This window comes from Phormidium sp. CCY1219 (assembly GCF_055795085.1).
On sequence record NZ_JAYFEQ010000805.1, the window covers coordinates 1 to 57,671 of the forward strand.

Here is a 57,671-nt window from a genome sequence, read left to right on the forward strand (position 1 = left end):
GTGGGGGAACCGTGGGTCAGTCGCTCGGCTTATATCCCCACGGATAAATCCGGGGGCTTTACGCCGATTCTCGGTAATCGCAATTTGCACTTCCCTAGGGCGATCGAGATCCATAATTAAGTTGTAGCAGTGGAACCCAGAAGGAGGCGTCGCGCCCCATTGTGGGGGAAAACACAGCCCTGAGAAAGTCAGGGTTGCCCCGAGGGCGGACACCAGTTGAGGGGGAATACAGCCCCATTTCAACCGGGAAACAGGCGAAAAGGGGTATTTTTGCCCTCCGTGGGTTCGTCTTCTAAACCGACTGGTCCAGACAGAAGACATCCACCAATAACCCAACAGGTAAAATTGACATTTTAGACGGAACAATCTTCACCCCGACAGGTGCGCGATTCATCCCGAGTGCGAATGGGTTTGCATGTGCCGCGCGCGAACCGATGGCGACGCCATTGCCTGCTTCGATCGCCCGATCTTTGTCCTCTTAAACCTCAAACCTCAATTCGATAGCGATGTCCATCACCTCCCTGTTGCTCGAACAATTCACTCAACCCACATTTGTCTGCAGACAGAACGACAGTATAGCAGAGTTGTGGGAGCGCTGGCGGGTCAGCGCCCACCAAAAGTCCCGCCCCGATCGCCTAGTGGTGGTGAACGAAGAAAACGCTCCCTTGGGCATCATCTCCTGGGGTCATTTACTCCCCGATTTCATGGAAGCGCAAACGCCACCTACCGATCGGCGATCGCGCCGGGAGAGGGAACAGCACAGCGCCACCCCAAGAGAATCCTGGTGGCAGCAACCCCTATCTGCCCTGGATCCCGAGGCGATCGCTCCGGTGCAGAAACTGCGCGCCCCTCGGGATTGGAACCAATTCTGGCACGCACTGCAAACACAATCCGCCCCCAAACCAATCCCCCAGGAGTGGGCATTAGTGGATGGGGCGGGAAAATTCCTCGGCTTGCTCGATAGTTCCCGTTTGCTGGGCTACCTCGCCCAACATCCCTCTTTGCGGTTCCATGCGGGGGAAGACCCACCGCTGCAACCTGTTGCCCTGGCCCATCCCCTAGACAGACTCCCGCCCCTAGCAGAACTGCTCGAAGAAATTCCCTTACCCATGAAACTGCAAACCGACGAAGGGAACGTTCTATCCTACAACCAAGCATGGCGCAAGCAATTTGAACTGCATGTCGAAAGCCAACCCACCGACGACCCGACAGCGCCTTCCGAGGAAGCCACAGATATCCCCCAAGAACACAGCGTGGGGATGTGCCCGATGCCCAATCCCCCAGATCGGGTGTGGGAATTTGTAAAAATCCCCCTAGGCGCTACGCCTATCGGTAGCCCCGCACAACTGAGATCCGGGCACAAACACCCCGGCGATCAACAGTGGAATCCCAACTTGCGCGCGCCGCCTCTTGGAGAGCAGAAAATTCCCCTGTCTATCCCCAGTGACCCCGCCAGTATGGGGATTGATGGGGGAAACTTGCCCGGAGAAGGGTTATGGCTAGTTCTGGCGCAGGATGTGACCGATCGCCAGCAAGTGGCCAAAGAACTGGCGGCGAAAAATGCCGATTTAATGCAGCTCAATCGCCTGAAAGACGAATTTCTCGCCTGCATCAGTCACGAACTGAAAACCCCCCTCACCGCCGTGTTGGGCTTGTCTAGCTTGCTGAAAGAACGAACCCTCGGAGACCTAAACGATCGCCAAGCGCGCTACGCCCAGATGATTTACCAAAGTGGGCGTCATCTGATGAATGTGGTGAATGACATTTTAGATTTAACCCGCATCGAAAGCGGTCAGATGGAGCTGATGCTCGAGCCGGTGCAAATTGCCGAGGTGTGCGATCGCGCCTTCGAGCAAGCCCTCCATGAAGCCGCAAAAGACTCCTCTAGCGCGGCGTCAAATTCCCCGGCTGACCCGGAAGACCCCGCCACTCAATTTACGGTGGACATCGAAGCGGGGTTAAATATCATTATCGCTGACGAACTGCGCCTGCGCCAGATGCTTTACAATCTGCTATCCAATGCGCTCAAATTTACCCCCGCTGAGGGCACCCTGGGTCTGAAGGTGAATCGCTGGGAAGGCTGGATAGCCTTTACGGTGTGGGATACGGGCATGGGCATCCCGGCGCAAAAGCAGCATTTAATCTTTCAAAAATTCCAACAACTGGAAAATCCCATGACTCGTCAATTTGAAGGAACTGGCTTGGGTCTGGTGCTGACGCAGCGCCTTGCGAGAGCGCATGGGGGGGATGTGTCGTTTATTTCCAAGGAGGGGGTGGGGAGCGAATTTACCCTGTTGCTGCCCCCTTCTCCGCCACAACCCACCACGGCCCTGGGAGAGTCTGCTACACCACCTAACCGACTGATTTTGATTGTGGAAGCGGTACCGCGCTATATTGAGGAGCTGACCGAGCAACTGACGGCGTTGGGCTATCGGGTGGCGATCGCCCGGGCGGGGACGGAAGCGCTGGAAAAAGCCCGTCGCCTGCAACCGCGCGCGATTTTTCTCAATTCTTTGCTCCCCATGCTGTCGGGATGGGATGTGCTGACCTTGCTCAAGGGCAATGAGCGCACTCATCATATTCCGGCGATCGTGATGGCGACGGAGGTGGACAAGCAGCGGGCGAAAGAAGCTGGGGCGGATGGGTGTTTGAGTTTGCCGGTGAAGTTGGCTTCTTTGCAGAAGTGTCTGGATAAGTTGAATGCTCTACCGGTGCTAGAGGAGCGATCGCAGACGCCAACCACGAAACTGACGATTTTGTGTCTGTCTCCCCTGGAATCGGATGCGGTGTCGGAAACGCTCTCCTCTCCCGCGACTCGCAGCGAAACCCTCGGTTCTCAATTGAATCATTTGCTCGGTTGGGGGAGTCACCCGCAACTGGCTCATCATCATTATCGGGTTCTGGAAGCGGATGATTTGGAACAAGCTGAAATCCTCGCCCGGGTGTGGCACTTAGATGCTATTTTGCTCGATACCGCTGCGGTGAACCCCAACCCAGTAGCGTTTATCGAACAATTGAGCCAATATCCGGCTTTAGCTGCGACTCCTTTGGTGACGCTCGATCGCCCCACTAGCGACGCCGCTTTGCAGGTTCCGGGCCTGACGGTGTTTCCCTGTGTGAATTGTCACAAGGCGCGCCGGGAGGGGCAGGAGTCTTCCCTGGATCCGGCTGCTTTATTGCAAGCGATTGAAGTGGCGGCGGGAATCGGTTTGAAACCCACGATTTTGGCGATCGATATTTCCACTTTGCCTGAATTCGCCCCGGTTTCTTCTGAGTCTGTCTCTGGGGCGATCGCCTCTCATGGTTCCGAACCACTCCCTCCTGACTCGACTCACCATGAATGGTTGCAAGCTGCGATTCAATACATGCAAACCGCTGGGTTTAAAGGCATCGTCGGCGGATCTTGGTCGGAGGTGTTGCATCAACTGCAGCACCATACTGTGGATCTGCTGTTAATTTGTTTGGGTTCTGATGCCCTCCAACCCCGGGCGATCGATGCATTGACGAGTTTGAACCGCCTCTCGGAAAAACCGGCCATTTTAATCCTCGATCGCACCCCAGAATTGAGCGCAACAGGCGAAACTTCGCCCAAACAATCGCGTTCTATCCTCGAACAAATGCCGGCACTTAAGGTGGTATTGCAGGAAATTTCTACTGCCATTTTACCCCCCTCTCTCTCGATGCAAGAGTTGCTCGATCGGATTAACCAAACCCTCAAATCGACTCACCCCCACTTGAATGGGTGAAAAAAGTCCCGCACCCTAAAAAGGTGAAGGGGTATCCGGACTTAGCCCGCCGATACGGGCTAATTTCACAGTTAAAATCCCGGATTAATTGCCGCTGTTTTTTTGGGGCAAAAATAACTGTTTGTCTACTCGAATCAGGCGATAGTTTCCCGCTTCTGCTAACAGCTGATACTGATAAGATTCTCTCAGTCCCAACCCTTTAATTTTATTGGGATATCCCACAATTAAAACCTGCGGTGGGGTGGAATTTTCCTGGGCGACTTGCTGAAGATAGCGGCGGGTATCGGTAGACCGACGGAAAAAGGAAATTGGGAGATGAGAATAAAACACCAAACTGGGCTTTTCAAACGCCACCATAATCGTTTCTTCGCCCGGTTGCTTTACCGCTGGGATAATTTCTGCCAGTTGTCGCACGGGCAATTGGCGGTGGGTATCCACTAGCAAATATACGGGCATTAAGGCGAAGATAAAAAAGGCCATAAATCCGACAATATTGAGCGCGATCGCCCCTCGGTTTTGACGTCGCAGTAACAACAGCACCCCCACAACAGCGGTGACGATTAAAATCCCTACCCCGCGCCATACCAATCCGGATTCTTGCAGCGCTGCGGGAAAATTCGGCATCGCCGGATCCGGTTCTAATGTCTGGGACACCCAATACAAACCCCCGGCAATTATGGCAATTAATGCCCAATTGGCTATCAGGGAAATCTGGAATCCGTCGGGCATTTTTCGATTGGTGTTTCCTCTTTCCGGTGAGGGTTTGAAGATAAATTCCGCCCAAACCAGAGCGACTAAAATGGCGGCGGCGGGAAGGGCGGGGAGGATGTAGCTGGGGAGTTTAGTCACCGCAACGGTAAAAAACCCAAAGATACTGGCAAACCAGAAGAAAGCGAAGATACCAAGATGAGTAAAACGGGGTTGGTGGCGCAGACGATCGCGCTGAATTAACCGCAAGCGGGCGATCGCTACGGGCAAATACACGGACCAAGGGGCAAATCCCAATAACACCACCACAAGGTAAAAATACCACGGTTCTCCGTGACGATTCACCACTCGGGTAAACCGCTCGAAGTTATGATAGCCAAAAAAAGAATCCAGATAGGTTTGCCCATTGGCGAGGGTGACTAAAATATACCAGGGAAGGGCGATCGCCAGGAAAATCCCTAACCCGCGCCAAATTCGCATTTCTCCCACCACTTGCCAAAATTTTCCCACATAAAGCAAAAAGCTGCCAATAATTAACCCGGGTAACACAATTCCCACCGGGCCTTTCGTCAAAACGGCACATCCAATCAATACATAAAATAGCCCATACCAAAATCCTTGGTTTCGCAACCAAAAGGCTAAGGATTTATCCGGTTTCTCTGCTTCCCCTGCAGGGGCATAATCAGCGGTTTTTCCGGATAGGGTTTCTGGGGGAAAGTCTTGCAGCGCATATCCCCAGAAAAACGCCAGCAAACCACCGCCCATACATGCATTGAGCAACATATCGGAAACGCCGATGCGTCCCCAAGCAATGGTTTGAATATTTAATGCCCAAATTGCCGCAGCGAGTCCTGCAGCAATCCAGGGTTTTAATGCCGGAGGTTGGGTATTTTTTTGCGGTTGGTGGGGCGGGGTGGAGAGGGGTAGAGAGGGGGAGAAACTAAAGTAGCGCAGGGTGAGGAACAAAAGCGCCATTAATCCGATCGCCGATAAGGCGGAGGGCAATCGCACGGCCCATTCGTTGACGCCAATAATGCGATAGGCGATCGCCATCAACCAATAAATCAACGGCGGTTTATCAAAGCGGGTTTCTTGATTAAAATACGGGGTAATCCAATCGTCGGTGACGGTCATTTGACGGGCAGCTTCGGCAAAAAGCGGTTCGGTTTCGTCAATTAAGCCTACATCTCCGAGTTTCCACAAAAAGGCAATTGCGCCGATGAATAATAGCCAAATTATTCCCAGCGCCCAGGCGATCGCGCCCTGTGGTTCTCGGTGATTTAACATCCATCGCATTGACTGATTGACCTTGAACATAATTTGTGTTTCTTCTGGGTGAGTCGGTGTGTTTGGTGAGGGGCGATCGCCGCGCAGGCAAATGACCCAATCGGGCACAAATACCGGGGCGATCGCCCTGGCAATTGGCTATTCCCCCTGGTTTAAAATTATGCTACAAAGGGGTAAAATTGGGGGCGATGTCTTTGGAGTTTACAGGGATAACATTCACCGGGCAAAATGCATTCTTCAGGTTTCTAACCGCCTTTTCCCGGGAAGGAGGATAGCATGGATCCCCTGGCGGGCGATCGCGATTTTGGCCAAACTTCACCGTTACTATCCTCCGCAACTCGTGGGGATTCCCCGGAACCGAGGCGAGGAAATGCTATCCTCACTGCAGGAGGACTTTAACATTTGGGTGAAATCGGTTAAATTAAAGAGTCAAGTCATCATCGAAATCGAGCATAAACCGATAAATGGGGATAAGAGATGCAAAATACTCGTTTGAGCAGTCTGCTGAATGGGGCGCTTTCCGGAGTGTCGCAAGGGTTAAGCAACCCGTGGCGGCGAATTTCGCTGCTGACGATTAGCTTTTTGTTGGGCAATTTTGTGGGTACGGCAATTTCCACGATTGCGGGACAAAATGCTAACTTAGATACGGTAGTTGCGGCTGTTTTGCTGGTGTTTACGGAAGTTTATAGCTGGTTTTTTTACAAAATGTACCAGAAAATGAAGCAATCGCTTCTGGCGCAAAGTCTCAATGCATTTAAAATTGGCCTGATTTACAATTTATTTATTTTAGCCTTTACCTTGGGTTCGTAAGCCCGATGTCGATCGCGTGGGATGGGGAAATGAGGAAAAACACTATCGAGGTGATGCAGATTTTAGCCGAATGGGCGAGGGGAAAGCAACCCGATGCTGCAGCATGGGACCGGTTAGTGCGAGAAGAATTGGCGGATGCTTCTCGCGCCCGGGCGTTTGCGGTGACGGCGGAGAATGTGGGGGACAAACTGGCGGCGCGATCGCGGTTGTTTGAAGCGACGGTGGCGCAAGTGCAGCAGCAGTTTCCCTTGGGCGATCGCCTGGTAGAGACCCTGTGGCACTTGTGGATTCCTCTGGCTATGGATCTGGCAGCGGATCGCGATCGCCTGGGGCGTCCCTGGATACAAGGGATTTTGGGCGGACAGGGCACCGGAAAAACGACTCTCACTAAAATACTCACTATCATTCTCGCAGAGTTAGGATATTCCACGATTGGCATTTCGATCGACGACCTCTATAAAACCTACGCCGAGAGACAGCAGTTAAAAGTGCGAGATCCGCGTTTGGTGTGGCGCGGACCGCCGGGGACGCACGATGTAGAGCTAGGCATCGAACTGCTCGATCGCTTGCGCGTTCCGGACGGGGAATCGGTGAGAGTCCCGCGCTTTGATAAGTCGGCGTGGGGGGGACAAGGCGATCGCCGGGAACCGGAAATTCTCCAACCCGCCGATATCGTTTTATTTGAAGGATGGTTTGTCGGCGTGCGCCCGGTGGAGTCCGCACAATTCGAGCGCCCCCCGTCCCCGATCGTCACCGAGGGCGATCGCGCCTTTGCCCGGGATACAAACCAGCGCTTGCGGGAGTATTTACCGTTATGGGAGCGCTTAGATAGTTTAATCCTGTTGTATCCGGTAGATTATCGCCTCAGTTTGCAGTGGCGAATGCAGGCGGAACGGGAAATGCGAGCCTTGGGCAAAGGGGGCATGAGCGACGCACAAATCGAGGAATTTGTCAAGTATTTCTGGAAAGCTTTGCATCCGGAATTATTCATTGACCCGCTAGTGAGCGATTCTCGGTGGGTAGATTTAGCGATCGAGATAAATCGCGATCGCAGTGTGGGAAAAATTTATCGCCCGCAAACCGCAACGGCGCGATCGGTAGAATAGGGGGAGGGTTGGAGAACCGCGTGGCAAGCCAGCCAATTATATTGCAGATAGACTCGTTCCCAGGCTCCAGCCTCGGAAGCGGCGTTCCCCCCTAGGAAAAACGAGTCAAGCTCGCACTCTCCCAACCGGATTTTACCACCCCTGAAGCAATCGCGAGGCGGAAAAATTGCGCGTGATGGAAGCAAAATTGATGATAGGGTAAAACAGTCGATTCGATGCGGCGGCGACGCGGTGGAATCGATGGGGAGAAACCCAATCTTGCCCGTTAAGCCCCGTGCCAAACCAGAAAGGAGGGAGAAGACCCAAAAATGAGCCGAGTGCTACGCCTACGGCCCCCGGAACTTTCCGCCAAGAGGGGCTGTCCGCAACTCCATCCAGCCAGAGACAATTAGGGTGAAATCTTCAACAGTGAGCGATCCATTTTGAACGTGGAAAATTGCCACAATTCAACGGCAAAATGCTGGTTGATTTATGCGATGGGGGGAGGATGGGGGCATCTGGTGCGGGCGTTAGCCTTGGGTCGGATCGCCGGAACTTGCCGACCAGTGCTGATTTTGTGCAACAGTCCCTATGCGGCGGATATATTGCTTTATGCGGCGGGGGAAGAACCCCAACCGATTGTCGAGGGCTGTTACCTGGAAGCGATTCCCCACACTGCTTCGTTTGACGAGACACGCGATCGCGTGCGAGAGGTGATTTTCCAGAATCCCCACGACCTGCTGATTGTGGATACATTTCCCCGGGGACTCGGCGGCGAATTGGCGGATTTGCTCCCGCAGATGAAAAGCACCCCGCGCGTGTTCGTCCATCGCGACCTCGACCCCAACTACGTGCGCGCCAAAGACTTATCCCGCTTTGTGGCGGAAAACTTCGAGTTAATTTTAATCCCCGGCACCCTGGAAGACCCCCCGTTGGCCCATTTGCCACAAGTGCGACGAACCGCCCCCTGGTCGATCCGCACTGCGTCAGAACTGCCCGATCGCGCCACCGCGCGTCAGTTCCTGCGCCTCAACCCGCAGGACGATACCCCGGCGATCGTGGTTCTGGCGGCGGGTCGCGATGAAGAATTGCAGGTGTACGGCGAGTTAACCGTTGCCTTGGCGCAAGCGTTTCCCCAGGCGATGGTGCGCTGTTTGTCCGCCGAACGTCCCCCCCAGTGTCCCCCTTCATTATGGGTGTTTCACTGGCCCGGAATCGAATGTTTGCCCGCCGCCGATGTGGTGGTTGGCGGTGGCGGTTACAACAGCGTGTATGAATGTGTGGCGGTGGGGGTTCCCTTGGTCGCTTTTGCCTTTGCGCGTCAGTACGATCGACAGGGGCGGCGGTTGCTGCGGGCAAATGCGGCAGTACGCTGGGTGGAGGACATCCCGGGGGCGATCGCTGCAGTGGCTCAGTTTCTGCGCGATCCGGGGACGCGGGAACCTCGCTCCTCTGCCTTTGTCAATGGAGCGGTGGAGGCGGTGAATTTGATTGTGGAGGCGATCGCTGATGGGGAATCCAATGCCACGGGGAACCAGTAACAGCCAGTACCCCTGCGCCCACAACTCGCACGGGCAAAAGCACTCCTCACCTTGCTATTTTATCGCGAACCCAGCCGATTTAAGAGTTTAAATTCTGTAAAATCTTAAATCGATGTTCTTGAATCACTGATGACTAAACTGATTATCCAAATTCCCTGTTATAACGAAGAACGCACCCTGGGCGTCACCTTGAGTGAATTGCCCCGCCAGTTGCCCGGAATCGATACTATCGAGTGGCTGATAATTGACGATGGAAGTCGCGATCGCACCGTAGAAGTGGCCAAAGCTTGTGGGGTCGATCGCATCGTCCGCTTGGCTACCAATCAAGGTCTCGCTAAAGCTTTTATGGCGGGATTAGAAGCTTCCCTGAAAGCCGGTGCCGATATTATTGTCAATACCGACGCCGACAATCAATACTGTGCTGAGGATATTCCCAAACTGATTCAACCGATTCTATTAAACCAAGCCGAAATTGTCATCGGCGCGCGACCGATTAAAGATATCGAAGACTTTTCCCCCGCCAAAAAAATCCTGCAGCGAATTGGCAGTTGGGTGGTGCGTCTGGCTAGCAATACGAAAATCCCCGATGCCCCCAGTGGCTTCCGCGCATTTAGTCGCGAAGCCGCTATGCAAATTAATGTATTCAATCAATATACCTATACGTTAGAAACGATTATTCAAGCGGGGCAAAAAGGTATGGCGATTACTTCCGTGCCGATTAGGACTAATGGCTATTTACGACCGTCGCGGTTGGTTAAAAGCATTCCGGTTTATATTCAGCGTTCTATTTTGACGATTTTTCGGATTTTTATGACCTATAAACCCCTGCGGTTTTTTCTGCTTTTAGGCAGCGTTCCGTTTAGTATGGGGTTTGGCTTGGGCTTGCGTTGGTTGTGGTTCTTTTTCTCGGGAACCGATAGAACTCGCATCCCCAGTTTGATTTTAGCGGCGATTTTGATGCTGATGGGATTTCAGTTATGGATTTTGGGTTTGGTGGCTGATTTGATGGCGGTGAATCGTCAGTTACTCGAAGACGTTCAGCTCAGAATGCGGCGGGCGGAATATGACGACAAGTAGCAGGGAATTGAGACTTTAGTTAGGCATTTTAGTTTTGGGTCAGTTGTCATTGGTTATTGGTTGTTGGTCATTTTTCCTTGGTCGGTGGTCTTCGGTCGGTGGTCATTTGTCATTAGTTTTTGGTAAGTTTTAAAAAGTCCTGCCGTTATCGGGGCGGGGCTTTTTTTAAACTTGTATTAATTTGTTGCAACCTTGATTGCGAACCACAGCCTGTATGTATCTGGCATGGCCTGTTCCTACAGTTAATTTGCATAATTAATGCTTGAAAAACGGGCTTCAGTTCTGTGTGGGGGGGGGAGTGTGAGTCTCTGAAACGCTACTAAAAGAGTCAGCCAGAGGCTTGCAGGTGGTTGCGCTGCTTCGAGGGTGGCATATCGTTTTAATGGCTCGGTCTAAAAGCCCATGAGGGAAGGGTTATTTTTTGGCCAGAGATTATTTTAAAAAACACCTGAAGTCGGGTGGTTTAGAAACCAGCCGCAGATGAGACTTCGGGTTGAATACACCAACACTTATGAATTAAACCTTAAAATTGGCTTAATTTTCCAGTAATTCCCGCTAGATTTGGCTCAAATCTACCAAACAGTAGAGGAGTGGGGGAAAAAATATTTCAACAGAGAGAGGGAGGAGCAAGAGAAGGGGTGCTAACCTAGGACTAGAGATGCTACTGGCAACGGCCTATTGAATTGCCAATCAATTGAGAAGGGAAAGGTCAAAGGAAATTGAATTTAACCGTGAATCAAATGCTTCTGGGAATAATGGGAAATCCCGAATCGATGGAGAAGGTGGTGAGTGGCAGCTATGATTGGCGTTTAGTGGCGCTATCGATATTTGTTGCGATCGCCGCTTCCTACACCGCCATCGACCTTGCGGGACAAGTGACGGCGCTGAAGGGACGACGGTATCGGTGGGCCTGGATTGGCGGCGGTGCGGTAACGATGGGAATTGGCATGTGGTCGATGCACTTCGTGGCGATGCTGGCATTTCATTTACCCATCCCCATCAGTTACGACCTGCCGAAGGTGCTGCTGTCCCTATTTTTGACGATTATAACCGCTGGGGTTGCCCTGGTGCTGGTGAGTCGTCCGGTACTCGATAGATGGATGCTGCTGATGGGGGGGGCGATTTTGGGGGTGGCGATGGTGGTGGTGCATTATATGGGAATGGCAGCCATTTGCACGGCGGCGATCGCGCACTATGACCTGAGAACAGTGGGACTGTCGGTGGCGATCGCGATTGGAGCCTCGCAGGTAGCATTTTGGGTAGCGTTTAAACTGCGCTCCCAACGCGCCTGGAATTGGCAGAAACTGGGAAGCGCCCTAGTGATGGGAGGGGGGATCTGTGCCCTGCACTACATGGGCATGAAAGGGGTCAGTTTCAGTGTATCCGCGCCGGTAGAGTCAGGATTGAGGGCCAGCTTAAATCGGGAGGATGTGGCAATTTGGGTAGGGATTGGCACCTCGGTGCTGTTGGGTGTCACCCTTCTCACCTCAGCGGTGAATCAACAGATTCGGGCACAGCAACAAACCCTGGAACAACTGCAAACCTTCATCAGCGAAATGCAGGTGGGGGTTTTGCTGCTGAGTCCGCAGTTTCAGATAAAGCTGAGTAACAAAGCGGTGGAAGAGTTGCTCGGAATCAGCCAAGATCGATTGCAGGGAAAGCACTTGAGCGAGCTAAACTGGCAACTGGTGGACGAAAGCGGTAGGGCGATCGCCCAAAACTGGCGACCCCTCCAACAAGCGATCGCCAGCAAACGCCCGGTGAAAAACTTAGTGGTGGGAATTAAAAAGAAAGCATCTCACACCCGGGATTCCCCAAGAGAAACCGCCGAGACTTTTGCCCCCGAAGATGGGCGATCGCAACGCGGTTGCGAACCTTGCATCCGCTGGTTGATGGTGAATGTGAATCCGATGGTGCAAAACAATGGCGATATCGGACAAATTATCTGTAGCTTCATCGACATTAGCGCGCGCAAGCAAGAGCAAGAAAACCTGGTGCGCGTCACCCAAGCAGTGGAAAGTACCAGCGACGCGATTACCATCACCACACGCCAAGGGGAATCGATTTATCACAATCAGGCATTTAGAAACCTGTATGGCTATAGCGCCGCAGAACTAGAAGCGGCGGGGGGGTTCAACGCGCTGGCGGTGAATTCCCAGACGAGCGATCGCATTTTACAGGCATTGAGCGATCGTAAATCCTGGAGTGGCGAAGTGGAACTGAAAAGCAAAACCGGCGACATCGTTCCCACCCTAGTGCGAATCGATCGCATCGTAGACGGTAGCGGACATTCCATTGGATGGGTGGGAGTTTGTACCGACATCAGCGATCGCGTGCGCGCCGCACAACTGCACGCCCAACTATTCGCCTCGTTGCAAGAACGAGAAGAAAAATTAACAACCATTATCGCCAATATTCCCGGGGTGGTGTATCGCGCCCGCTGGGATGGGAATCGGACGATGGAATTTGTCAGCGATGCGATCGCCGAACTTAGTGGCTTTCCCGCTGCTGACTTTCTGCAACACAAAATTCGCAGTTTTGCCAGTATCATTCATCCCGAAGACCGGGAAAAAGTAGAACGCTCCATTTTAGAGGCGGTTCAACTGAAACAACCCTATAACATAGAATATCGCATTATTCACGCCGATGGCACTCGGCGCTGGATATACGAACAAGGGCGGGGAATTTTCCAGAGTTCCACGCAAAGTCCCAACTCATCCCCATCCAACCTCAGCACAATACCGTCAGCGGACACTTCCGCAATGCAAAAGCCAACGCCGAAGAAATTTCACGCCCCCGGACTCAAATACATCGAAGGGGTTATTTTTGATATAACCGAACGCAAATTAGCCGAAGCCGAACTTTCCAGAACCCAGAAATTTCTCAATTCCGTAATCGAAAACCTGCCCTTGGGTCTGTTTATCAAACAAGCCGGCACCCTAAAATTTGTTGCCTGGAATAAAGCCAGCGAACAACAATTTGGCTATCTCAGAGAGCGGATTTTAGGCAAAACCGACTATGACTTGTTCCCCAAGGAAGAAGCGGACTTTTTCACCCAGGTCGATCGCGAAGTATTAGCCCGGGGACAAATGCAAGATATTGCAGCAGAGAACATTCATACCCCCCATCGCGGGGTGCGAGTATTGCACACGCGCAAAGTGCCGATTTTCGACGAAGATGGGGAAGCGCAGTATGTGTTAGGGATGTCCGAAGACATTACCGAAGGTCAAGCGGCGCAGACAGAATTAGTCAAACAAAACCAGCGATCGCAACTGTTTGCCGAATTAACCATTAAAATTCGTCAATCTTTAGACATCGAAGAAATTCTGCAAACCACCGTGGAAGAAGTCCGCAAAGTGCTAGACACCGATCGGGTACTCATCTTCCAAATCGACGCCGAAGGGAACGGACAAGTGAAGAAAGAAGCCGTGGTGCCCGAATGTTTTTCCATACTGGGACGGGAATTTGACGATCCGTGCTTTCGCGAGCAATTTCAGGAGAAATACCGGCAGGGAAGAATCCGGGCAATTCCCGATATCGAAGCCGAGGATATCCAACCGTGCCATGTGGAACTGCTGCAAAAATGCGGCGTCAAAGCTAACCTTGTTGTTCCCCTACTGCAGCGCGAAAGACTGTGGGGACTGCTCATCGCCCACGAATGCCACCAACCGCGCCACTGGACCGGCTTTGAAATCGAACTGCTACAACAACTAGCCAACCAAGTGAGCATCGCCCTGGCACAAGCAGAACTGCTGCAAGAACAAACGCGCATTTCTCGACAACTGAGCGAGCAAAATATCATCTTAGAAGAGATGAAACAACAAGCCGAAGCCGCCAACCGGGCCAAGAGCGACTTTCTCGCCAGCATGAGTCACGAAATCCGCACCCCGATGAATGGGGTACTGGGAATGGCGGGATTGATGCTGCAAACCTCTCTCAATCCGCAACAGCACCATTACGCGCAAACCATTCGCGCCAGCGCCCAACATTTGCTGACGGTGATTAACGATATCCTGGACTTTTCTAAACTCGAAGCGCGAGAAATGCAGCTCGAAAGCATCCCTTTTGCGGTGGATGAATGTATCGAGTCAGCGATTGACTTAATGGTTGCCCCGGCGCAAGACAAGGGGCTGGAATTGGCGTTATTTGTGAATCCCCAGGTGCCGAAACAACTGCTCGGCGATCCGGCTAGGTTGCGGCAAATCCTGCTCAATTTGGTGAACAACGCCATCAAATTTACCGAAGCGGGGCAAGTGATGGTAGAGGTGCGGTTAGTATCCGACACTCACGATCGCGCCACTGTTCGCTTTGCGGTTATCGATACGGGAATTGGCATTTCGCGTCCCGATCGCGCTAAACTGTTTCAATCGTTTTCTCAGGTGGATAGTTCCACCAATCGCCAGTATGGCGGAACCGGATTGGGATTGGCTATTTGCAAGCAGTTGGTGGAAGCAATGGGCGGCGAAATCGGGGTAGAAAGCGAAGTAGCGCAAGGCTCGACCTTTTGGTTTGAGGTGAATTTCCCGAAACCGCAAACCGAGAGCGATCGCAGCGATCGCTTTTTGCCTCAAGGCTTAGATCTGAGGGCGGTAAAGGTATTGCTCGCCGATGAAAGTGCGACCCATCGTCAGTCGGTGCGCTATCTCGCCCACCGCTGGGGAATGCATATCGATGAAGCAGTAGATACGGACAGTGCTTTGTCGCAATTACGCCACGCAGCAGCCGAAGGAACGCCTTATCAAGTGCTGCTGCTGAGTTTAAACCTAGTAGAAGGGGAGAGCGAGGGCTTCGTGAGAGAGATGGGTTCCGATACTGCTCTGGCATCCACTGCGATTATCCCGATCGCCGCTTTCCCCCAACGCGATCGCGCCCAAAGACTCTTAGCGGCGGGTTGTTCCGGCTATCTGATTAAGCCCGTGAGAGCTTCGCGATTGTTTGACCTGTTACTCACGAGTTTGAGTGCGACACAATCTCTTGGCGATAAGGATAAATCGGGGCCAGATCGCTTACACCAAGAGAGAGCGATCGCCCCGCCTACCCCCTCGAGTTTAAAACTTTTAGTAGCGGAAGACCACGAAATCAACCAACAAGTGATTTTGTCTCAACTCGAAGCCTTGGGATATGAGGCGGATTGTGTGGAAAACGGCATCGCCGCCCTCGATCGCCTCGCCGAAAAAGACTACGATATCGTGTTGATGGACTGTCAGATGCCGGAAAAAGACGGATACGCCGCCACCGAAGCCCTGCGTCAGCGCGAAGGGTCGAATCGTCATACGGTGGTTATCGCTCTCACCGCCCATGCCATGCCCAGCGATCGCGAAAAATGTCTGGCGGCGGGCATGGATGATTATATCAGCAAGCCAGTGGACATCGAACAATTGCGCGCGGCGCTCGAACGCTGGAAACCCAAATACGAGGGAAACATGCCACCGTCAGCGCCGCAGGAGGACGCGCCGAAACCGTCATCTGATGGCGATCGCTCACCCAGTGCGCCGGAGGAGGATGCCCCCCTGAATCTCGAGCGCGTTCACAGCATTTCCCGGGGCAAAGCACAACTGAGAGAGCGATTGCTGCAAGCGTTTGTGAAAAGTACCCAAGCGGATATCGAAGCGATCGCCGAGAGCTTTGCGGCGCAAAATTGGTCTCAGGTGCAGTTAAAAGCCCACCGGATTAAAGGTGCGAGTACCAATATGGGCGCAACCCAACTGGCTGCGATCTCCGCCGACTTGGAACGGCGCGCCAAACAACAAAACGGCGAAGAGATAGACGGCGCGATCGAAACCTTGCAACATCAGCTCGATCGCCTGCGCTTGTTTATCCAAAACCAGTCCTTTGAATCCCCGGAACCCGGTGCGAACAGTTAGTCCCCCAAGACGATGGGCGCGCAATATAGCACCCTCTGGCCGAGGTTAGCGGGAGAATGCCGGGGTGCCCTTTATACTCCAACTTTTCCCGCTTTCGCCGCCCCCCTCACACCACGCTATCAATAAAAAACTGAGCGCGAGTCCAGACTTCTTCGCCAACTTCTTCCATCGCTTCGCCTTCAGTATGGCCGATTTTTTTTAGCCTGTCGATAGAGAAAAGTTGATAAAAATTGACAGGTTTCTCGGCTAAATGTGCTATTTTTTGTCTGCAAAGTTGATAAAAGTTGATAAAAATTGACCCCCGGTTCGCAAGGGTGGGGGTTGCCATTATTCTAGCCAGAGGAAATAAGAAGTCTTACCCAACTCCTGGGAAAGGGAAGGAAAATGGGGAGTTCTGAAAAGGGCGAAATTTGTTAAAATTAGCTTCGGCCAGTGCTGGGTTTACCAATTGCGGAAATCTGGCGCACAATGGAAAGAAATATCCTAGTTCATCTTTTTGGCAACAGCACCCTGAGCTATGCGCGAAACCACCGATTCCATCTTTGCCAGACCTGACCTCGCCGCTTTCAATATTTTGCGATCGCCCCTGTGGGTGTTCGACATCGATCGCCTGCAGATGTGGTGGGCGAACTCAGCCGCCTTGCGGCTATGGGGTGCAAGGGATTTAGAAGACCTCCTAGGGCGAGATTTCAGCGACGTTTCAGACGCGACGCGCACCCGGTTAAGCAGCTATCTGCAGCAGTTTCGCGAGGGAAAAACCGTGGTGGAGAACTGGACCTTTTACCCAGAAGGCAAAGCGGTGAGCGTGCGCTGTGTGGGATCCGGAATTCGGATCGAGGATGGACGCTTGGCGATGTTAGTAGAAGGCGTCACCGACGTGATGGACCGGATCGACGAAGAAACCCTGCGGGCCACCGAAGCCCTGCGCCACACCACAGCGATGATTTCCCTGTACAGCAGCGACGGAGCAGAAATCGTCCTGCAAAATCCAGCGGCGATCGCCTCGCAACCCCCAGAACCCCCCAGCCACTCTCCCAATAATGCCTTGATGCAGCGTTTCGTGGATCCGAGGGTGGGGGAAGTAGGGCGAGAAACCGCCGCCACGGGGAAAGTTTACCGCTGCGACACCCAGGTTCATAGCGATCGCGGGATTCGCTGGCACGCGATCGAACTGCGGCGCACCTTGGACCCCGCCAGTGGCCAACCCCTGCTTCTGCTCCACGAAACCGACATGACTGAAGCAGTGACGGCGCAAGAAGCCCTGCGAGAAAGCGAACGGCGCTATCGCTTGCTGGCGGAATATTCCACTGATATCATCGCCCGCCACCAACCCGATGGCACATTTCTCTATGTATCTCCCGCTGCGCGCCACATGCTGGGCTACGAACCCCAGGATCTCATCGGACATTGTGCCTATGAGTTTTTTCATCCCGAGGATTGCGCGGCGATCCATCAGGTCCACGACACCCTCTTGGAGAAACATCGGCGAAACTGCATCAGCTATCGATTTCGCTGCAAAGACGGGCGGTACTTGTGGCTGGAAACTATCAGTCAGCCGGTTCGGGATCCGAGTACCCAACAGGTGCGCGAAATCATCTCCGTGTCGCGGGAGATTACCGATCGCAAATTAGCCGAAGCGAGACTACAGGAAACTATGAGCTTGCAGCAAGCCATTTTAGATAGTGCGAATTATACTATTATTTCCACCACTGTGGATGGGATAATTTGCACCTTTAATGCAGCCGCCGAGCGATGGTTGGGATATCGGGCAGAAGAAGTGGTGGGGAAAACGACGCCGACAATTATACACGACTCGGCTGAAGTTGTCAAGCGATCGCGGGAATTATCTGCCGAACTCGGGGTGGAAATCGAACCGGGATTTGAGGTATTTGTGGCCAAAGCGCGGCGGGGACAGCTAGACGAACATGAATGGTCGTATATTCGCAAAGATGGGAGTCGCTTTCCGGTGTTGCTCTCCATCACCGCATTGCGCGATCGCCACGGGGAGATTACCGGCTTTCTCGGAATTGGCAGCAACATCAGCGATCGCAAGCAAGCAGAAGCGGAAAACAGCCGCTTGCTGACAGAATTGCAAGAAAGCGAAGAACGGCTCAAGCTGGCTCTGGAAAGCACCGAGGACGGATTGTGGGATTGGAACATGGTCACCGACGAGTGTTATTTCTCACCGCGCTGGTTGGAGATGCTCGGGTATAACGATACGGATTTGCCCCGGCATATTTCCGCCTGGGACCCCCTAGTTCATCCGGAAGACAAACTCACCGTAGAGGCACAACTGCAAGCGCACTTAGAAGGAAAAACCCCGATTTACGAGTTAGAGCATCGCCTGCGGCGGAAATCTGGTGAATTTTGCTGGGTGTTGGGGCGCGGAAAAGTGGTCGATCGCGACGAGAATGGCAAACCCCTGCGGATGGTGGGGACGAATATCGATATTAGCGATCGCAAGCGCACCGAAGCCGCTTTGCGCGAAAGTGAGAAACGCTACCGGGCGATCGTGGAAGACCAAACCGAACTTATCTGTCGCTTTTTGCCCGACGGTAGATTAACCTTTGTGAATGATGCCTACTGTCGCTATTTTGGGAACGGGCGGTCCGCAGCGCTGGCGAAACCCTTTCTCCCGCCAATGCCCGCCGGCGATCGCGAGAACCTAGAAGCCCATTTGCGCCAGATTACCCCGGAAAACCCGGTGATTACCTTGGAACATCGCGTAACGCTCCACCCGAGCCAAGTGCGGTGGCAGCAGTGGACCTACCGAGGCATGTATGACGACGGCGGCGACCTCACCGCATTTCAAGCCGTGGGACGAGATGTGAGCGAGGCAAAAGCCGCGAACGAAGAACTGCGCTACAGCGAAATGGCTTTGCGATCGCTGGTGGAAGTGCAAGCAGCGGTGGATTTGAGCTTTGAAGACCGTCTGGCTCAAATGCTGGCAATGGGATGCGATCGCTTTAATCTGGAAATCGGCATCTTGGGTCGCCTTGATGGCGATTACTATGAAATCGTCGCCGCTCACTTTCCGGAAGATACGATTTTTAAACTGCTCAAAGGCGATGCGTTTAATTTGAGCCAAACCTACGATGGGGAAACCGCACAGAGCGGTACCACCCTTTGTATCCAATCGGCGCGAGAATCCGACCGATGGCGCAACCATCCCGCCTATATCACCCGCGAACAGGAAGCCTATTTCGGCACTCCCGTGCGCGTGGCGGGACAAGTGTATGGGACGCTTAGCTTCTCCAGTCGCACCGCGCGCCCGGAACCGTTTAAAGCGGTGGAATTGCAATTGCTCAGCCTGATGGCACAGTGGATGGGCGGCGAAATCGAACGCGAAAACGCACAACATGCCTTGCAGCAGCAATATCAGCGCAGTTTGCTTTTGGGACAAATTACGGGCGAAATTCGCCAAAGTTTAGACGCACAAGAAATTTTGCAAACCGCCAGTCAGCTACTCGGGCGGGCATTTGGCGTCAATCGCTGCACGATTCTCAGCTACAAACCGGCGGCGGGGGATAATCTTTATCCGGTGGCGGAGTATTTAGAACCGGGATATGAGTCGATGATGCAGCGGGCGATTCCTTATACTGGGAATGCTCACGCCCAGCACGTACTCGAACGAGACCGGGCGATCGCCTCGGACGATATCAGTTACGACCCCCTGCTGCGTCCGATTGCGCCTATCTGCGAGCAACTGAATATCAAGTCCATGTTAGCGGTTCGCACCTCCTATCAGGGAGAAGCCAACGGCGCGATCGGCTTGCATCAGTGCGATCGCATCCGCCGCTGGAGTGAAGCGGAAATCGAATTGCTCGAAGCCGTTGCAGAACAAGTGGGGATTGCTTTGGCACAAGCGGAACTGCTAGAACAGGAAAAAGAAGCGCGATCGCAACTCGCCGCCCAAAATCAAGCCCTGGAACAAGCCCGCGAAGCCGCCGAAGTCGCCAACCGCGCCAAAAGCGATTTTCTCGCCACCATGAGTCACGAAATTCGCACGCCGATGAATGCGGTGATCGGAATGACGGGGTTGCTGCTGGATATGAACCTCGAACCCGAACAGCGCGATTATATCGAAACGATTCGAACCAGTGGCGATGCCCTGCTGACGATTATCAATGATATCCTCGACTTTTCTAAAATCGAGTCGGGCAAACTGGAACTGGAAGAACAGCCCTTTGCATTGCGAACCTGTATCGAAGAATCCCTCGACTTGCTCGCCTCTAAAGCAGCGCAAAAAGGATTAGAGCTGATTTATCAAATCGAACCTCACACCCCCCCGCGCATTATCGGCGATGTCACCCGCCTGCGGCAAATTTTAGTGAATCTGCTGGGAAATGCGATTAAGTTTACCCAGCAGGGGGAAGTGGTGGTGTCTGTGAGTGCCAAACCGATGCAGGATGGGGATTGTCCCCCCTACGAAATCCGCTTTGCGATCGCCGATACCGGGATTGGTATTCCCCCAGAACGTCTCGATCGCTTGTTTAAACCCTTCTCCCAAGTGGATGCTTCCACCACCCGCCAATATGGGGGAACCGGCTTGGGATTGGCCATTTGCAAGCGCCTGAGCGAATTGATGGGCGGGCAAATGTGGGTGGAAAGCGAAGTAGACAAAGGCTCGACCTTTTCTTTTACCGCGATCGCGCGCCCCGTGGCGGGAGAGGAACAAGACTTGCCCCTGCACTTGCGCGATCGCTCCGCTTTGCTTCACAAGCGATTGCTGATTGTAGATGATAATCGCACCAATCGGCAGATTTTAATCAAACAAACTCAATTGTGGGGAATGCAAGCTCAGGCGGTGTCTTCCGGTGCTGAAGCCTTAGAATTGCTCCAGTCGGGTCAGCGCTTTGATTTGGCAATTCTGGACATGCAAATGCCGCACATGGACGGCTTGACCCTCGCCGCCCGCATTCAAAAACAGCCCGCTTTACAGCAGTTACCCCTCATCATGTTTACTTCAATGGGCAAACCCAAAAGCTTGGAAAAAGAAGGCGTTTCGGTCAAGTTTGCGGCATTTATGAATAAGCCGATCAAACAAGTGCAATTATTCGATACCCTGAATAATATTTTAAGCAACAACCGCACCGGCGATCGGGTGAAAGCGCGAGGGATTTCTGCCCCGGTTTCTACGAAAATCGATACCCAACTCGCCGATCGCATTCCCCTGCGGATTTTGTTAGCCGAGGATAATTTGGTCAACCAAAAAGTCGCCACCCGGATATTAGCACGCATGGGGTATCGCGTAGATGTGGCCGGCAATGGTCGCGAAGTGCTAGACGCCTTGACCCGACAGCGCTATGATGCGATCCTGATGGACGTGCAAATGCCGGTGTTAGATGGTTTGGAAACTACGCGCCAGATTTGTGCGAACCATGCCAATGCCCCGGAGAAACCCAAGCCACATATTATCGCAATGACCGCCAATGCAATGGAAGGCGATCGCGAAATCTGCTTAGCCGCCGGAATGGATGACTACATCAGCAAACCCATCCGCATCGAAGAACTCACCCGCGCCTTATCTGCAGTGAAACCCCAAGAAACCTAACCCTATCTCTCCCAACCCCATCGGGTGCGTTACCCCGAACCATCAAATCGCATATCCGAGGTAACGCACCCACCCCATCCCACCATCCCCCCCGTCGGGTGCGTTACCCCCGCCCCCAACCCCTGGAACAACCATCAAATCGCATCTCCAAGGTAAGACCCCCACCCCAGCAAGGAACCTCCCCAAATGCGATCGCCGGACATTCCCCCCAGTATTTCAGTCACACCTGTGAATAATTGTAAATTTTTTTGAGCCTCGCCCTTGCCGAAATCCGCTTTTGTCTATATAACACCTTCCAGAGTCGTCTAAAACAGCACACAGGTCATAGTATGAACAAAGCTGCAGAAATTCAAAGTATCGTCGCCCAGCGTCACCCCCTGGCGAAAAAGCTGGCATATATCGAGTCCAACCTAAAAAATCTGTACAATGGGATATAGAAATTAGAACAAAATCGCCAGCAGCAATTTGCCTACTGGTCAGAAAAACCCGACAAGCAGTCTAACTTCAATCGCCTCAACTTCGCGCCATTTCAGGAGCAAGCCACAGAACTGCTAGAAGCCCTGCGGCGGCTACAAGGCAGATTTGCTCGCCCTACCCTGAATATTGGCGTAATTGGGCGGATGGGTCAGGGAAAAAGCACCCTCCTGCAAAGCTTAACGGGTCTCAATAATGATGTCATTCCCGCACTTCAAGGGAAAGCTTGTACCGCAGCCCGCAGTACCATTTTCCACGAAGTCGGCGGCTCAACCACAGCAGAAATTGAATTTCATTCAAAAGCCTCTTTTTTAAAGGAAGTAATTCTTCCCTACTACGACAAACTGGGCTTAGACCCGAAACCGACATCCTTCAAAGAGTTTGCCCATTCGGAAATTCCTCGCTTATCTTCGCCTCACCAAACTGACGTTAATATCTATAACAATCTCAGATATTATCATGCCAATGTAGCACGGTATCGCGACTGGCTCGAACGCGGAGTTTACACCATTCACGACCCGTCACAAGTGGCCAATTACGTGTCGCAAAAGTATGATGCCCAAACCTATCGAGTGATAAATTACGAGTGTTTGGCGGTCAAGCACGTTAAAATTCGATGCCCGTTTCCCAGCGATGAAATCGGCGATATCGTCTTAGTGGATGTTCCCGGATTGGGGGATTTCCGCCTGGGAGATGAAGCGATCGCGATCGAAGCCCTGGCGCAAGAGGTGGATTTTATTTTATTCATCCGCAAGCCCTCCAAGGATCGCGCTAGTCTCGAACAAAATGATACCCAGTTATATGACCTGGCTAACCAAGCTTTAAACGATTTACCCTCTCGCTCTCTATTTGTCCTCAACGTAGACCGGAATCGGGAAAACGAGATAACTTGCCAGTCTCAGAAAACAGATATCGAGTCAGGAACGGTAAAAATGCCCGTGTTAGACTGCACGATCGCCGACTGCTCCTCTCCGGAAGAAGCCAATAGCAAAGTGCTGCAGGTGGTACTGGATAATCTGCGATCGAATATCACCGAATTAGATAAAAATTATGCCTGGAATAAACTGCAAGACCTACAAAGGGCGATCGCCGATCTGAAAAACCAGTTAGCCTCCGCTCGAGATGTCTTACCCGATATCGACAAATACGAACTCGAAAAAAAATACAATAAATGGATTACTCAAAAATTTTGGGTCACTCTGACAAAGGAGCTAGAAAAACTACTAGAGCAATTAGATTCAACTCGCGATACAGAGGATGAAAATCTAAAATTGCAAATTGAAAGCGTCATTCAGGAATGTGACAAAAACCCGCCGCTACCCACTGAGGAAGATATCGAAGGGAAGAACTACGAAATTGGCTCCTACCTCAGTGCTTACAACGAGTATTTGGGGGAAGTCCGCACCGGGCTATCGCAGAAATTTCTCGATATCGATAAAGGACTCAAAAAATCCATTACAGACACCAAAGAAAAGGTGGTCAAAGTTTTAGTGGAAAAATGTTCGTTAGGCGGACTCAGCGCAGCGCGGGACTCAGAAGAGTTTCTGACAGAAGAGTTTCTGACAGAAGTTGCCAGCCAAATTACCCCGGAGTATCCCGAAGTCAAAACAGGATTACCCGGGAGAATATGGAATCAATAGACCAGAAAAACAAGAATAAGTCAAAAATTTTCTTCGAGAATCGGCGGCGATTGTCATTCCCATTGATGCAGCGGCGCTGATGGAACAAGGTGGCATTTACCATGAAACCTTCAATCAGCCCACTCAGTTAACGGATTGGTTTAAAGAGGTTTTTCAAGACTGGGAAACGCCGCGATTAGTGATTTTTGCTCCGGTCAAATGCGAAAAGTATATCAAAGAACAACGCAAGGACGAGTTATTCGATGGCGTCGAATGTGGATATAAAAAGCTCCTGAAAAAGTTGAGCAGCGATGATTTGCTCGGAAAAGTTGCGGTAGCGATCGCCCCAGTGGAAACTGTGGGGAATGTATTTTTTTCCCGCCTTGAAGAAACCGAACAAAAGGAGACGAGATGGTATTACCGAAAGTACGATGCGAATGACCGCTATGAGCCGAAAAATAGCGAACAACCGCTCAAATATATTTTAAAATTTATTTGCGAGGTGTATTTGAGCAAAAAACCTCCTCTGTTCTCTAGAGCGTTCGACTCTTTGTTTGGTGGCAGGACTTCTTTAAATAATGCTGTTCGGAAGTTTGCTGACCCCGATTTAAAGGTCACAAAAATCGTTCAAGGTAAAGAGTTGTTAAATATTGAAACGTAGGAGTAGTGATGGAGATTTATGTTAGCAGTCGGGGAGTTTCCCAGGGATACTGTTGGGTAGATGCGAAAAATCAGCAGCCTCAGCCAGAAATTCCAGGTTTAGATGATGACATTTTCAAGTTCGTGGATAGTGATTCATTTTCTTTGGTGATTTATCGCGATCGCCAAGAGAACCTGTATTTGGTGGTCACGGGTTTAAAATCCAGCGATCGCAGCGATAACCGCACCCGCACGATTCGCAACTCCATTTTGTGGAAAGGTGACAACTCTGAGGAAGCCAAAATTCGCGCGATCGCCGTACAAGCGTTGGATGGAGAACTGACCGCAAAAGTCGATAACGCAATCCGTCCCGATAATAATTACCGAGGATTTAAGGTCGATTTCCCTCAAATAGAAAAATTGGCGGCTAGCTCAACGCTCAACACTCGCCAAGCTGTGGATACCACTTGTAAATTTGGAAACTTATCCAGTTTACAAACCGAACTGCGTGAAGAACTAACAAACTATCAATTACCCGACAAATTACCCAACAACAATCAATTACCCAATTATCGCATTTTAGCCCTAGTCTGTGGCACGACTCCTAAAACAACCTTTGAAGAATATGCCATTTGGCGAGGCTTGTCAGACCAGCTAAACAATGAAAAATGGGAACAAATTTCATCGCCAAATATACCAAAGTTAGCACAAATTCCACAAAAAATCGTGACACAAATCAGAAATCTAAGCAGACTAAATAAGCTATCAGTAGGGGGTTTGTTGATTGTTTCTATAGTATTAAATTGCTTTTTGGGCTATCAAGTGTACCTCGAAAACAATATAAAATATAAACAGACGAAAATCGAGGAATTAAAGCAGGAAATTGAAGAATTGAAGGAGAGCAAAAATGAATTGAAAAAAGAGTACCAAGAGTATAAAAATTAAATAACAGAAATGGAACAATACAGGAAAGAACTGTATGGAATAATTGACGGATTACAAGAAAAAATCGACGGATACCAAAAAACGTATTACCAATTTCAAAAAGATTCTGAGCAATTATACGAAAATCCTCAAAAGTTACGCGATCGCTATCCTTCGATTGGTGGATAGTCCATAACTGAGAAAGAACCGGGGGACGACAAGTTTCCCGGTACTTTCTCACAGGGATATCGCCACCGGATTTCAAAATTTTGTGGTAAAATAACACCCAACTTGCATGGAGGGGAGAGCAACGATGTCAGAAACGCCTCGGGTATTAGACGACGACGAGCTGCATAATTGGCAATTAAACATCGCCGAAGCCAATCGAAATAACATTTTTTGCCACTGTCGTCAATGCGGTTACGAATGGGTGGATTCGGTGGAAGAGGTTTCCTGCGATCGCTGTGGGAGCAACAATATCGAGCAGATTGCTTGTTGGCAATTTCCCGATGGGTAAGCGCGAATTAAAGCCGGCGATTGAAATCGCACCTGAGCAAATAAAGTCCGCCAACGCGGACTAATTTTTTACCTCTATTCCGGGGGAGACGAGATAAACGGCTAGCCACCTTCCAAATGGCGCGATCGCAGTTCCCTTTCCCTTCAATTCCTCACCCTTGTTTCAGCAGCAAGTTCCGGGCAATCTGTTCCCATTCGTGGGGTAACGAGTCGGTGACTGCTGGTTGTCCGCTGCGTCTGTACCAGTATCGCGCATTGCTGTAGTCTCCTTCTTTGCGATGCAGATAGGCATGAACCCAGGCGCTATCCGCGTCGCTGGCATTTTGCACGATATCATGTGCCCGGTCCCACTGTCCTTTTTTGTCATACCACAGCGATCGCATCGCCGCAGGCATGTCAGGGGGGCAAGTATCCTGACTTTCAATCAGTTGCGTGAATTCATCCAAAGTTCTCATCTGAATTCCTCCTTTATTCTGTTGCTTCTTTTACTGTAGCACTCGCACAATTGCCGCACAAGTCCACCCTCGGGAACGACAACCCAGCCACCAGCGCATCAGTTCCCCGCCACCGCCAAAAAATCTGTCCTTCGATAGAAGTGAAACCCCCGGAGAGTTTGTTAAATTTTAATCAATATCCCCCGATTCCTTTTCCGGTGCTTGGATTCCACCCAAAAAACCGTTAAAAAAAAACTGTAGCTAAAGAGAGATTAATTATGGCTAAAAACGAACAAGAAGACCTCAGAAAACAAGCCGCAGAAGAAGGCAATGTAGAAGATTTGCCCCAAACCGTTACCGAATCATTTGGAACTGGCGTAGAGGGGCAGCCCGGTTATAATATTGGCGGTCGCAGCATGGAAAATAAGATGCAGCAATACAACGCCACCGGACCGGAACTCAGCGGCGGCGATGTAGATGCGGCGTGGTCTGAGGCAGAAAATACCGGGGAAGAAGTGGTGGGCGGAACCGCACCCACACCGGATAAAAATGTAGTAGACGAACTCGGCGCGGCGGTGGGATTGGAAAGAGACGATCGCCAACCCATCCAGACAGAAGATCGGATGGAACAACGGGATAGCGATCGCTGGGAATTAGATCCGCAATCCGACCCCAATTATCAAGAACATCGCCCCTAGAACAATAGCGGCGAATGGGGGGATTTTAAAGAAGATTCCGGTTATGCAAACCGGGTGCAAATCATAGAGAGGGAGTGCCTCCCCGCAGTGGCACTCCCATGTGAATGACTCGAATCATCTTAGTTTTTTGTGCGGACATCTTCTTGAAACCAACCGATAAAGAAGCGATCGAGTAAATCCGTAGTCTCCGGGCCGGCTTTATAGAGATTGGGTTCCGACATTTCCGACAGTTTCAGATAAGGGTTGCGCGCCTCAATTTTCAAAGTTCCCATACTGGCTCTCGGTGGGCAGTCACTTTCTAGAATTGAAGTGTTGGCGAAGGTAATTGCTTGAACTACCACCACCTCAACCGCATCGGGGTAATCGCTGGGTTGTCGGATATTGTCCGGCATATTGTTGGCATTAAATGCTTTTAGCCACGCTTCTGAGCTGAGCATTACGATCGCCGGAAAGGTATTTTTGCCATATTTTTTGTAAAACTTCGTGCCAGCTTCTTCCAACACCTGACGGCGTTTAGTAGAGCGATGGAAATTTTCGTCTACATCGAGACTAATCAGGTGGAGTTTTTGTCGAGAGTCCAAGACTTTGAGGATGGGTGGAAATGCAGTGGGTTTACAATCGGCACAATAATTTTTGATAAAGTCTAGTTCGACTTTAACAAATTCCATCAGTTGTTTGTCAGTGAGGACAAAATCGTTTATGCTTTGCGACATAGCAATCCTCCGGAAGCGAGTGCTTCCCCTCCAATCGCAGTAGGGATTAGTTTACGGTTTTATTGTAGCGCTGTGGTTGTTGTCAACTGGGGTGGGGAGGGAGTCGGGGAGTCATCGGGAGAGCGATCGCTCCTCAGGGGCGATCGCCGCCAAAGCGCGATCGCGCCGATGCAGGGTAGTGGGTGACGAAGGTAGCGGGAAAAACACCCCGGAATATTTTGCTGTAGGCTTGACAAAAAATCGGTTTTGTGGCAGGAGAACACAAGAGAGGTAAAATCGTGGCGGGGGGAGGGAGAGGCGGTGGGGGTAAAACAAAAAGGACTCGCCGCTTCATCGCGGGAATCTTAACATTTTTTTAAAATTTGGAAAAGTTAAAATTTTCTGACAAACAATCGCCGTTTTTCTGTTCTGTGATAAAAGAAGAACATCCCGCCGCTGGGTTTTGGGAATGGAGGTTCCAGAGTCAGAACCCTGCCGATCCAGCCGCAAAAGGGTTTGGGGAGGTCAGTGGCGCGGCGATCGCCCGAGGGTTTGGTGGCTCATTTGTCAGGAAAACAATATAAATTACCTAAATTTAGATTAAACTAGCGCCAACAACAGCAGTGGAGACGATAAAATCCTCAAATTAAGAAACCCCACCCTCAAGACCAGAATCAAACCGGAGAACAGCTTGACAAAGGAGGGAAATTGCATTTAAAATCATCCAACAGATTGGCAAGCCTGTAGACTTATCCAGCGCAGTCGTTAGAGCTGCGATCGGGAATTTATAGCCGTTGTAAATCATCAAGAAAAGGGAAAGCAATGGAAAAGCGTGGAGTAAGCAAACCTCATGCAAAAATGGAGCGTTTTAGGTGGAGGGAGGAAATCGATTTGAGGGAGAATTCTGGCTAAAACTTGATGTAAAAACAGCCAGGGTTTCGCCGGAGAAAGGGGTGCCGCCCACGGACACCAAAAAAGCCCGGGCGAGGCAGGGTTGAGAGTCCGACAGAAGAGGGAAAGAGAAGGGAGAGAAAGGGAAGCGAGCGGCTTTCAACCGAGAGAATCAGCCATCAGGCAGCAAGGCAAAAAAACTGTTGTCGGTCAATTCAATCCCAAACTAAAGAAAAAGCAGGGGAAGCGATCGCACTTAAAAACTGCAGGGGAACACCCACACAAAGCGTCGAGGGAGTTTCCATACCGAATGGATAGTTAGTTTAAGCGAACAGGAGAAACGATGAAAATAGCGGTAGCCAAAGAAACAGAAGTAGGAGAGCGTCGCGTGGCGTTAATCCCGGATATCGTGGCGCGGTTAGTCAAACAGGGACTAGAAATTTGGGTAGAGGCGGGAGCGGGAGAGGCAGCATTTTTTCCCGACGAAGCCTACGAAGCGGCGGGTGCCACCGTCATGGGCGACAGCGAGAAACTGTGGGCCGAAGCCGATATTGTAGTCAAAGTTGCGCCTCCGAAAGACAACGAAATCGACAAACTGCGCCAAGGCAGCATAGCGATCGGATTTCTCAATCCCTTAAGCAATCCCCAATTAATCGAGCGACTGGCGCAGCGCGGCGTCACCGCCTTGAGCATGGAGACGATCCCGCGCACCACCAAAGCGCAAAGCATGGATGCCCTCTCCTCCCAAGCAGCGGTTGCCGGATATAAAGCCGCACTACTCGCGGCAACCAATGCGCCGAAATTCTTTCCCATGTTAACCACCGCCGCCGGCACCATACGGCCCGCGAAAGTGTTTATCATGGGAGCCGGGGTTGCCGGATTGCAAGCGATCGCCACCGCCCGTCGTTTAGGAGCCGTAGTGGAAGCCTTTGACATTCGTCCGGCGGTGAAAGAAGAAGTAGAAAGCCTCGGGGCCAAATTCGTAGAAATCAAACTCGACGAAGACACCGTAGCCGAGGGAGGGTATGCCAAAGAACTCTCCGAAGAATCGAAAAAGCGGACCCAAGAATTAGTCGCCGATACCGTTGCCGGCGCAGACGTGGTGATTACCACCGCCCAAGTTCCCGGCAAAACAGCGCCTACCCTAATCACCGAAGAAATGTTCGCGCGGATGAAACCGGGATCGGTGATTGTAGACTTAGCCGCCGAACAAGGGGGGAACTGCGTTTACACCGAAGGCGGAAAAGACATCGTGCGAGACGGAATCACGATTGTCGGGCCGATTAACCTGCCCTCATCCATGCCGGTTCACGCTTCCCAAATGTATGCAAAAAACATTGCCACCTTAGTGCAGTATATCGTCAAAGATGGGGAAGTGAAGATAGATTTTGAAGATGAAATCATCGCCGGATCCTGCATCGCCCACGAGGGTGAAATCAAGAACGAGCGGGTGCGCCAAGCCCTAGAAACCGTCAGTGGCAGCGTGTGACAACCGGGGGACGCGAGCGCCGAGGGGCGATCGTGAGGGAACGCCCCTGCGAGCCGACCCTCGGCGTGCCGCGCGCCCCAGCAGTAGCGACCAAATCCAGGAGACAGTAGAATTATGTCCGATGTATTAATTTCTTCGCTGTTCGTATTTGTGCTAGCAGCCTTTGCCGGATTTGAAGTAATTACCAAAGTACCGCCCACCCTGCATACACCGTTAATGTCAGGGGCGAATGCGATTTCTGGAATCGCAATTTTGGGGGCACTAATCGTAGCCGGCGAGCGAGATTGGAACGTAACGGTAATTTTAGGATTGCTAGCGGTAATCTTTGCCACCATTAACGTTGTGGGAGGTTTCCTAGTGACCGATCGCATGTTGCAAATGTTCAAGAAAAAAGAGGTGAACCCATGAGCGAATTTCTGCCTACTGGAATCCAGCTCAGCTATATCGTTGCGGCATCATTATTTTTCCTGGGGTTGAAAAAGCTAAGTTCCCCATCCACCGCCCGCAACGGCAATTTACTCGCTGCGATCGCGATGTTGGTAGCGATCGTCGCCACCTTGCTCGATGCCCAAGTGCTGAACTACCCGATGATTTTGCTTGGCATCGCGATCGGTTCTGCGATCGGCGCGATCGCCGCCCAGAAAGTCGAAATGACCGCCATGCCGCAAATGGTCGGTTTATTCAACGGCTTTGGCGGTGCCGCCTCCGCCCTGATTGCCGTAGGAGAATTTTGGCGCTACTATTCCAGCTTCGAGAATCCCCCCCTAGACACCACCATCACCGCATTGCTGGGCGTCTTAATTGGCGGTATCACCTTCACCGGATCTCTCGTCGCCTTTGCCAAACTGCAAGGCATTATGACCGGAAGACCCATCACCTTCCCCTTGCAGCAACCCTTTAACGCCCTGCTGCTGGGCGGATTTCTCGCCGGCAGCCTTTATCTGTGCCTCAATCCCCTGAACACCCCCGTCTTCCTCGGCGTTGTGGGGATTTCTCTGATACTCGGCTTCATGTTCGTCATCCCCATCGGCGGAGGCGACATGCCGGTGGTGATTTCCCTGTTAAACTCCTTTTCCGGGCTAGCCGCATCCGCTGCCGGCTTCGTGGTGATGAACAACATGCTGATCGTTGCCGGTGCCTTGGTGGGTGCCTCCGGAATCATCCTCACCGTCATCATGTGCAAAGCGATGAACCGATCGCTCACCAACGTCCTCTTTGCCGCCTTCGGAACCGGTGAAGGCGGTGGTGCCACTGGCGCAGGCGGTGACGCCGGCGAGAAAGTGGTGCGCTCCATCGATCCGGAAGAAAGTGCGATGATGCTCGGTTACGCCCGCTCCATCGTCATCGTTCCCGGATATGGCATGGCTGTGGCCCAAGCACAGCACGCCGTGCGCGAATTGGCCGACCAACTCGAACGCCTCGGCGTGGAAGTGAAATACGCCATCCACCCGGTTGCCGGTCGGATGCCCGGACATATGAACGTGCTATTGGCAGAAGCCAATGTGCCTTACGAACTGTTGTGCGATATGGACGACATCAATCCGGAATTCGATCGCACTGACGTGGCATTGGTCATCGGGGCTAACGATGTGGTCAACCCCGCCGCCCGCGACAATTCCGCCAGTCCCATTTACGGCATGCCGATTCTCGAAGTAGACAAAGCCGGTCACACTATCGTCATCAAGCGCAGTCTCAATACCGGTTTCGCCGGCATTGACAACGACCTATTTTACAAAGACAAAACCATGATGCTGTTTGGCAGTGCAAAAGATATTGTCACCAAGCTCGTGGGTGAAGTGAAGCAGTTGTAACACAAGATTCCCTTCCCTTCGCTACAGATTCTATTCTGTTTCTCTCCCCCCCCCCCAACTCACAGCCGCCCAGTGGTACTCGTTCCTCGGTTCCGACAACGAGGCATCACAGGCTCCGCCTCCCGCTCCAGAAGCGTTTTCGCCTGGGGCGGGTTTTTTTACGCCGGGGCACCATTTGAGCCTGATGAAGGGCAACTCTATCCCCAGTCAGAGCAGCTCACCGCCGAAACTCCCTCTTTCGATAGTCGCGATCGCCTGAAAAATTTTTTACCCTTAAAACAAGCCGGGTGTATGGAATTCTATCGAATTCCCATGTTCCCATTTTAATTAAATTTAGGAGAAAATTACGGTTATGAAAGTTAAAAGCAATTGGAGAAATTCTCTACTATTAACCTCGATTATTTCTTTAGCGGCAAGCGGGTTAGGCGGTGCGGTTCTCCCCCAACAGGCGAAAAGCCAAAACATCCAACCCGCGATCGCACAGGCGAAGGAATTTCGCGTCGCACAAGTCTCCAATGCTTGTCGGGAAGTCTCGAAACCCGGGGGGATTACCGTGCTCATCGATCCGCGTCCCGATAGTGCGGTGGTGGGAGAAATCCCCAATAACGAGCAAGTGGCCATTGATGGTCCTGGCGCAGGGGGTTGGGTGTCGATTTCCGCGCCTTATCAAGGGTACGTGCGCGCCAACGATTTAGCCTATTGCCCCGAGAGTGCATCTCCCCCCATCAACGACTGTCGCGAAGTGCTTGGAGAGGGTGCCACCGTTTGGCAAACCCCCTCGTTCGAGAGTGGAGTCGTGGGAAATCTCGACTTTCGCGAACAGGTAGCGATCGAGAATCGCGGTCAAAATGGTTGGGTGCCGATTTACGCCCCCTTTGAGGGCTACATTCAGGCGAATAATCTGGGATATTGTGAAAGTACATTATGAGAAACTGATGCCAGGGCGGTGAGAGGAGGCGATCGCGCCAGATAGGAAACGTCATGCTGGATGCTTTCCCTTTGCCCCTCAATCGAGCTAACAAACATGCTAACCCAAACCACCGCCCTGGTGGGAAAGAAAATTATCCTCCCAGAACCTTTCGAGTCAGGTCCAAAATTGGCGAAAACACAGCTGCTTCTTCCGGCGTTAAATACCCTTTAACCACATCTTGCATGACGCTATAAGTCAGTGCCGAATGGCGCTGAACTTGCAACGCATGTAAAATGCTTTTAAACCAGAGTAAAAAATCGTTTTGCAGGCGATCGAGGTCATTACTCAATAACGCAGCAGAAGAGTGGCGCAGCACCCGAATCAAGTCCAGACGCCATTTTGCCGTCAAATCCTCAGAACCGCGATTGAAGATATCCGGGTCGCGGGATTGGAGTTTTTCTTGTACTTGGCGAACGATGTCTTTTTCCGCTGCTTGAATTTTTTGATAAGCACTCAAGCGCAGTGGGAACGTTTTAAAGTAATCTTTCAGGAATTGCAATTCTGCCGCTGTGGCATAGCGACCATCAGCAGAGGCACGCAGACGTCCGAATTGGGTTAACATGGAAAATCCGGTGTGGTCGATGAAACAACAACAAACAGGTAGAAGAAACACAAGTCAGCGATCGCGACTGCTTTGCCGGCGAAATTTACGCTTGACGAGTGCGAGATAAATATTCGCCCACTTGGAAGCGGATATCCTTCAATTCGCTCAACACCGAACGAGTAATCAGCTTACCCGGTTCCACCACCACATCACCAGTGATCGGGTGCAACAACGCTTGTTCCGTGCGGCGACCGATGAGCGCTTCTACATCTTCGAGGGCGTCAATATACATACCAGAAGGCACTTCCACCACCACCCCTTCGCCCAAAACCCGCGACTGACAAGCCAGCCGAGAATTAGCCTGGGCGGTGGTAATCACCTCCAGGGTACGCTGTTCGCGGCGTGCCATTGTAGAGAGACTCTCCATGCCCTGTTTGATATAGACGTGGCAGGTGGCGCACAGACCCCGACCGCCACATTCTTTCAGCACATGTAGATCTTCTGACAATAACGCAGACAGGAGGTTGGCATTGGTTTGCACTTCTGTATTTTGGGAAATTGGCTCTAACCTGACAATTTTGACCATTTTTCACTTCTTGTTGGTAGTTGCGTGGTTGACACTAAGCGCGCGAGGGTTGCGGGCAATTAACCCTTGACAAAAAACGACTTCTGTGCATCAAAGAGGCCACAGAAATCCGAACGGGATGCACCCTGAGGGCAAAGGACGATTTATGAATAATTGTTACATTTCTCAGCACAAAACGACTGCCCCGGCATAGCAAAAATGCGCCGCAATTTAGCCCAGAGGCGAACTAGCATAGAAAATAGGCAAGAGAAAACCCAACCCTCGATTCGGACAAACTCGGGCAAAGGATGAACCATGAACCCCACCCACCTCAGTAGCGATCGCGCCTCATTGCACCCCCTGAAACCACAACTTTCCAAATACCGCATACTCCAATTAGTGGGACAAGGGCAATTTGGCAAAGTCTTTTGTGCAACAGAACGCAAAACCGAGCAATTGGTGGCCCTCAAAGAACTCACCCACCAACGGCTTACCACCCATAAATTTTTGCAAGAACTCTGGTCCTTGCTGACCCTGCAGCATCCCAATATTGTCACCTGTCGCGCCTTAGAACAAACCCCCACCGCCCGCTATTTCGTCATGGACTACTGCGAAGGCAGCACCCTGCGCGAACTGCTCGAACGGCAAAACTCCCTAACCCTAGCCGAAGGCTTGCACCTGATGCGCTGCATTCTCGCCGGATTAGACTGCGCCCACCGACAAAGCATCGTTCACTGCGATCTCAAACCAGAAAACATCCTCCTGACCCTGAAAAACGGCGAATGGTTTGCCCGACTCTCCGATTTTGGCATTGCCCGCCGCTTTTCGCAATTTCAGTCCCAGCGCCCTCGGTCCGACGCGATGGAAGCCATTGGCGCGATCGCCTACACCGCCCCCGAAGGATTTTACGGTCTGTACTCCCCCAGTGCCGATTTGTACTCGATGGGGATTTTGCTCTTTGAAATCCTGCTGGGCGATCGCCCCTTTTCCGGCAACCCCACCCAACTCATGTGGGCACACTTAAACCAACGATTGTCCCTACCGCCCTGGATGCCCGCCGCCTTGCGCCACATCATCGCCAAAGCCCTAGAAAAACTGCCCGCCCGTCGCTACAAAACCGCCACCACAATGGCACAAGCCATTGCCCAAGCGCTGCAAGACCCGCAAGTCCAATCCCTATCCACTCGCCTGTTGCCCTTGGGAGAGCATCCCCCCACAGCAGAGGCCCCCACTCTAACCCTGACCCCGACTCAGACAAGCCGCATCGAATCCTCGCCCACCAAAGACTTCGCCTTAACCGCCACCGCCGAAGTCCTCTACACCGCCAGCGATCGACACCTGCAAATACAACCCGCCGACAACCCCCAGACGAAACAACTGAATTTCCCCGAAGCGATCGCCGCGATTCTCCCCGGAGCAAAAAACTGCACCATTGCCACCCAACACCACATTTACGCCATTTCTCCCGAAGCGGACCAGTGCCAACCCCTGCTGACCCTAAACCCCCCCTTCCACGCCGCGATCGACCCGCAAAACCGCTGGTTAGCCGTTGCCCGTCCCCGTCACTTAGCATTCTATTCCCTCACCCACCAAGCGCCCCTCAAACCCGATGCCCCGACTCACGCCTGTGCCCTACCCGCCCCCCGCTTACCGCAAATCCTCTTTCTCGACCCGCGCCATCTGCTCGCCATCTGGACCGATCCGCATCCGAAAAAACAGCGCACCCTGTTGCAAGTGTATGCCCGCCGGGGAATGCGAGTCGCTTCCGTGCAATTGCAACTGAAACTCGATCGCCTGATGCTTGCAGGGCAACCCTATACCCTCTTCGGCATCGCCCATCATCCCTTACCCGCCGCTTGGCGCATCCAACTGTTCCCCCTGCAAGTGACCCGGATTCCCTTATCCACCCCGCCCGCCTGTTGGTCCGCCGTCCCCGGAGGAATTATCCTCGCCCATGCGGGTGAAATTCTCTGCTTAGATGAAGAAGGAAATCCCCTGGGAAGCTGGCAGGGGGTACCAGAACCCGTGGCATTAGCGGCGGGTTTCCAGGGAGGAACCCTCACCCCGGGAGACTCCATGAAACTGGCGATCGCGACCCGAACCGATGCCGGTGGTGCAGCACTACACTACTTTGAGGTCAACGTCAAAAAAAATCCATGAGCGAACAGCAACACCCGCAGGTTTCCCCACCCTCCTTAGAGCTGCCGCATGTGGCGCAGACGATCCTCAAATGGAACCCGCCAACTATTGCGCCACCGGAAAGGTTCCCTGCAAAACCCCCATCGGTGCCCCAACTCGCCACCGAAGCGATGCAGCGGTTGATGGCGGCGATCGCCCAGGTGCGATCGCGTCCCGGCGGCGCGTCGGTAGACTCTGACCCCACTCCGGAAACCCTCACCCCCTACGTTTTAGAAGAAGCCGCCGATCTGTGGGACGCTTTGACCTGCGCCGAACCACTGGGAAACCCGGAATCGGCACCCCCGCAAGCAACACCGCCCCCTCGGTCTACCACCTACGCCTCAGAAACCGGGTTGATTTTCGTCGAAGAGTTGATTCCCCAACTGTTGTGGTCCGTGGTTCGCAGTTCCTCCGATCTGATGCGGGCGATCGCCGGGGTGCCCGGGCGCAGGATTCAGTCCGGGACACAAACCCCAGGCATGGTGCGACTGGTGGCCGGTTTGGACGCTTCTGGGGCGGATTGGTCTTGGTTTTTTGACCTCGCCAGCGATCGCCCCGTGCAACGACAAGCGGCGATCGCTACCCTGCAAGGCAGAGACATTCAGATTCAATCCGATGCGGTTCCTCTGTGTCACCAAGCAACCCCCAAGGATCGCTTAATTGCCACGGTGCAACGCCACCTGCAAAATGCCGCCCCAGAACTGGCGCATTTCCTGGAACCCTCCGCGATCGCGTTACTGCAACCGGGCACCCCCTGGCAAACCGCAAGGGTGCAACTGACGTTGGATTTTGAATTTTTCCCCGATGCGGAGGGGGACCTCACTGCCGCATCTGTGGAACCACCGCCCCCGATGTCGGTGGAACGGGATGGACCCCCCGCGCCGCGCCATACCAACATTCGGATTCCCTTGGCTCAAGTGACCGGGGAATTGACCCACCATGCGATCGCTGAGGCGGTGATGAGTCTGTTATCCCGGAAGGAGAAATGGAACCGGGAAAGTCCCGCTTGCACGCCGGATTTTCACGCGGGTCTGACCCGATTGGTGGCTTCGGCATGTGGACTGTTGCAGGAACAGAAGTCCCGATTGGCGTCGGTGGATGAGCTGGGGGCAAAGGACATGTCCCTGGATGAGTTGCTGCACCGCCTGTTATGGCAGATGGTTCGAGGGTCTTATTCGGTGATGCAGTTGGTGGTGGGGGTGGAAGCTTCTGTGCTGCGATCGCAAAGCTACTGGGAACGGGGGATATTGCGACTGGTGGGGATTTTGCAGGTGACTACCCCGGCGTTGAGTTGGCAGATGGATGTGGCCACCGGTGAGGCGGAATCCACATGCGCCTTGCCTGGGGATGCGATCGTGTATGCCCCGCAGTGGCAGGGGGGTGGAGAACCGACGATTGGGGAAAATTTGTTGCAGGGGTTAATCGAACAAATTCAAGCGCTGCCGCCTGCACAGGAGCTTAGCCCTACGGCGTCGCCGCTGAAGCGATTGGATGCGCGGTTGTTATCGTTGAAGGAGATTCCGGTGGAACTGTGCCACTCTGATTCGAGTTGGTACGGTGCATGCGCTCGGTTAAGCTTCCATTTGGAGTTTATTTCCCACCCGAATTTCCCGAGGTCAGAGGATTAGATGCAAGTTTTTGGTGAATATGACTGTCTACACTTACGCTTTTACGCTAAAGGGCAAGGCTTCTGAGTTGGAGTTACCCGAAGGAATTTTTAAAACGGTGCAACTGATTTCCCGGGATCGGGTGGCGGCGGTGGTGGAACCGGATGTGGATGTGGAGGCATTGCACTCCAATGACGATCGCCTGCTGCAGGCAGTGTTAGACCACGATCGCGCGATTTGCCAGTTGTTTCGGCAAACTGTAGTCCTGCCTTTACGGTTTGGCACGGTGTTTGATTCGATTGCTGGGTTAGAAGGTCATTTGGTTCGCCAGGAGGAGGCGTATTTCTCTACCCTGCAGCGGTTGGCGGGCAAAGGAGAATATGCGTTAAAATTTACCCCGTTAGCGGCACCAACTCCCGATATGCCCGCACAGACTAAAGGGAAAGCCTATTTATTGGCAAAAAAGCGGCGCTATCAAAGTTTGCAAAATTTTCGCGAGTCCCAAGCGGCACAGTGGGCCAATATTCGCTCCGTAATTACCCAGAATTATCCAGAGGCGATCGCTGCTGAACCTCGGGAAAATACGCAACGCATGTATTTGCTGGCTTCTGTGCAGGAAGAATCTTTACTCCATCAGCGTTTTCGCGATTGGCAGTCTGCCTGTCCGAGTTGGGAATTGCACCTGGAAGGGGCGCTTCCTCCTTATCATTTTCTCTAGAATTCTCAAGTCCTTGGCGGGTTTCCCGACTCCCCCGGGATATGGGTTGATAAAAATTCATAAAAATTATTGAAAATTAATCAATTGCCGGAAACCTGGGGGAAATATTAAAAATTCCATACAAAGCTTGCAAGAATGCAGCCGGCTATATCAAAATCATATTAGAACGAACAAACACAGAAGACGAAGAATAGGGGGATGCAATGCAGGCGATTAATTCCAAATTAGCCGAATTGATTCACGACAGCGAGGGGCGCTATCTGAGTGGGGCACAACTGCAACCGATGAAAAAATATCTGCACTCCTTTGCCGATCGCGCGAAAACCTACGAGATTTTGCGGGAAAAAGGAGATGTGCTGGTGCGTCATGCCTTGAAAAAGTTCATGGCGATGCACCCGGATATCATGCAACAGCACGGAAAGCGCTGTTACTATGACATGACGCAAGTGGTTCGCTACATTGGATTATCGATTCTGAAAGACGACCCGCAGTTTTTTAACGACTCATTACTGTTGTGGCAAGCGAATATTTTGACCGCGTATCAGAAACAAAATTCTTGTGGCGTGGCTTATCGCTGTTTGAAAGAAGAGGTGGACGATCGCCTGCCAAGTAGCGCCAGTCAGTTGATTGACCCTTACCTCAATATGATGATGGAAGCCTTAGACTTGCCGCCGAAACTCATGGCAACCGTTCAAAAAGGAGCGATGGCGAGTTAAGAGAAGCCGCCAGGTTTGGGGAATTAAAAGAATAGAGTTAAGAAAAGCGAAAAGGAGGGAAAAATGCCCTTGCAAGAACCGGTGACGACGCGCCATACCGCATCCGCCGAAGAACGAGAATTTGTACTCAAGCAGATTTACAATCAGGTGATAGAGCGTCCGCTTTATGAGTTTGAGCGTCAGCAGCTTGCGGAGTTAGAAAAAGGCTTTATCAAAGGAAAAATCGGGATTCGGCATTTTTTGAAAAGTCTTGCGGTGTCTGAGATTTATTTGGAGACGTTCTACGAACCGAGTTCGAATGTGAAGTTTATTGAGAACGCCTTCAAGCATTTTTTAGGGCGATCGCCCCATGACGAAACCGAAATCCGCGCCTGCGATCGGCTGTTGGTGGAACGAGGGGTGGGAGCAATGGTGTCGGCATTGATCGACTCAGAGGAATACCGCAAGGCGTTTGGTTGTTTTACCGTACCTTACTGGCGCAAGCGGCGTTATGAGTCACCCAATGATTATTTGGAAAACCGCGTTTTGGGAAGCGAACATGCAGGCGATCGCGGCTGGGGACTTCCCACTCTATATTGGCATGAGTTACATTTGGATTGCTCCGGAGGGACTTGTCGTTCCACTTGGACTCCTTCCTCGCGAGTGCGTTCTTAAACCGCTTTCGTGCGAGGCGATCGCGCCCACTGTGTCGGGGGAAGGCGATCGCAAATGGCATTAACTGTCAATTGCTTTGCTCGTCAGAAAAGCCCCACCCCGGAAACAGGGTGGGGCGTTTGCATTTTTTGGCTCCCCCGGGCTACATTCAGCAAGGGTGCAAATTATGCATGCAGATTCAGGGAGGAGAAGTGGAGCGATCGCGGGATCTGGGATTTCCCAGAAGATTTGCGATGCGCGGACCGAGGGCCTCGCGTCACTGCGGATCCATTGAGGCGATCGCCCGGTTCTCATCAGCGCCACAATCCGAGCAGATTTTCATATTTGGCCTTAAAATTTGGAATCAGAACCAGAGCATCCACGGTGTGCCGAGTGCAAAGGAGTCAATCGGGCGTCCATCAGGGGTGTTGGTGCATCTGCCACCCAAGGGGGCAAAATATTCGCTAGGGAATCAACCGGAACGTGGGAAGCGATCGCCCAGGAGAGTCTGAGCCTACTCCATCCCCCGTTTTGCCCGGATGACCCCACCACCGAACCGGGTGAGGGTCACAGGATCGTCCCGAGCGAGATTCATTGTCGTCGTTCAGAAGACTTCTTGTGGTATCTACGATTACTCGTTTTTCTGACAAAAATCCTAGGATAGGAGATGATAGAAGCACAGAGTCCTTTTTCCGGGAAGGATTCAGGGTACGGTTTGAGGAAAACGGGGTGCGCTCCCCACAGGAGCCTACAAGGAGAACCAAATCGAGTAAGTTTCGAGTCAACCTATTTTTCATAACCCCAATGCCAGTAGCCCGGAGTTCCCTTCCCGATTTCTGGGCAATACTCCCGGCGAGAAACTCAGCCCATCGTGGCATGAGCGGCACTCTCTCTACTCGAAACAAAGGACTGCGGCATGATTGTCAAATACCACCTGTAGGCAGAATTCAGAGAACCGGTGGGGTTATTCGGGTCTGCCTGCTGCTTACTGCGTCAGTTCTAATTGCGGATTAGGGCATGAGAGGGGGTAAGTGAGAACCAGCCATCGTCCATTACTCGGCATTCAAACATGATTCATCCCGAAGCTTACTCACCGACTATTGTTGAGACCAATGACCATCGATCTTCCAGGCTACACCATCAGCGAAAAAATTTACGAAGGGGCCAACACCATCGTGTATCGAGCGCGACGCGATCGCGACGAACGACAGGCGATTCTGAAGCTCTTAAAAGCCGAGTATCCCACCCCCGAGGATTTGGCCAAATTCGAACGCGAATATGAAATCGCGAGCCAATTCGATTCTGCGGGCATCGTCAAAGCTTACGCCCTGGAAAACTTTGACGATCGGCAAGTGGCGTTAGTCTTAGAAGATTTTGGCGGGGTCTCCTTGCGAGAGTACCTAAACTCTTTTCGACTCAAGCTCAGTGACTTTTTGCGAATGGCGATCGCCCTAACCGACATTTTAGGGGAACTGCATCACCATAATATTATCCATCGAGATATTCATCCGTTAAATATTATTATTCATCCCAAGACCCAGGAAGTCAAGATTACAGATTTTAGTATTTCCCTGAGCGAGACGCGGGAGGAAGTCAATGCGATCGAGGGCACCTTACCCTATATGTCGCCGGAACAAACCGGGCGGATGAACGCCGGTGTCGATCGCCGCTGTGACTTTTATTCCCTCGGCATCACTTTTTATGAAATGCTCGCCGGGGAACTCCCCTTTAAAACCAGCGATCCGATGGAAATCGTTCACTGTCATATCGCCAAAACCCCGCGATATTTGAGCGATGTCAATTCCGACATTCCGCCGGCCCTGTCCGACATCGTGATGAAATTGCTGGCCAAAACTCCCCAAGAGCGCTATCAAAGTGCCTATGGGATCAAAGCCGATCTCGAACAGTGCTGGCACCAACTGCGGGCCAGGGGTGAGATTGCCAGTTTTCCCCTCGCCCAACAAGACTTATCTGGGGAATTAGTCATCCCGAACAAACTGTATGGTCGCGAGCAAGAAGTGGCGATTTTGCTCGAAACTTACTGGCGAGTCAGTGGTGCGAGTGCATCCGGTGGGCGCTCTCGCGATCGCCAAGTCAAATCCCTCGATGGTAAAAGCGAGATCGTGCTGGTACGCGGATATTCCGGCGTGGGGAAATCTGCCTTAATTGATGCCGTGCATCAACCGATCGTGCGACAAGGCGGCTATTTCATCCGGGGCAAATTCGAGCGCTACAAACACAACACTCCCTATGTGGGGTTAATCGAAGCCTTTCAGGAATTAATGCGCCAGCTCTTGAGTGAAAGTGAAGAAGACATTAATCGCTGGCAAAATAAAATACTCTCCCAGATTGGCAAAAACGGGCAAGTCATTATTGACGTGATTCCGGAAGTGGAACTGATTATTGGGGAGCAGCCGTTGGTGCCTTCCTTGCCCCCCCTAGAAGCACAAAATCGGTTTAACTTAGTTTTTCAACAATTCCTCAGCGTCTTTACCATCGCCGAACATCCTTTAGTGCTGTTTCTCGATGATTTACATTGGGCAGATTCCGCCTCTTTGAAGTTGCTGCATTATATCTTAACTGCCGCCGAAAGTCAATATTTGTTATTGATAGGAGCCTATCGAGAAAACGAAGTAGAAACCGATCGCCGGGGCTTCGAGCATCCTTTATTGCAAACCATAGAAGCGATCGCCGCTTCTGGAGTGCGAGTCACCCCCCTAGAACTGCAACCGTTAAATATTCCGGCCCTCAATCAACTGCTTTGCGAGACCCTCAGTTGTCCGCCGACGCGATCGCAACCCCTGGCGGAATTAATCTACCGCAAAACCCAAGGAAATCCCTTTTTTATCCGGATGCTGCTCAATTCCCTCACCCAAGACAAACTTTTGGCATGCAACCTCAGTGCCGGTCGGTGGGAATGGGATTTGGCAGAAATCGAGAAACTCGATATCACCGATAATGTGGTCGATTTAATGGTCAGAAAAATTCAGCAACTTTCTGAAAACGGGCAAACCGTCCTGCAATTTGCCGCTTGTATTGGCAATTTCTTTTTTCTCGATTTGCTCGCCCTGGTGTGTGAAAAATCCCTGTCCGCCACTGCCGCCGATTTGAAAGAAGCGGTGGAACAAGGATTGATAGTGCCGTTGGAAAATACCTATAAAATTCCCCTGCTATTTGGCAGCACCGAACCCGTGGCATTGCCCGTGGATAATTTAGTCGTCGCTTATCGCTTTTTGCACGATCGCGTCCATCAGGCAGCCTATTCCATGATTCACGACGATCGCACGGAGCAAGTCCATTTAAAAGTTGGCAAACTGATTCTCAAACATACCAATCCCGAAGAACGAGAAGAGAAAATTTTCGACATCGTTCACCATCTCAATCTCGGCGCCAACTGGATTCGCTCCCAAAGCGAAAAATACCGCCTTGCCCGCCTGAATTTAATGGCAGGAGAAAAAGCAAAAGCGGCGATGGCCTATGAAAATGCCGTAAAATATTTAACCCAAGGGTTAGAACTGCTCGCCGCAGATAGCTGGCAGACCCAATATGATTTGACCCTAAATCTCTATGTGGAAATTGTGGAGGCGGAATATTTAAACCGCAATTACCGACGGGCAAGTGCCTTAGGAAAAGTGGCCCTGGAAAATGCCCGAACCCTGCTAGAAAAAATTGCGATTTACGAGAAAAAAATCGAATCGTATGTATCGCAAAACCAAATGCGAAAAGCGATCGACACCGGGTGGGTGGTGCTGAATATGTTGGGCATTACCTTGCCGAAAAAGCCGAACCAACTGCATGTGTTGTGGCAACTGATCCACACGAAATGGGCGATCGCCGGTAAAGCGATGGAAGATTTAGCCGCCTTGCCCGAAATGAGCGATCGCGATCGCTTAGCTGCCATGCGAATTTTAGCGGCGATGACCCCGGCGGCATATGTGGCCTCTCCGGCCATGTTGCACGTGGTAGTGTTTACAATGGTTCAGCTCTCGGTTAAATACGGCAATTCGCCCCTTTCTGCCTTTGCCTATGCCTTTTATGGCGTGCTGCTTTACGGAACCTGGTCCGATATTAAAGGAGGCGATCGCAGCGGTCAACTCGCCTTACGTTTGGTCGAACGCTTGGACGCCAATTCCATCAAAGCCAAAGTGAGTGATTTAGTCTACGCTCATATCAAACATGCCAAACTTCACATCCGCGACACCATCGAACCGCTCTCCCAATCAATTCAAATCGGTCTGGATACCGGCGACCTCGAATGGGCCGGACATTCGGCCCTGCATTATTGCAGTCACAATTTATTTAGTGGAGAACCCCTCGAATCCGTTGTCGAAAAATACGAACAATATATTGCCTGGATGGTCAAAATAAAACTGGAATTCCACATCCAGTATGCCAAAATCTGGGAACAATTCACGTTCAACTTGCGGGAAAATGCGGAAGCTCCTTGGGTACTTTCGGGCAACAGTTTTGATGAAGAAGCAATGTTGCCCAGTTTGGTAGACTCCACCAATACCATGTCTCTGTTTGCCGTCTATCTCGCCAAATCCATGCTGGCATATTTATTTGGCGAACGGGAACGGGCCGTTTTTTACGCCAAACGGGCGGAAAACTACAAACTCGGTGTGGTGGGTTTACTCAGTGCCACGGAGCATAATTTCTATCAGTCCCTTGCCTTACTGGCGAATCTGCGCGACCAGCCGCTTTATCGAAAAATTCAATCTTTGATGCGCGTCACGTTAAATCAGCGAAAAATGAAGCGCTGGGCCACTCATGCTGCCACAAACTATCAACATAAATACGATTTAATCGAGGCAGAAAAGGCGCGGATATTGGGTAAAACCGTGAAAGCAATGGGTTATTACGACCGCGCCATCAAGGCAGCGCGCAAGCAGGGATACCTTCAAGTCGCGGCGATCGCATCGGAACGGGCGGCAGAATTTTACCTGCAATTGGGTCGGGAAAAAATTGCCGCCACATACATGACAATCGCCTACTACACTTACATTCGCTGGGGGGCGACGCGCAAGGTCAAAGAACTCGACACCCAATACCCGCAATTAATCTCGCGCGGATCTGGCGATGACAAACCCAGCGTGATGAGAACCACCACCATTTCTACCACCACCGGCTCTCATGCGGGATTGCTCGACCTCACAGCATTTGTCAAAGCTTCGCAAGCGATTAATGGGGAAATTGTCCTGGATAACCTGCTGCAAAAACTAATGACGATTGTCATGGAAAATGCCGGGGCACAAAAATGCTATCTAATTTTAGAAACCGACGGCAAATTCTATATTGAATCCACCGCTACCGCCGAAGAATCCCAGGTAAAAATTGCCGAACATCTGGCGGTAGAACGCTGCGATCGCCTGCCGGTTTCGGTGATTAATTACGTGGCTCGCACCCAAGAATCGGTGGTTCTAAAAGACGCCAGCACCGAAGAACGCTTCCCCACGGATACCTACATCATCCAACATCAACCCAAATCGATTCTCTGTACCCCCATTCTCCATCAAGGCAAACTTATCGGTCTTCTTTACCTGGAAAACAATCTGATTGCCGGTGCCTTTACGCCCGATCGCCTGGAAGTCTTAAAACTGCTTTCCTCTCAAGCGGCTATCTCGATTGAAAATGCGCGCCTCTATACCAATTTGCTCGGGTTTTCCCAAGAACTAGAAGAGAAAAACCGCGCCTTAGAACAACTCGATCGCCTGAAAGATGAATTCTTAGCCAATACCTCCCACGAATTGCGAACGCCCTTAAATGGCATTATCGGCATTGCTGAATCCATGTTAGATGGTGCCACCGGCGAATTGAGCGAGTTCCAGCGCTCGAATCTGTCTTTAGTCGTCGCCAGTGGTAGAAGTCTCACCCAACTGGTTGACGATTTGCTCGACTTTTCCAAACTCAAACACAAAAACATTCAACTGGATATCAAACCGGTGGGAATGCGGGAAATTGCCGATGTGGTGCTGACCATTTGCCAACCGCTAATCGGCAATAAATCCTTGCAACTCATCAATGCGATCGCCACCGATTTACCCCCGGTGGAGGCGGATGAAAACCGCTTGCAACAAATCTTACATAACTTAGTCGGAAATGCCATTAAATACACCGATTCGGGAGTGGTAGAAGTCTCGGCAGAAATTATCCGCGAACATAAAGGCGTGGAACTCGCCGAGTCTGATTCCCCGGAAAATTCCCCTTCCCCCGAGGGGTACTTAGCCATCTCGGTGCGCGATACCGGAATCGGCATTGAAGATGAAAAATTAAACCGGATTTTTGTCTCCTTCGAGCAGGTAGATGGCTCCAACGCGCGACAATATAGCGGTGTGGGTCTCGGATTAGCCATTACCAAACAACTGGTGGAACTGCACGGGGGTAAAATTTGGGTGGAATCTAAAGTGAATGAAGGGTCGAAATTCACCTTTACATTACCCCTGTCGGCGAATGCCACGGAAAACAAACCGCGTCAGTTAGTCGCACCTTCTGTGCCGCTTCCGCAAAAATCGGCGACCCCTCCGGTTCCGGTTCCCCAACCCACGGAAACCGCACCGAGGGAAGAAAGCCCGATTCCTCAATTCAAACCGATGCGAAACCGGGGCAATGGTGAATTTGAAATTTTAATCGTGGATGACGAACCGATCAATCTTCAAGTCCTCGTCAACCATTTGTCGTTGGAGAATTATTCGATTACCACCGCATCGAATGGTATCGAAGCATTGGAGGCGATCGAGAATGGATTGCGCCCGGATATCATTTTACTCGATGTGATGATGCCCCGGATGACTGGTTATGAAGTCTGTCAAAAAATTCGCGAAACTTTCCCCGCCAACGAACTGCCGGTGGTGCTACTGACGGCGCGCAATCAAACCACGGATATGATGGAGGCATTTGGTGCCGGGGCGAATGATTATCTCACTAAACCGATTTCTAAAAATGAATTGCTGGCGCGGATTAAAATGCACATCCAGCTTTCTAAAATTAACCTGGCATATGCTCGATTCGTTCCGCGCGAGTTCTTGCAGTTTCTCGGGTATGAAAGCATTATCGACGTGCAACTCGGGGACCAAGTGCAGAAGGATATGACGATTTTGTTCTCGGATATTCGCTCGTTTACCAGTTTGTCCGAACGCCTGTCCCCGCGCGAAAACTTTAATTTTATTAACTCTTATTTGAGTCGCGTCGGACCGGTGATTAGAAATTACAATGGGTTTGTGGATAAGTACATCGGGGATGCGGTGATGGCGTTATTTCCGAATCGGGCGGAAGATGCCTTGCAAGCGGCCCTGGATATGCAAAAACAAGTGACGATTTACAACGTTCACCGCCAAAAAAGCGGCTATATGCCGATCGCGATCGGAATCGGTCTGCATACCGGTTCTTTGATGCTGGGCACTATTGGCGAGGAACAGCGCATGGAAACTACGGTGATTTCTGATGCGGTGAATTTGGCGTCGCGGATGGAAGGGTTGACGAAACTTTATGGGGCGTCAATTGCGATTAGCGGCCAAACCCTGATTCATTTGGATGACCCGACGAAGTACAATTATCGCTTTTTGGGCAAGGTGCAGGTGAAGGGGAAAAAAGAATCGGTGGCGGTGTTTGAGGTGTTGGATTGCTATCCGCCGCATTTGGTGGAAATTAAGCTGGATACTCGAACTAAGTTCGAGCGCGGCATTATGCTCTATCAAGGGGAAAAATTCGCCGAAGCTCATCAGTTGTTTAAAAAGGTTTTGGAACAGAATCCCCAAGACCAAGCGGCGCGTTTCTATGTGGATCGCTGCGAGTATTTCTTGAAGCATAATATCTCTCAAGTCTGGGAGGTACTCGATACGCTCAGTGAGAAAATGTAAGCCCGTTTGTTAATCCGAATACTCTCAATTTACGGTAGGGATGCGGCGGTGCCGCGTCCTATTTTTTTGAGTGTTTTTGGCCATTTTAGCCACGGGATCGTCCGGAGTTTTGACCCCCAAGCAAGCAGATAGAAAGCCGATGCCCAGTTCGGGGTGTTGAAGTTGCCGGGGATTGCTGCTATTGATTTAAAATCGGTTCCCAGGCTAAGGGATAGGTATGGCCATTCATTAAATCCCCCACAGGCGATCGCGATCGCTTGAATTGGCGCAAGTTAATGGCGGTCAATTTCAAAAATCTATGCTAAAATAAAATTAGAGAGATTCATTACATTAGATCGGCAACTAAGGTTTGTGCCACATGGCCAGGTGTCCCGAACGCAGAGGGTGAATGACCGGGAGTTTTGCCGAGCGGGTGCAGGTTGAATTTTCGCGATCGCGGCAGGTAAATTGGTTCCGGAATTTTCCCGTGCTATGGACTCCGGATGCGAGACAAGCAGGAAAAAGCGGGATGAGAAAAAACCATTGCCAGAAGTGTCACGGATGGCGGCACATCTGAGACGAAAACCCGACAGAATGGGTTAGTTGCACAGATGAAAATGCAACCCATGACAACCAACCCAACATCGCATCGGTAACAGATCGATTGGCGGTGTCAAGTTAATTGGGGGATGGAAAGGATGGGGTGAAATTTCAGCGATCGAGTCGCCAAAGTGACTTCGGGAACTTCTTCTGGTGGGGTTGCGGGGTCGATAACGGATCCTGACCTGGTGAATAAACAATAGAAAATAGCAACTAGAGAAAAAATTAAGCGTCACTCTATATTAAGGGAGTGTCTACCCCTCAAGGAGATGGTTGAAATGAAAAACAGAACGTTCAATTTACTTCTGACAGTCCCGATTTTAATTATCGGTACGGGTCAGACTGTGGCGAGTCACGGGGGGCGAATGCCTCCAGATTGGAATCGGGCGATCGCCACCGAAGGGTCTCCAGAACAATTCACCGACACTAGATCCCCATCGTTTCTCATTTCCGCCAGAGGGGAAGACTCTGAAGCTTGTCGCTTGTTGGGACTGTGCAAATAATCCGCAAAAGTGACTTGTCAGACGCCGGATATCGACCCGAGGGGGCGATCGCCTCCCGAGGATTTCTCAATCGGGTGAGTCAGGAGATAAAATTGAGTCAAACTTAGAGGTAAACGAGCGTAAAATGAGTCCGGGTAGCTTCTGCGTCGCCATCCATCCAGTGACCATCCCCCAAAGTGGAAGGTTATCACTCCGAGTCGGTTTCTCACCGCTAGGGGCGATAACTGTGGGTGTTATCGCCCCTCCACCCTCCAGGGCGATCGCGCCAGGGGTTCTGGCGTGACAGGGTAGGGTTAGGGTTGTCGATCCGAATTTGCGGGCGCAGTTTTCCCAGAACAACCAGCAAGGAGAAGGGTGATGAGCATTGATTTACTCAAATTTTATCAAGGGTGCAACCCGAGCAAAACCTTAAATTTTGAGAAAGCACAGGACCGACAGTATTATATCGATTTTTCCTCAGTGCGGGGGGGCAAAATCATCGAAGAATTGCGACGAACCATCGTTCGGTTATCGCCAGAAGACCCGACTTGTCAACTGTTTACCGGCCATATCGGATGCGGGAAATCCACGGAATTGCTCAGACTGAAAGCAGAGTTAGAGTCAGAAGGATTTCATGTGGTGTATTTCGAGTCTTCTCAAGATTTAGAGATGGCGGATGTGGATATGTCGGATATTTTGTTGGCGATCGCGAGACAGGTGAGCGAAAATCTCGCGGCGATCGGCATCGAATTGCAGTCGGGATATTTCCACAAACAGTTTCAGGAAATTAGCGAATTTTTGCACGGGATAGAACTGAGCGAAACCCAAGAACTGTCAGGGGCGATCGCGCAAATTACCGATCGCGCCAAAGGTAGTCCCAAACTGCGGACGCAATTGCGACAATATTTAGAACCACGTACCAGTCGAATTTTGCAAGCGATTAATGAAGAAATTCTGCTTCCCGCCACCGCACAGCTGAAAGAACGGGGAAAACAAGGTTTGGTGGCGATTGTGGATAACCTCGATCGGGTGGATAACCGTCCCCTGTCTTCCGGGCGATCGCTTCCCGAGTATTTATTCGTCGATCGCGGCGAACAGCTTCGCAAGCTCAAATGTCACTTAGTGTACACCATTCCCCTCTCCTTAATTTTTTCCCACGAAAGCGAAGCGCTCAAAACCCGATTGGGCGGGGGAGTCGCGCCGAAAGTGCTGCCAATGGTGCCGGTAAAACTGCGATCGGGCAGTCCTTGCGAAGCCGGCTTGAATCTGTTGCGACAAATGATTTTAGCCAGAGCTTTTCCGCACACCGATCCCGACAGCCGAATGCAATATATCGATTGCATTTTCGATACTTCCGACAGTTTAGATCGCCTGTGCAATATCAGTGGCGGACACGTGCGAAACCTGTTAGGATTGATTTTCCGGTGTTTGCAGCGAGAAGATCCGCCCTTTTCGCGCGAAACCATCGAACTGCTGATTGAAGAACGGCGAAACGATTTAATTTTAGCCCTTTCGCCCCACGATTGGGAATTGCTGCGACAGGTTCACGAAACCAAAAATATCAGCAGCGAAGCCACCTATCAAACCTTATTGCGAAGCATGTTCGTGTTTGAATATCGCCACGCCGACGCAGGGCGCTGGTTTGATATCAATCCCATTTTAATCGAAGCCAAAGCATTTAAGCAAGGAAATTTTGGCTCTCGTTCCTTATCCTTCGGGTAATTTCAATTTCCACCCTCCCACGTCCCCTAACGGCACGCGAAATGATCGGATCGTACCATAACCAAGTCACGGCAGCATATAACCAAGACTCTTTAAAAATGCTCCGCCGCGCGATTTCTTTTTCTCAGGGTCAGTTTTCGCTGATTGTGGTGCAGTGCAACTACGCTCCTTTGCGCGATCGCATCAAGCAGCAACTGCAAGAAACCCTCGAGTTGCAGATGCAAGAACTGAGTTTGCAAACCTCCACTAACACGCTTTATCAAAGCATCCAAGCGGCGATCGGCGAAGAAATGCCCCAGGCATTTATGGTGTGGGGACTCGAATCGGTGAACCATCTCGATCGCCTATTTATGGCGGCGAATCAAGTGCGCGAGGAATTTAGAAATCGCTTTCCTTTCCCCTTGGTGTTGTGGATGAATGACGAGGTATTAAAAACCTTTATTCAAGTCGCGCCTGATTTTGAAAGTTGGGGAACCACCATTGAATTTTCGCCCTCCACCGAGGAATTAATCCAGGCGATCGCCAATGCTAGCGATCGGGTTTTCGAGGCAGTTTTGCAAGCCGGTTCCGAGCAATTTATTGCCAATCATTTTATCCTTTCCTCGCGCACTTGCGTAGAACTGGCATTTGCCAAACAGGATTTAGCCGATCGCGGCGTATCCTTAGATCCCGCACTCACCGCCAGTTTGCAATTCGTCCTCGGGCGCGACGACTATGCGAACGATCGCATCGACAGCGCCCTCGCACAATATCAGCAAAGCCTGATGTTTTGGCAAAGCGCCGCTGACAGCGAAACGGTTAAAGACGACGCCGCCCCGGGTGGGGATGGGGGAGAGTATCCGCTGCTGTCTCTCTCCCAGATCGCCCTCGGCGGGAGTCCTTCCCCGGTTATCTGGGAAGTCTCCCCCTCCCCTTACTTAGTGCAACAGGGCGTGTTGCTGTTTCACATTGCCTTGTGCTACTGTCGCCAATCGCAATTGCATCAAGGGGGGAGACACCAGTATCTCATCCGGGCGCGAGACTGCTTTAAACGCTGTATCAAACTCTTTGAAGCCGCGCAACATCCGGAATTGGTGGCGCAGTTTATTGGATTTTTGGGGGAAAATTTGCAGCGCTTAGAACAATGGAGTGCATTGCACGCCGTGGCGAAATCGGCGTTAAAATTGCATCAAACCTATGGGAATGTGCATCAGTTGGCTCAGGATTATGGGTTTTTAGCCGAAGTGGCCCTGCATCGGGAAAACTGGACAGAGGCGCGCCAATGGGCGCAGCTTGCCCTTTCTACGGTGGATAGCGCCCCGACCCCGGTGCGATCGCAGCAGGAAGGGTTATACTTGCTGCTGCTGGCGCGATCGCAGGCGCAACTGGGAGAACCCGGGGAGGCGATCGCCCATCTGCAATCTGCCCGCGATCGCACCAATCCGGAATACGATTTACAGCTTTACCGTCGCATCTTGTCAGAATTGCGATCGCTCTATTTCCGCGATCGGCAATATCTGCAAGCTTTTGAAATCAAGCAAGAACAACGTGCCATCGAGGCGCAATTTGGCTTGCAAGCCTTTATCGGCGCGGGGCGTCTGCACTCCCAACGCCACTCTCTCAACCCCTCCCTCGCCCCCCTTCCCCAACCGGAAAGTGTGGCCCTCGAAATTGCCGCCTCCGGGCGCGAAGAAGATGTGAAATGGGCGATCGACCGTCTGGGGCGCAATGATTTAAAACTCACCGTAATTCACGGCGAATCGGGAGTGGGCAAAAGTTCCTTGCTACAGGCGGGGTTGATTCCGGCGCTGAAACATAGCGCGATTGACGGGCGCAATACATTGCCGATCGTCCTGCAAGTTTACCCGGATTGGATTCGCTGTGTGGCGCAATTCTTAACCGCAGAATTGCAAGAGCTGGGATTGGAAGTTAGCCCCGAATTAGCCGCCATTCAAGCCGATAGCGGTCAAAATTCATCCGACCCGCAAACCAACCGCGATCGAATTTCAATCTTAATCGAACAGTTGCGGCGCAATGGCGATATTAATCTGCTGACGGTTTTAATTCTCGACCAATTTGAAGAATTCTTTTTCGTCCATACCGACCCGCAACAGCGGCTAGAATTTTATCGCTTTCTCGCTCAATGCTTGAACTTACCATTTGTGAAAGTCATTATTGCCTTGCGGGAAGATTATTTGCATTATTTATTGGAATGCGATCGCCTAGTTAATTTAGAAACCATCGACGACGGCGATATCCTCAGTAACAAGATCCGCTACTATCTGGGCAATCTCTCCCGCGACAAAGCCCGCAATGTCATCGAAAGCTTAACCGCCCGGTCTCAATTTTATTTAGAACCGGCTTTAATCGACGAATTAGTAGAAGACTTAGCGGGGAAATTGGGGGAAATCCGCCCCATCGAGTTGCAGGTGGTAGGTGCCCAATTGCAAGCGGAAAACATTACCACCCTGAAGCGCTATCGCGAATCCGGACCGAAAGAAAAACTGGTGGAGCGATTTTTAGAAGAAGTCATCGCCGACTGCGGACCGGAAAACGAGAAAATTGCCAGATTGGTGTTGTATTTCCTCACCGAAGAAAACGGCTTGCGCCCGTTGAAAAGTCGCGCCGAACTCGTCGCCGATTTAACGCCAGAATTGTCCGGCAATCCGGAAAAGTTAGATTTGGTATTAGGGATTTTCGAGAAAGCCGGGTTGGTGTTTATGCTGCGCGAGTTACCCACGAATCGCTATCAGTTAGTTCACGATTATTTGGTGATGTTTATTCGTCAGCAGGAACAAATTAAAGCCAGTTTAAAGGCAGTGAGACAAGAGTTGAATGAGAAAACCCAGTTATTAAAAGAGCGAGACATTGCCCGGGATAAAGAACGACGCGCACAAAAATGGCTCAACCGGGTCATGCAAGGGGCGCTAACCGGGGCGGCGGTTTCGGCGATCGCCCTGGGATGGTTGGCACATAAAGCATTCTCCGAAGGGCAAAATGCCGCGCGGGCGGAAATCGAAGCGCAAAATTTAGCCTCGAAAGCGTTATTATTGTCGAATGACGAGATAGGCAGTTTGTTGGCGGGGGTGAAGGCGGGACGGAAGTTAGGGAAGACCAAAGTGCCCCTGGAATTGAAGATGGAGACCGTGACGCGACTGCAAAAAGCGGTTTATACAATAAGCGAAGTCAACCGCTTGTCAGGGCATAAGAATAGTGTAGTCAGCGTCAGCGTATCGCCGCAGGGGGATGCGATCGCCACGGCAAGTACGGATAAAACCGCGATTCTGTGGGACTGGAAAGGTCGCAAACTGCAGACATTGGTGGGACATACCGACTGGGTGAGAGACGTGGCGTGGTCGCCGAATGGCAAAATCTTGGCCACGGCGAGTTTGGATCGCACGGTAAAACTGTGGCGCTGCGAAGATGGGAGCGAAATCGACACGATTTTCGCTCACGCGAAGGGCGTCACCAGCGTGAGTTTTTCCCCGGATGGGAAATATATTGCCACGGCGAGTCAGGATAAGACGGTAAAAATCTGGACCGTGGAAGGGCAGTTAGTGCGGACGTTGAACGCCCATCGCCAGTCGGTGACCAGTGTGAGCTTTTCCCCGGATGGGCAGATATTGGCCACGGCGAGTTTGGATAAGACGGTGAAATTGTGGCGGATCGACGGGAAGGCGATCGCCACCTTAACCGGGCATAATGATGCCGTGACCCGGGTGAGTTTCAGTCCCGACGGGCAGGCGATCGCCACCGCCAGCGCCGACAATACGGTAAAACTCTGGACACCCGATGGGAGATTGCTTCGCACTTTAGCGGGACATACCGATTGGGTTCTCGGCGTCGCCTTCAGCGCCGACGGCGAAACCCTCGCTACGGCGAGTCAGGATAATCAGGTGATTCTCTGGAGTCGCGGCGGCGATCGCCTGCGAACCTTAACCGGGCATCGCGATGTGGTCTGGAGTGTGAGCTTCGGTCCCGATGGTCAAACCTTACTCACGGGCAGCAGCGATAACACGGTCAAACTCTGGCGCACTCACGATCGCCAGTTGCCCGCCTTCATGGGGCACAGCAAGTCCGTTTTGGTGGTGGGATATTCCCCCACTGGGCGGGTACTCGCTTCTGCGAGTCGGGACAATACGGTGAAACTGTGGAAACCGAATGGGGAGGAAATAGCCAGTTTGCAAGGGCATGAGGATGCGGTGTGGAATCTCAGTTTCAGTCCCGATCGCGAATTGTTTGCTACCGCCAGTGAAGACCAAACCGTGAATATTTGGAGCAAGTCGCGCCAAGGGTTAGTGAGAACCTTGCAGGGACATACCGCCCCGGTCCTGGCGGTGAGTTTTAGTCCCGATGGCCAGATTTTGGTATCTGGAAGTGAGGACGGCATGGCAATGGTGTGGTCCCGCGACGGCACTCAGCTTCGCAGCATTGTCGCTCATGCAAAAGGGATTAATAGTATCGGATTTTCGCCGGACGGTCAAGCGATCGCTACCGCAAGTGAGGACAATATGGTGAAACTCTGGACCCGCGAAGGGACGCTGGTGAATACCTTGGCCGGGCATACCGACCAGGTGTATAGCGTCGCGTTTTCCCCCGACGGCGATCGCATTGCTACGGCAAGTGGGGATAATACGGTGAAACTCTGGACTCGCCAGGGGAAGGAGATCGCCACCCTCGAGGCGCATATTGGCTCTGTATATTGGGTCAGCTTCAGCCCCGATGGCAAAACCCTCGCCTCCGCCAGTGCGGATAAAACGGTGAGATTGTGGAGCGCAGAGGGGCAATTGCTTACGGTGTTGGAAGGTCATACCAAGCCGGTCCTCAGTCTCAGTTTCAGCCCCGATGGCAAAACGATCGCCTCCGCCAGTGAGGATGAAACGGTGATTCTGTGGAATTTGGATCTGGATAATTTGCTCGATCGCGGTTGCGATTGGTTGGGGAACTATCTGGCGTACAATCCCACGGTGAAACGAAGCGATCGCGATTTGTGCGGTGGGATTATTCTACAGCGTTAATCTCGGGGAATACCGATGCATGATGCAACAGAATTTATCGCCACGGTAGGGATGGTAGGGTGGGCAATGCCCACCCTACTTTATTCACGACAACCTTTCCATATCACCCGCATTTGGGTTTAGAAAACTGCAGGGCGGGTGGTGCATAAAACCTCATGCAGGTTCACCACATTCCCAATCACCGCGATCGCCGGTGCTTCAAATCCGCTGGATTCCACTTTCTGGGCGATCGTCTCTAGGGTAGCGATCAGTTCTTCTTGGTCCGATCGCGTCCCCCAGCGAATCAAGGCGATCGGGGTTTGCGGACTCAATCCCGCTTCGGTAAGCTGTCTCACGATATCCCCGAGGTTGTGAACTCCCATGTAAATGGCGATGGTTTCCGAACCGCGCGCGATCGCTTCCCAATTCACCTGGGGGCGATACTTGCCCACCGCCTCGTGACCGGTGACAAATGTCACTGAAGAGCTATATTTGCGATGGGTGAGGGGAATTCCCGCATACGCCGGGGCGGCAATTCCCGAGGTCACTCCCGGCACAACTTCCACCGGCACCCCCGCCGCAATTAAATCTTCCATCTCCTCTCCGCCGCGACCAAACACAAACGGATCGCCGCCTTTGAGCCGTACCACCACCGCCCAATCCTGCGCCTTTTCTATCAAAATCTGCGTGGTTTTTGCTTGCTCCAGGGAATGTCTTCCCCGACGCTTCCCGGCGTGGATGCGTTCCGCCTGCGGGTTAATCTTGTCTAAAATTTGTGGGCTGACCAACGCATCGTACACCACCACATCGGCATGTTCTAATAACGTTTTGCCCTTCACCGTCAGCAAACCCGGATCTCCCGGTCCGGCACCCACTAAGTAAACTTTTCCGATTGCTTTGCTTCCATTCATCGTCATTTGAGATTATACCATTTACCCGATTATTTCGTCAATTGCGTTAAAGTTAAGTTGTCATTTTAACTGGATTTCAATCAGACATATTTTGCCCTTAATTTTACTGTATTTTCACCTTATTAGCTAGTTTTTGGGTCGCTTTAAGAACTAGGAGGCGGATTTTTTGACCTCTTATTTTGTATTCGTCATCAACCCTTGTTATTTCCACCCTAACTCCACCTTTAGTGTCAATTTGTACGTTTCATTACCAGTGTCCTGCTTACATGTGCATCTTGCATTCATTCTATCCGATTTTTACATCCACCCCCCTCGGAGAGGAGAAAAATCTCCGAACCCCTGAGAATTGGCAGAAATGCGCCGGGTGACTCCCGAGAATGGTACACTCATCGGCAGGATCGTTACTATAGCGTAAAATCTCATGGATGTAGAAGCTTTTTTTACCGTTCACCGGGATATGCCCCGGGAAGGGCCGGGAAGCGACGAGGCAACCCGGGAGGCGATTCGCCGCCTGCCTTCTTTGCCACCGTCGCCGCGCATCTTGGATGTGGGATGCGGTCCGGGACGACAAAGTTTGGTTTTGGCGCGAGAACTGAATGCTACGGTGACGGCGGTGGACATTTTTCCGCATTTTTTGCAGGGTTTGCGCCACCGGGCGTCAGATGCCGGAATGAGCGATCGCATCATCACCCGAGAAGCGGATATGGCAGAGTTGTCCGATGCCCCGGGTAGTTTCGATGTGATTTGGTCGGAAGGGTCGATTTATATCGTGGGTTTTGCCACTGGGTTGCGCTTGTGGCGTTCCCTGCTGCGCCCGGGGGGATTTTTGGTGGCGAGTGAATGCACCTGGATTGCGGAAAATCCGCCCGCTGAAGCCCTAGAGTTTTGGCAGGGTGAATATCCGGGGATGACCACGATCGCAGAAAACCTCAAAACCGCAACTGAGACCGGATATCAGGTTTTGGATAATTTTACCTTACCGCGATCGAACTGGTGGGATGAATATTATCACCCCCTGCGCCAACGCATTGCTGAGTTACGCGCCGCCGGCAATCTCAACCCACAATTATCCCAAATTATTGCGGAAACCGAACGCGAAATCGACATTTGCGATCGCTTTGGCGAGACCTTCGCCTATGTTTTTTACCTGATGCAAAAGGTTTGACATTGCCGATTTCATCCCATTTTGGGACTTACGTATCCCCCCGAAAGTTACCTTTGTGTATATATGGCACTTGGGTTGACAATCGTGAGGTAGGCAATGCCCGCCCTACATACTACTGGAGTTGACAATCGTGAGGTGGGCAATGCCCACCCTACATAGCATAATGTTTAACTCACTTCTAAAGTTCGCA

36 protein-coding genes (1 of these 36 running past the window's edge) are annotated in these 57,671 nt (G+C 51.7%); 28 read left to right on the forward strand and 8 right to left on the reverse strand.

Annotated features, from left to right (window positions below):
- Nucleotides 1-506 precede the first annotated feature (506 nt).
- Nucleotides 507-3,746 carry an ATP-binding response regulator gene (locus AC0QH1_RS24930; RefSeq protein ID WP_324634121.1) on the forward strand — a complete coding sequence of 1,080 codons (3,240 nt, stop codon included), beginning with the start codon at nt 507-509 and terminating at the stop codon, nt 3,744-3,746.
- 84 nt (nt 3,747-3,830) lie between these two features.
- Here the strand turns inward: AC0QH1_RS24930 and AC0QH1_RS24935 are convergent, their stop codons facing one another.
- Entirely contained in the window at nt 3,831-5,849 is a 2,019-nt protein-coding gene (locus AC0QH1_RS24935) for an ArnT family glycosyltransferase (protein WP_324634122.1), read from the reverse strand.
- On the opposite strand from AC0QH1_RS24935, the gene AC0QH1_RS24940 reads away from it, so the two are divergent.
- From AC0QH1_RS24940 to AC0QH1_RS24965, 6 genes are all read left to right on the forward strand, one after another.
- Nucleotides 5,833-6,237: a hypothetical protein gene (locus AC0QH1_RS24940; protein ID WP_324634123.1), complete on the forward strand. Its 405-nt coding sequence runs from the start codon at nt 5,833-5,835 to the stop codon at nt 6,235-6,237. The genes AC0QH1_RS24935 and AC0QH1_RS24940 overlap by 17 nt on opposite strands.
- Complete coding sequence (locus tag AC0QH1_RS24945) at nt 6,219-6,551, forward strand: DUF565 domain-containing protein (protein ID WP_324634124.1); 333 nt, start codon at nt 6,219-6,221, stop codon at nt 6,549-6,551. The genes AC0QH1_RS24940 and AC0QH1_RS24945 overlap by 19 nt, the downstream gene beginning before the upstream one ends.
- A gap of 29 nt (nt 6,552-6,580) precedes the next feature.
- Nucleotides 6,581-7,657 carry a glycerate kinase gene (locus tag AC0QH1_RS24950; protein ID WP_324634125.1) on the forward strand — a complete coding sequence of 359 codons (1,077 nt, stop codon included), beginning with the start codon at nt 6,581-6,583 and terminating at the stop codon, nt 7,655-7,657.
- A 422-nt stretch (nt 7,658-8,079) separates the two neighbouring features.
- Entirely contained in the window at nt 8,080-9,177 is a 1,098-nt protein-coding gene (locus AC0QH1_RS24955) for a glycosyltransferase (RefSeq protein ID WP_324634126.1), read from the forward strand.
- A gap of 129 nt (nt 9,178-9,306) precedes the next feature.
- On the forward strand, nt 9,307-10,254 hold the full coding sequence (locus AC0QH1_RS24960) for a glycosyltransferase family 2 protein (protein WP_324634127.1): 948 nt from the start codon (nt 9,307-9,309) through the stop codon (nt 10,252-10,254).
- A 740-nt stretch (nt 10,255-10,994) separates the two neighbouring features.
- Entirely contained in the window at nt 10,995-16,118 is a 5,124-nt protein-coding gene (locus tag AC0QH1_RS24965) for a PAS domain S-box protein (protein WP_324634160.1), read from the forward strand.
- Nucleotides 16,119-16,224: 106 nt separating this feature from the next.
- Here the strand turns inward: AC0QH1_RS24965 and AC0QH1_RS24970 are convergent, their stop codons facing one another.
- Nucleotides 16,225-16,446 carry a hypothetical protein gene (locus AC0QH1_RS24970; RefSeq protein WP_324634128.1) on the reverse strand — a complete coding sequence of 74 codons (222 nt, stop codon included), beginning with the start codon at nt 16,444-16,446 and terminating at the stop codon, nt 16,225-16,227.
- 189 nt (nt 16,447-16,635) lie between these two features.
- On the opposite strand from AC0QH1_RS24970, the gene AC0QH1_RS24975 reads away from it, so the two are divergent.
- The 6 genes from AC0QH1_RS24975 (at nt 16,636) to AC0QH1_RS25000 (ending at nt 25,845) form a co-directional block, all read left to right on the forward strand.
- A complete protein-coding gene (locus tag AC0QH1_RS24975; protein WP_324634129.1) occupies nt 16,636-21,672 on the forward strand; it encodes a PAS domain S-box protein in 5,037 nt (1,678 codons plus the stop codon).
- A gap of 611 nt (nt 21,673-22,283) precedes the next feature.
- Entirely contained in the window at nt 22,284-23,786 is a 1,503-nt protein-coding gene (locus AC0QH1_RS24980; RefSeq protein ID WP_324634161.1) for a hypothetical protein, read from the forward strand.
- Nucleotides 23,787-23,865: 79 nt separating this feature from the next.
- Nucleotides 23,866-24,426 carry a hypothetical protein gene (locus tag AC0QH1_RS24985; RefSeq protein WP_324634130.1) on the forward strand — a complete coding sequence of 187 codons (561 nt, stop codon included), beginning with the start codon at nt 23,866-23,868 and terminating at the stop codon, nt 24,424-24,426.
- Nucleotides 24,427-24,434: 8 nt separating this feature from the next.
- A complete protein-coding gene (locus AC0QH1_RS24990) occupies nt 24,435-25,349 on the forward strand; it encodes a hypothetical protein (RefSeq protein WP_324634131.1) in 915 nt (304 codons plus the stop codon).
- Between the two features lie 9 nt (nt 25,350-25,358).
- Nucleotides 25,359-25,517, forward strand: a complete 159-nt coding sequence (locus AC0QH1_RS24995; protein ID WP_324634132.1) for a hypothetical protein — start codon at nt 25,359-25,361, stop codon at nt 25,515-25,517.
- A 124-nt stretch (nt 25,518-25,641) separates the two neighbouring features.
- Nucleotides 25,642-25,845 (forward strand): hypothetical protein, encoded by a 204-nt coding sequence (locus tag AC0QH1_RS25000; protein WP_324634133.1) that lies wholly within the window; start codon nt 25,642-25,644, stop codon nt 25,843-25,845.
- Between the two features lie 151 nt (nt 25,846-25,996).
- Here AC0QH1_RS25000 and AC0QH1_RS25005 read toward each other — a convergent pair whose 3' ends face one another.
- On the reverse strand, nt 25,997-26,299 hold the full coding sequence (locus AC0QH1_RS25005) for a zinc-binding metallopeptidase family protein (protein WP_324634134.1): 303 nt from the start codon (nt 26,297-26,299) through the stop codon (nt 25,997-25,999).
- A 257-nt stretch (nt 26,300-26,556) separates the two neighbouring features.
- Between AC0QH1_RS25005 and AC0QH1_RS25010 the strand changes: the two genes are divergently transcribed.
- Nucleotides 26,557-26,976: a DUF6335 family protein gene (locus AC0QH1_RS25010; protein WP_324634135.1), complete on the forward strand. Its 420-nt coding sequence runs from the start codon at nt 26,557-26,559 to the stop codon at nt 26,974-26,976.
- Between the two features lie 119 nt (nt 26,977-27,095).
- Here the strand turns inward: AC0QH1_RS25010 and AC0QH1_RS25015 are convergent, their stop codons facing one another.
- Nucleotides 27,096-27,689, reverse strand: coding sequence for a hypothetical protein (locus tag AC0QH1_RS25015; RefSeq protein WP_324634136.1), 594 nt, complete (start codon nt 27,687-27,689; stop codon nt 27,096-27,098).
- 1,213 nt (nt 27,690-28,902) lie between these two features.
- Between AC0QH1_RS25015 and AC0QH1_RS25020 the strand changes: the two genes are divergently transcribed.
- The 4 genes from AC0QH1_RS25020 (at nt 28,903) to AC0QH1_RS25035 (ending at nt 32,787) form a co-directional block, all read left to right on the forward strand.
- Complete coding sequence (locus AC0QH1_RS25020) at nt 28,903-30,048, forward strand: Re/Si-specific NAD(P)(+) transhydrogenase subunit alpha (RefSeq protein WP_324634137.1); 1,146 nt, start codon at nt 28,903-28,905, stop codon at nt 30,046-30,048.
- Between the two features lie 114 nt (nt 30,049-30,162).
- Nucleotides 30,163-30,456: an NAD(P) transhydrogenase subunit alpha part 2 gene (locus tag AC0QH1_RS25025; RefSeq protein WP_324634138.1), complete on the forward strand. Its 294-nt coding sequence runs from the start codon at nt 30,163-30,165 to the stop codon at nt 30,454-30,456.
- Complete coding sequence (locus AC0QH1_RS25030; protein ID WP_324634139.1) at nt 30,453-31,859, forward strand: NAD(P)(+) transhydrogenase (Re/Si-specific) subunit beta; 1,407 nt, start codon at nt 30,453-30,455, stop codon at nt 31,857-31,859. The genes AC0QH1_RS25025 and AC0QH1_RS25030 overlap by 4 nt, the downstream gene beginning before the upstream one ends.
- Before the next feature lie 352 nt (nt 31,860-32,211).
- Nucleotides 32,212-32,787 (forward strand): SH3 domain-containing protein, encoded by a 576-nt coding sequence (locus AC0QH1_RS25035; RefSeq protein WP_324634140.1) that lies wholly within the window; start codon nt 32,212-32,214, stop codon nt 32,785-32,787.
- 133 nt (nt 32,788-32,920) lie between these two features.
- On the opposite strand, the gene AC0QH1_RS25040 is transcribed toward AC0QH1_RS25035, so the two are convergent.
- Nucleotides 32,921-33,391, reverse strand: coding sequence for a globin family protein (locus AC0QH1_RS25040; RefSeq protein WP_324634141.1), 471 nt, complete (start codon nt 33,389-33,391; stop codon nt 32,921-32,923).
- 85 nt (nt 33,392-33,476) lie between these two features.
- The gene (locus tag AC0QH1_RS25045; protein ID WP_324634142.1) at nt 33,477-33,959 is read right to left on the reverse strand and encodes a 2Fe-2S iron-sulfur cluster-binding protein; all 483 of its coding nucleotides are present in this window, start codon (nt 33,957-33,959) and stop codon (nt 33,477-33,479) included.
- Nucleotides 33,960-34,253: 294 nt separating this feature from the next.
- Here AC0QH1_RS25045 and AC0QH1_RS25050 point away from each other — a divergent pair, with 294 nt between their 5' ends.
- The 9 genes from AC0QH1_RS25050 (at nt 34,254) to AC0QH1_RS25090 (ending at nt 55,426) form a co-directional block, all read left to right on the forward strand.
- On the forward strand, nt 34,254-36,098 hold the full coding sequence (locus tag AC0QH1_RS25050; protein ID WP_324634144.1) for a serine/threonine-protein kinase: 1,845 nt from the start codon (nt 34,254-34,256) through the stop codon (nt 36,096-36,098).
- Nucleotides 36,095-37,744 carry a hypothetical protein gene (locus AC0QH1_RS25055; RefSeq protein ID WP_324634146.1) on the forward strand — a complete coding sequence of 550 codons (1,650 nt, stop codon included), beginning with the start codon at nt 36,095-36,097 and terminating at the stop codon, nt 37,742-37,744. The genes AC0QH1_RS25050 and AC0QH1_RS25055 overlap by 4 nt, the downstream gene beginning before the upstream one ends.
- A 19-nt stretch (nt 37,745-37,763) precedes the next feature.
- The gene (locus AC0QH1_RS25060; protein WP_324634147.1) at nt 37,764-38,441 is read left to right on the forward strand and encodes a GvpL/GvpF family gas vesicle protein; all 678 of its coding nucleotides are present in this window, start codon (nt 37,764-37,766) and stop codon (nt 38,439-38,441) included.
- A 203-nt stretch (nt 38,442-38,644) separates the two neighbouring features.
- Nucleotides 38,645-39,157, forward strand: coding sequence for a globin family protein (locus AC0QH1_RS25065; protein ID WP_324634148.1), 513 nt, complete (start codon nt 38,645-38,647; stop codon nt 39,155-39,157).
- Nucleotides 39,158-39,220: 63 nt separating this feature from the next.
- Nucleotides 39,221-39,811, forward strand: a complete 591-nt coding sequence (locus tag AC0QH1_RS25070; RefSeq protein ID WP_324634149.1) for a phycobilisome rod-core linker polypeptide — start codon at nt 39,221-39,223, stop codon at nt 39,809-39,811.
- A gap of 1,091 nt (nt 39,812-40,902) precedes the next feature.
- Nucleotides 40,903-47,646 (forward strand): AAA family ATPase, encoded by a 6,744-nt coding sequence (locus AC0QH1_RS25075; protein ID WP_324634150.1) that lies wholly within the window; start codon nt 40,903-40,905, stop codon nt 47,644-47,646.
- Between the two features lie 857 nt (nt 47,647-48,503).
- Nucleotides 48,504-48,728: a hypothetical protein gene (locus AC0QH1_RS25080; RefSeq protein ID WP_324634151.1), complete on the forward strand. Its 225-nt coding sequence runs from the start codon at nt 48,504-48,506 to the stop codon at nt 48,726-48,728.
- 357 nt (nt 48,729-49,085) lie between these two features.
- Nucleotides 49,086-50,429, forward strand: coding sequence for an ATP-binding protein (locus AC0QH1_RS25085; RefSeq protein WP_324634152.1), 1,344 nt, complete (start codon nt 49,086-49,088; stop codon nt 50,427-50,429).
- A gap of 98 nt (nt 50,430-50,527) precedes the next feature.
- Nucleotides 50,528-55,426, forward strand: coding sequence for a WD40 domain-containing protein (locus AC0QH1_RS25090; protein ID WP_324634153.1), 4,899 nt, complete (start codon nt 50,528-50,530; stop codon nt 55,424-55,426).
- Nucleotides 55,427-55,545: 119 nt separating this feature from the next.
- Here the strand turns inward: AC0QH1_RS25090 and cobA are convergent, their stop codons facing one another.
- Entirely contained in the window at nt 55,546-56,316 is a 771-nt protein-coding gene (cobA, locus tag AC0QH1_RS25095) for a uroporphyrinogen-III C-methyltransferase (protein WP_324634162.1), read from the reverse strand.
- 421 nt (nt 56,317-56,737) lie between these two features.
- Here cobA and AC0QH1_RS25100 point away from each other — a divergent pair, with 421 nt between their 5' ends.
- Nucleotides 56,738-57,481, forward strand: a complete 744-nt coding sequence (locus AC0QH1_RS25100; protein ID WP_324634154.1) for an SAM-dependent methyltransferase — start codon at nt 56,738-56,740, stop codon at nt 57,479-57,481.
- A gap of 167 nt (nt 57,482-57,648) precedes the next feature.
- Here AC0QH1_RS25100 and AC0QH1_RS25105 read toward each other — a convergent pair whose 3' ends face one another.
- Nucleotides 57,649-57,671, reverse strand: the 3' end of a protein-coding gene (locus AC0QH1_RS25105) for an ABC-ATPase domain-containing protein (protein WP_324634155.1). The gene runs 1,678 nt beyond the window's last position; 23 of the gene's 1,701 nt are visible here — the last part of the coding sequence; its start codon lies beyond the right edge, outside the window — the gene reads right to left on this strand; it ends in the stop codon at nt 57,649-57,651.

What these genes read in the sequence shown, in the direction of transcription:
- AC0QH1_RS25050 (WP_324634144.1), top strand. Translation starts at nt 34,254, where the DNA reads ATGAACCCCACCCACCTCAGTAGCGATCGCGCCTCATTGCACCCCCTG.
- AC0QH1_RS25055 (WP_324634146.1), top strand. Translation starts at nt 36,095, where the DNA reads ATGAGCGAACAGCAACACCCGCAGGTTTCCCCACCCTCCTTAGAGCTG.
- AC0QH1_RS25040 (WP_324634141.1), bottom strand. Translation starts at nt 33,391, where the DNA reads ATGTTAACCCAATTCGGACGTCTGCGTGCCTCTGCTGATGGTCGCTAT.
- AC0QH1_RS24995 (WP_324634132.1), top strand. Translation starts at nt 25,359, where the DNA reads ATGGAACAATACAGGAAAGAACTGTATGGAATAATTGACGGATTACAA.
- AC0QH1_RS25085 (WP_324634152.1), top strand. Translation starts at nt 49,086, where the DNA reads ATGAGCATTGATTTACTCAAATTTTATCAAGGGTGCAACCCGAGCAAA.
- AC0QH1_RS25080 (WP_324634151.1), top strand. Translation starts at nt 48,504, where the DNA reads ATGAAAAACAGAACGTTCAATTTACTTCTGACAGTCCCGATTTTAATT.
- AC0QH1_RS24945 (WP_324634124.1), top strand. Translation starts at nt 6,219, where the DNA reads ATGCAAAATACTCGTTTGAGCAGTCTGCTGAATGGGGCGCTTTCCGGA.
- AC0QH1_RS25070 (WP_324634149.1), top strand. Translation starts at nt 39,221, where the DNA reads ATGCCCTTGCAAGAACCGGTGACGACGCGCCATACCGCATCCGCCGAA.
- AC0QH1_RS24940 (WP_324634123.1), top strand. Translation starts at nt 5,833, where the DNA reads ATGACCCAATCGGGCACAAATACCGGGGCGATCGCCCTGGCAATTGGC.
- AC0QH1_RS25035 (WP_324634140.1), top strand. Translation starts at nt 32,212, where the DNA reads ATGAAAGTTAAAAGCAATTGGAGAAATTCTCTACTATTAACCTCGATT.
- AC0QH1_RS24975 (WP_324634129.1), top strand. Translation starts at nt 16,636, where the DNA reads ATGCGCGAAACCACCGATTCCATCTTTGCCAGACCTGACCTCGCCGCT.
- AC0QH1_RS25090 (WP_324634153.1), top strand. Translation starts at nt 50,528, where the DNA reads ATGCTCCGCCGCGCGATTTCTTTTTCTCAGGGTCAGTTTTCGCTGATT.
- AC0QH1_RS24970 (WP_324634128.1), bottom strand. Translation starts at nt 16,446, where the DNA reads ATGGCAACCCCCACCCTTGCGAACCGGGGGTCAATTTTTATCAACTTT.
- AC0QH1_RS24990 (WP_324634131.1), top strand. Translation starts at nt 24,435, where the DNA reads ATGGAGATTTATGTTAGCAGTCGGGGAGTTTCCCAGGGATACTGTTGG.
- AC0QH1_RS24965 (WP_324634160.1), top strand. Translation starts at nt 10,995, where the DNA reads ATGCTTCTGGGAATAATGGGAAATCCCGAATCGATGGAGAAGGTGGTG.
- AC0QH1_RS24960 (WP_324634127.1), top strand. Translation starts at nt 9,307, where the DNA reads ATGACTAAACTGATTATCCAAATTCCCTGTTATAACGAAGAACGCACC.
- AC0QH1_RS25000 (WP_324634133.1), top strand. Translation starts at nt 25,642, where the DNA reads ATGTCAGAAACGCCTCGGGTATTAGACGACGACGAGCTGCATAATTGG.
- AC0QH1_RS25015 (WP_324634136.1), bottom strand. Translation starts at nt 27,689, where the DNA reads ATGTCGCAAAGCATAAACGATTTTGTCCTCACTGACAAACAACTGATG.
- cobA (WP_324634162.1), bottom strand. Translation starts at nt 56,316, where the DNA reads ATGAATGGAAGCAAAGCAATCGGAAAAGTTTACTTAGTGGGTGCCGGA.
- AC0QH1_RS25065 (WP_324634148.1), top strand. Translation starts at nt 38,645, where the DNA reads ATGCAGGCGATTAATTCCAAATTAGCCGAATTGATTCACGACAGCGAG.
- AC0QH1_RS24985 (WP_324634130.1), top strand. Translation starts at nt 23,866, where the DNA reads ATGGAACAAGGTGGCATTTACCATGAAACCTTCAATCAGCCCACTCAG.
- AC0QH1_RS25005 (WP_324634134.1), bottom strand. Translation starts at nt 26,299, where the DNA reads ATGAGAACTTTGGATGAATTCACGCAACTGATTGAAAGTCAGGATACT.
- AC0QH1_RS25075 (WP_324634150.1), top strand. Translation starts at nt 40,903, where the DNA reads ATGACCATCGATCTTCCAGGCTACACCATCAGCGAAAAAATTTACGAA.
- AC0QH1_RS24950 (WP_324634125.1), top strand. Translation starts at nt 6,581, where the DNA reads ATGAGGAAAAACACTATCGAGGTGATGCAGATTTTAGCCGAATGGGCG.
- AC0QH1_RS25025 (WP_324634138.1), top strand. Translation starts at nt 30,163, where the DNA reads ATGTCCGATGTATTAATTTCTTCGCTGTTCGTATTTGTGCTAGCAGCC.
- AC0QH1_RS24930 (WP_324634121.1), top strand. Translation starts at nt 507, where the DNA reads ATGTCCATCACCTCCCTGTTGCTCGAACAATTCACTCAACCCACATTT.
- AC0QH1_RS25100 (WP_324634154.1), top strand. Translation starts at nt 56,738, where the DNA reads ATGGATGTAGAAGCTTTTTTTACCGTTCACCGGGATATGCCCCGGGAA.
- AC0QH1_RS25060 (WP_324634147.1), top strand. Translation starts at nt 37,764, where the DNA reads ATGACTGTCTACACTTACGCTTTTACGCTAAAGGGCAAGGCTTCTGAG.
- AC0QH1_RS25045 (WP_324634142.1), bottom strand. Translation starts at nt 33,959, where the DNA reads ATGGTCAAAATTGTCAGGTTAGAGCCAATTTCCCAAAATACAGAAGTG.
- AC0QH1_RS25030 (WP_324634139.1), top strand. Translation starts at nt 30,453, where the DNA reads ATGAGCGAATTTCTGCCTACTGGAATCCAGCTCAGCTATATCGTTGCG.
- AC0QH1_RS25020 (WP_324634137.1), top strand. Translation starts at nt 28,903, where the DNA reads ATGAAAATAGCGGTAGCCAAAGAAACAGAAGTAGGAGAGCGTCGCGTG.
- AC0QH1_RS25010 (WP_324634135.1), top strand. Translation starts at nt 26,557, where the DNA reads ATGGCTAAAAACGAACAAGAAGACCTCAGAAAACAAGCCGCAGAAGAA.